General features: G+C 36.2%; 48 protein-coding genes and 2 pseudogenes (2 of these 50 cut by a window edge). 35 read left to right on the top strand and 15 right to left on the bottom strand.

The window, feature by feature from the left end:
* The 15 genes from R2Q70_RS06945 to R2Q70_RS06875 form a co-directional block, all read right to left on the bottom strand.
* Nucleotides 1-1966 carry the 5' portion of a penicillin-binding protein gene (locus R2Q70_RS06945; protein WP_316806914.1) on the bottom strand. 131 nt of this gene lie to the left of the window's left edge, so only the first 1966 of its 2097 coding nucleotides appear in the window; its start codon is at nt 1964-1966; its stop codon lies off the left edge, out of view.
* Complete coding sequence (locus tag R2Q70_RS06940) at nt 1956-2381, bottom strand: FtsL-like putative cell division protein (protein WP_124913258.1); 426 nt, start codon at nt 2379-2381, stop codon at nt 1956-1958. The genes R2Q70_RS06945 and R2Q70_RS06940 overlap by 11 nt, the downstream gene beginning before the upstream one ends.
* Nucleotides 2378-3283 (bottom strand): 16S rRNA (cytosine(1402)-N(4))-methyltransferase RsmH, encoded by a 906-nt coding sequence (gene rsmH, locus R2Q70_RS06935; RefSeq protein ID WP_316806913.1) that lies wholly within the window; start codon nt 3281-3283, stop codon nt 2378-2380. Before rsmH ends, R2Q70_RS06940 begins: the two co-directional genes overlap by 4 nt.
* A complete protein-coding gene (mraZ, locus tag R2Q70_RS06930; RefSeq protein ID WP_316806912.1) occupies nt 3273-3740 on the bottom strand; it encodes a division/cell wall cluster transcriptional repressor MraZ in 468 nt (155 codons plus the stop codon). The genes rsmH and mraZ overlap by 11 nt, the downstream gene beginning before the upstream one ends.
* A 429-nt stretch (nt 3741-4169) precedes the next feature.
* Nucleotides 4170-6203 carry a gliding motility-associated C-terminal domain-containing protein gene (locus tag R2Q70_RS06925; protein WP_316806911.1) on the bottom strand — a complete coding sequence of 678 codons (2034 nt, stop codon included), beginning with the start codon at nt 6201-6203 and terminating at the stop codon, nt 4170-4172.
* Nucleotides 6204-6368: 165 nt separating this feature from the next.
* Nucleotides 6369-7562 (bottom strand): phosphoglycerate kinase, encoded by a 1194-nt coding sequence (locus R2Q70_RS06920; protein WP_316806910.1) that lies wholly within the window; start codon nt 7560-7562, stop codon nt 6369-6371.
* Between the two features lie 9 nt (nt 7563-7571).
* Nucleotides 7572-8003, bottom strand: coding sequence for a GNAT family N-acetyltransferase (locus R2Q70_RS06915; RefSeq protein ID WP_316806909.1), 432 nt, complete (start codon nt 8001-8003; stop codon nt 7572-7574).
* Nucleotides 8004-8421: 418 nt separating this feature from the next.
* On the bottom strand, nt 8422-11160 hold the full coding sequence (locus tag R2Q70_RS06910; protein WP_316806908.1) for a hypothetical protein: 2739 nt from the start codon (nt 11158-11160) through the stop codon (nt 8422-8424).
* Between the two features lie 48 nt (nt 11161-11208).
* The gene (locus R2Q70_RS06905; protein WP_316806907.1) at nt 11209-12216 is read right to left on the bottom strand and encodes a hypothetical protein; all 1008 of its coding nucleotides are present in this window, start codon (nt 12214-12216) and stop codon (nt 11209-11211) included.
* The gene (locus tag R2Q70_RS06900) at nt 12209-13003 is read right to left on the bottom strand and encodes a hypothetical protein (RefSeq protein WP_316806906.1); all 795 of its coding nucleotides are present in this window, start codon (nt 13001-13003) and stop codon (nt 12209-12211) included. The genes R2Q70_RS06905 and R2Q70_RS06900 overlap by 8 nt, the downstream gene beginning before the upstream one ends.
* Nucleotides 13004-13089: 86 nt before the next feature.
* Nucleotides 13090-13626: a hypothetical protein gene (locus R2Q70_RS06895; RefSeq protein ID WP_316806905.1), complete on the bottom strand. Its 537-nt coding sequence runs from the start codon at nt 13624-13626 to the stop codon at nt 13090-13092.
* 412 nt (nt 13627-14038) lie between these two features.
* Nucleotides 14039-14923, bottom strand: a complete 885-nt coding sequence (locus R2Q70_RS06890; RefSeq protein ID WP_316806904.1) for an AraC family transcriptional regulator — start codon at nt 14921-14923, stop codon at nt 14039-14041.
* A gap of 261 nt (nt 14924-15184) precedes the next feature.
* Nucleotides 15185-16180, bottom strand: a complete 996-nt coding sequence (gene gap / locus R2Q70_RS06885) for a type I glyceraldehyde-3-phosphate dehydrogenase (RefSeq protein WP_316806903.1) — start codon at nt 16178-16180, stop codon at nt 15185-15187.
* A gap of 91 nt (nt 16181-16271) precedes the next feature.
* Complete coding sequence (locus R2Q70_RS06880) at nt 16272-17342, bottom strand: MraY family glycosyltransferase (protein WP_316806902.1); 1071 nt, start codon at nt 17340-17342, stop codon at nt 16272-16274.
* Nucleotides 17343-17647: 305 nt separating this feature from the next.
* Entirely contained in the window at nt 17648-18391 is a 744-nt protein-coding gene (locus R2Q70_RS06875; protein WP_316806901.1) for a glycosyltransferase family 2 protein, read from the bottom strand.
* Between the two features lie 1462 nt (nt 18392-19853).
* Between R2Q70_RS06875 and R2Q70_RS06870 the strand changes: the two genes are divergently transcribed.
* The 35 genes and pseudogenes from R2Q70_RS06870 to R2Q70_RS06695 all read left to right on the top strand — a co-directional run.
* A complete protein-coding gene (locus tag R2Q70_RS06870; protein ID WP_316806900.1) occupies nt 19854-20657 on the top strand; it encodes a polysaccharide biosynthesis/export family protein in 804 nt (267 codons plus the stop codon).
* Nucleotides 20657-23059, top strand: coding sequence for a polysaccharide biosynthesis tyrosine autokinase (locus R2Q70_RS06865; protein ID WP_316806899.1), 2403 nt, complete (start codon nt 20657-20659; stop codon nt 23057-23059). Before R2Q70_RS06870 ends, R2Q70_RS06865 begins: the two co-directional genes overlap by 1 nt.
* 519 nt (nt 23060-23578) lie before the next feature.
* Nucleotides 23579-24082 (top strand): UpxY family transcription antiterminator, encoded by a 504-nt coding sequence (locus tag R2Q70_RS06860; protein ID WP_316806898.1) that lies wholly within the window; start codon nt 23579-23581, stop codon nt 24080-24082.
* Nucleotides 24083-24507: 425 nt separating this feature from the next.
* Nucleotides 24508-26313, top strand: coding sequence for an asparagine synthase (glutamine-hydrolyzing) (gene asnB, locus R2Q70_RS06855; protein ID WP_316806897.1), 1806 nt, complete (start codon nt 24508-24510; stop codon nt 26311-26313).
* A gap of 34 nt (nt 26314-26347) precedes the next feature.
* The gene (locus tag R2Q70_RS06850) at nt 26348-27481 is read left to right on the top strand and encodes a glycosyltransferase family 4 protein (protein ID WP_316806896.1); all 1134 of its coding nucleotides are present in this window, start codon (nt 26348-26350) and stop codon (nt 27479-27481) included.
* 125 nt (nt 27482-27606) lie between these two features.
* Nucleotides 27607-28464: an ABC transporter permease gene (locus tag R2Q70_RS06845; RefSeq protein ID WP_316806895.1), complete on the top strand. Its 858-nt coding sequence runs from the start codon at nt 27607-27609 to the stop codon at nt 28462-28464.
* A 36-nt stretch (nt 28465-28500) separates the two neighbouring features.
* Nucleotides 28501-29037 (top strand): acyltransferase, encoded by a 537-nt coding sequence (locus R2Q70_RS06840; protein ID WP_316806894.1) that lies wholly within the window; start codon nt 28501-28503, stop codon nt 29035-29037.
* 598 nt (nt 29038-29635) lie between these two features.
* Entirely contained in the window at nt 29636-30721 is a 1086-nt protein-coding gene (locus tag R2Q70_RS06835) for an acyltransferase (RefSeq protein WP_316806893.1), read from the top strand.
* A complete protein-coding gene (locus R2Q70_RS06830; protein WP_316806892.1) occupies nt 30721-31989 on the top strand; it encodes a polysaccharide ABC transporter ATP-binding protein in 1269 nt (422 codons plus the stop codon). Before R2Q70_RS06835 ends, R2Q70_RS06830 begins: the two co-directional genes overlap by 1 nt.
* Nucleotides 31986-32759, top strand: coding sequence for a glycosyltransferase family 32 protein (locus tag R2Q70_RS06825; RefSeq protein WP_316806891.1), 774 nt, complete (start codon nt 31986-31988; stop codon nt 32757-32759). Before R2Q70_RS06830 ends, R2Q70_RS06825 begins: the two co-directional genes overlap by 4 nt.
* Nucleotides 32756-33847 carry a non-hydrolyzing UDP-N-acetylglucosamine 2-epimerase gene (gene wecB / locus R2Q70_RS06820; RefSeq protein WP_316806890.1) on the top strand — a complete coding sequence of 364 codons (1092 nt, stop codon included), beginning with the start codon at nt 32756-32758 and terminating at the stop codon, nt 33845-33847. The genes R2Q70_RS06825 and wecB overlap by 4 nt, the downstream gene beginning before the upstream one ends.
* Nucleotides 33848-33853: 6 nt before the next feature.
* Nucleotides 33854-34723, top strand: coding sequence for a glycosyltransferase family A protein (locus tag R2Q70_RS06815; protein WP_316806889.1), 870 nt, complete (start codon nt 33854-33856; stop codon nt 34721-34723).
* Nucleotides 34713-35519 (top strand): DUF5672 family protein, encoded by an 807-nt coding sequence (locus R2Q70_RS06810; RefSeq protein ID WP_316806888.1) that lies wholly within the window; start codon nt 34713-34715, stop codon nt 35517-35519. The genes R2Q70_RS06815 and R2Q70_RS06810 overlap by 11 nt, the downstream gene beginning before the upstream one ends.
* An 89-nt stretch (nt 35520-35608) precedes the next feature.
* Nucleotides 35609-36283, top strand: a pseudogene (locus R2Q70_RS06805) (FkbM family methyltransferase); the annotation flags it as partial.
* A 195-nt stretch (nt 36284-36478) separates the two neighbouring features.
* The gene (locus R2Q70_RS06800) at nt 36479-37450 is read left to right on the top strand and encodes a glycosyltransferase (protein WP_316807325.1); all 972 of its coding nucleotides are present in this window, start codon (nt 36479-36481) and stop codon (nt 37448-37450) included.
* Between the two features lie 7 nt (nt 37451-37457).
* Nucleotides 37458-38282: a glycosyltransferase family 2 protein gene (locus tag R2Q70_RS06795; RefSeq protein WP_316806887.1), complete on the top strand. Its 825-nt coding sequence runs from the start codon at nt 37458-37460 to the stop codon at nt 38280-38282.
* Between the two features lie 7 nt (nt 38283-38289).
* The gene (locus R2Q70_RS06790; RefSeq protein WP_316806886.1) at nt 38290-39219 is read left to right on the top strand and encodes a nucleotide-diphospho-sugar transferase; all 930 of its coding nucleotides are present in this window, start codon (nt 38290-38292) and stop codon (nt 39217-39219) included.
* Nucleotides 39216-39995, top strand: coding sequence for a DUF5672 family protein (locus R2Q70_RS06785; RefSeq protein WP_316806885.1), 780 nt, complete (start codon nt 39216-39218; stop codon nt 39993-39995). Before R2Q70_RS06790 ends, R2Q70_RS06785 begins: the two co-directional genes overlap by 4 nt.
* A complete protein-coding gene (locus tag R2Q70_RS06780; RefSeq protein ID WP_316806884.1) occupies nt 39992-40930 on the top strand; it encodes a glycosyltransferase family 2 protein in 939 nt (312 codons plus the stop codon). The genes R2Q70_RS06785 and R2Q70_RS06780 overlap by 4 nt, the downstream gene beginning before the upstream one ends.
* Before the next feature lie 13 nt (nt 40931-40943).
* Complete coding sequence (locus R2Q70_RS06775; RefSeq protein ID WP_316806883.1) at nt 40944-41771, top strand: alpha-1,2-fucosyltransferase; 828 nt, start codon at nt 40944-40946, stop codon at nt 41769-41771.
* A complete protein-coding gene (locus R2Q70_RS06770; protein WP_316806882.1) occupies nt 41771-42688 on the top strand; it encodes a glycosyltransferase family A protein in 918 nt (305 codons plus the stop codon). The genes R2Q70_RS06775 and R2Q70_RS06770 overlap by 1 nt, the downstream gene beginning before the upstream one ends.
* Before the next feature lie 4 nt (nt 42689-42692).
* Nucleotides 42693-43850: a glycosyltransferase family 61 protein gene (locus R2Q70_RS06765; RefSeq protein WP_316806881.1), complete on the top strand. Its 1158-nt coding sequence runs from the start codon at nt 42693-42695 to the stop codon at nt 43848-43850.
* 38 nt (nt 43851-43888) lie between these two features.
* Nucleotides 43889-45664 (top strand): carbamoyltransferase, encoded by a 1776-nt coding sequence (locus tag R2Q70_RS06760; protein ID WP_316806880.1) that lies wholly within the window; start codon nt 43889-43891, stop codon nt 45662-45664.
* An 85-nt stretch (nt 45665-45749) separates the two neighbouring features.
* Entirely contained in the window at nt 45750-46676 is a 927-nt protein-coding gene (locus R2Q70_RS06755; RefSeq protein WP_316806879.1) for a glycosyltransferase, read from the top strand.
* On the top strand, nt 46663-47655 hold the full coding sequence (locus tag R2Q70_RS06750) for an acyltransferase (protein WP_316806878.1): 993 nt from the start codon (nt 46663-46665) through the stop codon (nt 47653-47655). The genes R2Q70_RS06755 and R2Q70_RS06750 overlap by 14 nt, the downstream gene beginning before the upstream one ends.
* Before the next feature lie 114 nt (nt 47656-47769).
* Complete coding sequence (locus R2Q70_RS06745; protein ID WP_316806877.1) at nt 47770-48594, top strand: hypothetical protein; 825 nt, start codon at nt 47770-47772, stop codon at nt 48592-48594.
* A complete protein-coding gene (locus R2Q70_RS06740; protein WP_316806876.1) occupies nt 48576-49550 on the top strand; it encodes a glycosyltransferase family 2 protein in 975 nt (324 codons plus the stop codon). The genes R2Q70_RS06745 and R2Q70_RS06740 overlap by 19 nt, the downstream gene beginning before the upstream one ends.
* Nucleotides 49537-50541 (top strand): glycosyltransferase family 2 protein, encoded by a 1005-nt coding sequence (locus tag R2Q70_RS06735; RefSeq protein ID WP_316806875.1) that lies wholly within the window; start codon nt 49537-49539, stop codon nt 50539-50541. The genes R2Q70_RS06740 and R2Q70_RS06735 overlap by 14 nt, the downstream gene beginning before the upstream one ends.
* Nucleotides 50532-51563, top strand: a complete 1032-nt coding sequence (locus R2Q70_RS06730) for a glycosyltransferase family 4 protein (RefSeq protein ID WP_316806874.1) — start codon at nt 50532-50534, stop codon at nt 51561-51563. Before R2Q70_RS06735 ends, R2Q70_RS06730 begins: the two co-directional genes overlap by 10 nt.
* Before the next feature lie 3 nt (nt 51564-51566).
* On the top strand, nt 51567-52787 hold the full coding sequence (locus tag R2Q70_RS06725; protein WP_316806873.1) for a hypothetical protein: 1221 nt from the start codon (nt 51567-51569) through the stop codon (nt 52785-52787).
* A complete protein-coding gene (locus R2Q70_RS06720) occupies nt 52784-54076 on the top strand; it encodes a glycosyltransferase (RefSeq protein ID WP_316806872.1) in 1293 nt (430 codons plus the stop codon). Before R2Q70_RS06725 ends, R2Q70_RS06720 begins: the two co-directional genes overlap by 4 nt.
* Nucleotides 54063-54814 (top strand): annotated as a pseudogene (locus R2Q70_RS21900) (FkbM family methyltransferase). The gene R2Q70_RS06720 and the pseudogene R2Q70_RS21900 overlap by 14 nt, the downstream one beginning before the upstream one ends.
* A gap of 121 nt (nt 54815-54935) precedes the next feature.
* Nucleotides 54936-55781, top strand: a complete 846-nt coding sequence (locus tag R2Q70_RS06705; RefSeq protein ID WP_316806870.1) for an acyltransferase — start codon at nt 54936-54938, stop codon at nt 55779-55781.
* Nucleotides 55782-55971: 190 nt separating this feature from the next.
* Nucleotides 55972-57174, top strand: coding sequence for a glycosyltransferase family 4 protein (locus tag R2Q70_RS06700; RefSeq protein WP_316806869.1), 1203 nt, complete (start codon nt 55972-55974; stop codon nt 57172-57174).
* On the top strand, nt 57171-57671 hold the 5' end (the start) of the coding sequence (locus R2Q70_RS06695; protein WP_316806868.1) for an exosortase Y-associated Wzy-like protein. 939 nt of this gene lie beyond the right edge of the window; the window shows 501 of its 1440 coding nt (coding positions 1-501); the start codon lies at nt 57171-57173; its stop codon lies beyond the right edge, outside the window. The genes R2Q70_RS06700 and R2Q70_RS06695 overlap by 4 nt, the downstream gene beginning before the upstream one ends.

Raw genomic sequence — 57671 nt, 5'->3', positions numbered from 1 at the left:
CTTTTAATCCCATGCCGGAAACGTTAGGCATTACACCTTTACGCTCGGTATTCTCCTGGAAAACTTCTCCTGCACTGGTATCTACGATGTTGTAATATTCCGACTTGGAAGCAAAAAGGGGCTTAAACCCAAATGCTTTGTAAACTTTTTGAGTGGCTTTGCTTTGTCCCGCTTTGGTTGGAGGATTACCTGTGTTTCCCACCAAACGTGTTGGCACGTCATTGTACATCTGCATGTCGCTGGCGTAAATTCTGTCTGCAACCTCTCTAAACACCGGACCAGAAACCAGCGCACCGTAATAACCACCTTTCGGATCGTTAATCACCACAATCATGGAATATTTTGGCTTTTCTGCTGGAAAATAACCCACAAATGAAGCCTGGTATTGTTTTTTCGCCCGATAACCTTTGTTCGCATCAGCAACCTGTGCAGTACCCGTTTTACCGGCTATTTTATATAATGGGTTATGCACATATTGTTTTCCACTTCCTTCGGTTACTACCCCCTCCAACATGCTTCTTATTTTACTAAGTGTCACATCAGAACAAATCTTATCATTGATTACTCTTGCTTTAAACTGCTCAATGGGATTACCCAACCTTCTAATCTCTTTGACAAAGATCGGCGCTACGTACCTGCCATTATTGGCTACCGCATTATAAAATGAAAGCATTTTTAACGGCGTCAACTGCATTTCGTAACCATAAGCCATTTGAGGCAATGTCATTTTTCCCCAGCTTTTGTTTGAAGGGTTTTTAATTACCGGTTTCGCTTCTCCGGGAATTTGCAATTCCAGCTTTTCGTTCAAATGCCAGTCATACAAATGATCTGTAAACTTTCTGGGATTAGCACCGTATTTACTATTGATCAAATAGGCGATCGCCGCGTTTGAAGATTGCTCAAAAGCCTTTTTCACCGTTACTACACCAATACTTCCATGAGAATCCTTAATCATGTGGCCTGGAATTTTATAATTCCCTGTTCCCACCATCAAATTGGTATCAATCAACTCATCTTCCAGCAAAGCCATGTAAGAGGCCAGTTTGAAAGTTGAGCCTGGATCCTGATTTCCAGCGATGGCATAATTGAATTTCTCTTTATAAACGCCCTCTTCTACCTTTGAGAAATTAGCAACTGCTCTGATCTCTCCTGTAGCTACTTCCATCACAATTACAGCCCCGTGGTCTGCATCATACTTGATTAATTGTTTCTCAAGGGCACTTTGAGCCAAATCCTGCATGTTCACATCAATAGTTGAAATGATATCTGCTCCGTCTTTTGGCGCAACTTCTGCCTCTTCATTTACCGGTATGTAAACGCCGCCGGCAATACGTTGCATTAATCTTTTTCCGGTTTCTCCGTTGATGTATTCTTTATAAGCTCCTTCTAAACCCACGCCATTTGCTACATTTTCATTTTTGTAACCGATGGTACGGGCGGCCAGCGCCTGAAAAGGAAGAATTCTTTTATTCTGCTGAACAGCGATTAATCCGCCACTGAATTTACCAATATTATACAGCGGAAAAGTTCTGATCGTTTTTAAATCAGAATAACCAACTTTGCGGTGTATCAATAAATAACGGGCACTATCCTGACGGCCTTTCCTTAGATAACGGGCATAATCTTTTGCTGACTTATCCTGAAAAATCTGTGCTAATTTGATTCCAAGTGAATCGACTTTTTCATTAAAAACCTTATCATCAGCAATACCACCGGCAAACATATCCATACGGAGTTCGTATTCCGGAACAGAAGTTGCCAGCAAGCTGCCATCATTAGAGTAAATGTTTCCACGGGTAGCCTCTACATTAACATAACGGGTAGATAAACTATCTGCCATGGCTTTCCATTTTTTACCCTGTACAAACTGCACCTGACCAAGGCGTAAAAACACCGCCAAAGCAAAAAGCACAATTAAGCCAAATGCCAGATATACACGAAGCAAGATGTTTGCTCTAATATTCATCGCTTTTAACAATTATTTTTTTCGGTGGTTCAATTAATTCTTTAATCCCGAGGGTATCTACCTTTTTAGCCACTTCTGTTAATTTACTTTTAAACATCAGCTCCGCTTTTAAGGATTTATACTCCCATCTCAACTCTTTAACTTCTTTATTCAGCTTATCAATGCTGCGCACGTTGTTTACAGCAAAATGGCTGTTAGCGATATAAATCATTCCCAAAAAAGCCAGGAAACACAAATAAGGCAAAGCATCAGTTGCCGCCTCTTTTGATACCAGTTTATCGTTAAACAACCTAGAGATGAACGAATTGCTATCCATTTTCTCTTCAGCTGTACGTGGCTTTTTGGGCGCAGCTTTCAACTCCGGTTCAGGCCCGATCTCTTCCTCTTCTTCTACCTCTTCTCTGAACTTATTCATATCTTTTCCGCTATTCTAAGTTTCGCACTACGAGCCCTATTATTTTGCGCAATTTCTTCGTCAGTAGCAATAATGGCCTTACGCGTAATCACGTTAAATGGCTTTTGCTGGTTTCCGAAAAAATCTTTTTCTACCTCACCCTGAAACTTACCTTTTGCCATAAAATTTTTCACCGGACGATCTTCTAACGAGTGATAAGACATCACTACTAAATGACCACCTGGCTTTAACACCTCAGCTGCCTGCTGAAGAAAATCTTCCAACACCTGTATCTCGGCATTTACCTCAATGCGCAAAGCCTGAAACACTTGCGCCAAATATTTATTTTCTTTTCCTTTTGGGATATGTGCTGAAATTGCTGATTTTAAGCTATCAATATCCGTGAAAGGTTTATCAAGGCGAGCAGTAACAACGGCACGAGCCAATGATTTCGCATTTTTTACCTCTCCGTAAATCCCGAAAAGCTTATGTAATTTATCTTCCGAATAAGTATTGAGCACATGTGCTGCTGTAAGATCACGGTGCTGATCCATACGCATATCTAAATCCGCATTGGAACGGATAGAAAAACCACGTGCCGGCACATCGAATTGGTGAGAAGACACACCTAGATCAGCCAGAATACCATCCACCTGCCTGAAACCCTTTAAGCGAAGATTATTTTTTAAGAAGCCAAAATTCTGATCGATAAAAACAAAACGCTCATCAGCGGGAATATTGGCTTGTGCATCCGGATCCTGATCAAAAGCAATTAAAATGCCTTTTGGTCCGAGATGCTTTAAAATTTCTTTTGAATGGCCACCACCACCAAAGGTAACATCTACATAAACACCATCCGGCTTAATATTTAAACCATCAATACATGGCTGGAGCATGACTGGAACATGGTAATTATTCGACATCAGCACCTCCTTTCTTACTACCCATTACTTTTTGCGCCAGGTTGGCAAAGTTTTCAGGCACATCGTCAAAAATATCTTCGTATGATTTTTTATCCCATACCTCGATACGATCTAACTGACAAGCCAAAACCAAATCACTTCCGATACCTGCATATTCGGTTAGGGATTTTGGCAACAGCACTCGCCCGGCAGCATCCAGTGAGATTTCAGTAGCTCCACGGGTAAATGCCCTTACAAACCTTCTGTTCTCTTCATCATAGATATTCAGTTTGGCCAGATCTGCCACTACAGCATCCCAAACATTTTTTGGATAGATAACGAGATTTTTTTCAAAACCCCTATTAATAATAAGTCCCTCACTCTCCGCATTAGGCAATTGTTTCTTAAGCGCAGCTGGCACCATAAGGCGTCCCTTTGCGTCAAGTTTACAATCGAATTCTCCTAAAAGTTGGGTCATAGTGGTCTTTACACTTTTTATCTAGTGTAAAAGTAAAGAGTTCTACCACTTTTTACCACATTTTACCACAAAAAAGTTTTCCACACCCTTTTTGTTACATTTTACCCATAAAATAAGGCTAAATGATAAATTAGCCTACTGCATATCAATGCTTAAACACTGATAACTAAGCGATTCCAACCTTATTATTTAAAAGTAGGAGAAGATCCCAAATTATTGGTATAGTGGGAGAAACACATTCATATAATAGCCATATGCGGGCTTAAAGCTACTAAAAAGCACATCAAGATCTGAAAGATTGGAGTTTAAATCTCACATACCCCAAAATTCCAAGTTATTGCGTTATGAAAATCTGAAGTCGACATGCGTGTTAGGGCGAATACTACACCCTTAAAAAGAAGATTGGTTATTTTCCAAAATGGTCTTTAACTACATCAATACAGTTATGCTTCCTGAAAGTATTGCTCTTCCATCTGCAAAAGCAATTTTATAAAAGTAAGTACCAACAGGAACAGGTTTCCCATTGTAAGTGCCATTCCAGGTAGCAAGATAACCTACCGAAGAGAATATTTTATTACCATTTCTATTGAATACCTGAACTGTGCAATTACTATGTGTTTCTAGATTTTTAATTTGCCAATAGTCGTTTATTCCATCCCCATTGGGACTAAATGAACTTGGAACAAGCGCAACGTGTTCAACCGCCAGAACGCTGAGCAAACCCGGAATATATAAAAATTCATAATTTGTAGAGGCTGCGTTGGAGACGCTGATCACATAATCTCCCGCTGGCGAATCCAAAACCGCAAGCGTACTGAGCCAGGGAAGAGTAATCAAATTTGCCGGAGTTTCTCCATTTACAAACCCAAAATATTGGGCTGTAAGAACTGGATTTTCACTGTATTGATACCTCGACAGGGAATTTACCATGATCGTTAGTGTTGCCGGAGAAACGGAACTTTCAGGTATTTGCAGGCCAATTGAGGCAGCACCATCAGAGCTAATGAGAAGAGCACCATTATATTTGCCTACTGTAGCCTTGGCCGAGAGACGAACAAAAATCTTTTTACCAATGAGTGTCCCGGAATGAGACACATTAAGCTCGTCGAAATAATTGACTTCATCAGTGCTAATTTGAAAGCCATCCGGAGCCTTAAGCTTTACATCGGAACTTAGGTTTGACCCAGACAAAGAGAACGAAGCAGGTTCTGATGGCATACCATATCTCGTACTTAAGGTAGTCACTGGACCTTCGACTAAAAGAGATGGAACCGGTATAGTTGGATTAACGGTAATTTTAAAGGTTATCGAAGCACCGTTACAACCAGAAACGAAATCGCCCATAGAGTAAGGATTGGAACCCACCCTAATTCGGTTTATAATTGTATTGTTCACGGTATTTATTACTGACACAGTGCTTCCAACCTGACCGATCACATAAAGACGGCTCCCATCCTTTGTTAAAGATAGACCTTCAGCATATTGATTTACCGCTATGTTGGCAATGATACTATTGTTACTTAAATTCACTATCACTACCTTATCTCCTTGCGAGGTTACATATAATTGTTTACCATCAGCACCCACTGTCATAACATTCGGGTAGTTAATACTGATAGTTGAAATTAGTGTTCCAACTGCGGCGTCCAAGACCAAAACAGTTTGATTTCGTGTACTTACATAAAGTCTCGAACCATCAGAACTTAACACAGCGGCATTGGAGCCTGAACCTATAGAAAATGTTGCCTCAATGGTATTTGTTAAAGTATTGATCACATGGAGCTCATTGCCATAAGCATTTGGAAGATAAATTTTGCTACCATCTTTATTAATCGACATAAAATAAGTAGATGCCGGAACAGAAAGACTGGCCATCCGGGTGTTGGTGAGCGCATCGATGGTAATCAATTTACCACTAAGATCAACGACGTAAACTCTTTTGCCATCGGGACTGACGCGTATTGAACCAAGGGCATTGTCCAACTGAATGGTTGCAATGACTTTATTTTCCAAGGCATCAATTACCGATACAGTATGCGAATCGTAATTGGCCACATAAACCTTGCTTCCATCGGGACTCACAGCGACACCCGTCGGACCTTTGCCCACAGGGATCCTTGCAACAATATTATTGGTGTTAATATCAATAACCGATACAATATCTAGGTAAACATCGGCAATGTAAGCATAACCAGAAGATGCAGGTACTGCTGTAATAGTGGCGACGATAGGGACCTTCGTATTATTTACTGCGGCAAAACTGGGAATATTACCAGTGCCACTTGCTGGAAGCCCAATCCCGGGTTGATCATTTGTCCACCGATACCCACAGATACCCTGCGAAAAGGTTAACGGAGTAGTGACTGATCCATTATCAACAATTTGACTGTTTTGCGCAGATACCTGAAAAAAGAAAAAGGATATAAAAAAAATATTAACAAAATACTGTAGTGTTAATTTCATTGGGAGCATTAAGATACGATGCTAAGATAAGGCTAATGATTAGCAAATATAGCAATGCTGTAAAAATTCTACACTGCTTAGCAATAACTAGCTTTCAAAAAAAATGGGCAAGGAATTAATCCACGCCCATTCGCATTGTTTTTTCAGCAGAAACTGAAGATAAATTTATTCGTTAATGGCTTTTACCCCTGGCAACTCCTTACCTTCCATGTACTCCAGCAGAGCACCGCCTCCGGTAGAAACATAACTTACTTCATCTTCCAAGCCAAATTTAGCTATTGCCGCAGCAGAATCACCACCACCGATCAATGAAAAAGCACCATTGTCTTTTGTTGCTGCTACTACCGCATCAGCCACTGCTTTTGTTCCCACCTGAAAATTCTCCATTTCGAAAACGCCCATCGGACCATTCCACAATAAAGTTTTAGAATTTTTAATCACATCCTGAAATAAAGTTACTGACTTTGGACCGATGTCCAGCCCCATCCAATCTGCTGGAATCTGACCAGAATCTACCGATTTTCTATCAGCATCATTGGCAAATTTGTCTGCTATAACGGTATCAACAGGAAGGATTAGCTTTACCCCTTTTGCTTTAGCTTTTTCAATTAATTCCAAAGAAAGCTCTTGCTTATCAGCCTCCAAAAGCGAAGTGCCTATCTCACCACCTTGCGCTTTGGCGAAGGTATAAGCCATGCCGCCACCAATGATGATATTATCAACTTTTTCTAGTAATTTTTCGATTAATAAAATCTTGTCAGAAACCTTTGCACCACCCATAATAGCTGTAAAAGGGCGTTCTGCATGGTTAAGGATTTTCTCTGCATTTTCAACTTCTGATGCCATCAGGTATCCAAAATATTTTGCATCAAGGAAGAATTGTGCAATGATCGATGTTGAAGCATGCGCCCGGTGAGCGGTACCAAAAGCATCATTCACATATACATTGCCTAACTTGGATAGCTTTTCAGCAAAAGCAACATCGCCTTTTTCTTCTTCTTTATAAAAACGAAGGTTTTCTAATAAAAGCACTTCTCCTGGAAATAGATTTTTTGCCTTTTCAACAGCATTTTCTCCAATACAGTCATCTGCAAATTTCACTTCTAGATCCAGCATACGGGAAAGATCACCTAAAATGTGCTTTAAAGAATATTTATCTGTAGGCCCATCTTTTGGTCTACCCAGGTGAGACATTAAGACTACTGAGCCACCATCGTTTAGTATTTTTGTGATCGTTGGCAATGCAGCACGCATTCTTTTATCGTCTGTGATTTTGAAATCATCATCTAAAGGAACATTAAAATCTACTCTAATAAGCGCTTTTTTATCTTTAAAGTCTAACTGATCTATTGTTTTCATGTTTATATATTATTTTAGTTTAAGTCTCATTTCATAATGGAAGCCAATACCCGGAATGTCAAACTCGGGCGACTCATTAATAAAACCCAATTTCTTGTAAAATGTTGCGGCAGTTGAACGTGCATTACACCATAAATAATCTGTATTGTATTCCTTAAGGTATTCTACGGCAAAATTAATTAATGCAGCGCCATAACCTCTTCCACCAAAATCCCTATGGGTAGCCATTCCTCTCAATTGATAACCTTCTCCATCATCGGGAAAAAAATCGTTTCTCATCAAACTGGCTATCGATCTGATTTGCCCATCTTCAACATAGCCAAGGTGAAAGGTATCATAAGCTGTGTCTCCTTCAAAAATACACTCCTGTAATGGCTTTCCATTTCTTAAAACCAAACTTCTTAAAGGGAGAACTTCTTCTGGTAGAATAAATTTAACCATTGCTTTATCTATTTTACAAGGATAACCAACCTTTATACACGAATTTAAGGTCATGCACACGATTGCAAAGTTAGTAAAGCATTTGAAACCACCTCAAGCAATAGAAGAATTTTAGCACAAAATTTTATTTACGATTACCTACTAATTGGGTTTAGCTGAAACATGTAATATATAGTATTGTGTACCATAACTAATTAGGCTCACTAAATCCTTTTAGAAGTTTGGTATCAAAATAACGAAAACCTGACTTGGTGTAAAAAAATATATGGGTTCATGTAAAAAAAACAATATTGCGCTTGTATTGTTAGAAATTTGTACCCATTCACCAGGTGATAAGATTAGTACCTAAAAATATCAAGAATCATATGTCAAACGGCGGATTCCCTAAAAAACAATCCCTCAACTGACATATGATTTTTTAATTCTTAAACCTTTTGATTTCGATCTTTTTCTCTTTAACCTTTAAAACTATTTCGCCAACCTGCGTATTTTGCTCACTGATGACAGCGATTGACTGAGGAGCGGAATCGAATGAAGTATTTAGAGGAAGCGTTCTATTTTCGGGATAAACCTTATAATTCCCTAAAGGAAGGCTTATCGAATAATTCCCCTGATCTCCTGTCTTTACAGCTCTAATCATTCCTTTATCATTTACAAATACAATATTGATTCCGGCAAGTGTTAATGCACCATCTACACTTTTATTTTCCTGATAGTCAACTTTCACATTTCCTGAGACATTTCCATTACGCTGAAGCGGAATAGTTAACGCTAATTTTTTCCCATTTATAGCGATTTCCTGCGGATCGACCTGAAACCCGTTCTGTATCGGCATACTCACCACATAATTTCCATAAGGCATCTTATTATACCTGATTTTTCCATCTGCTGGAACTACAAATATGGTACGATTGATCAGAATATTAAAATTTTGAGCAGGTAACTCACCCGCATCAAAAGTGCCGTTTTGGTTTCGATCGATAAAAAACAACACCTCCAAATCACCCTTTTTTCCTGGAGTGTGAGCTTTGGGCTGTGGAAGTTTCTGAGTAACCCCAGCCTGCAAACTGCGGAAGGTAGACTGGGCAAATTGATTACGGTATTGGTATTGGTAGCTCCCCAGGTAAAATGAACTTTTAGGGGTGATCTGCATTTCTGAACGAATGGTATAAGTGATATTATTGCCAAAAATAGCATCTCGATAATAGACCAGTCCTGCTTCGAGTCTTAGTTTTTGTTTAAAGAATCTATGATGTAAAGCGGGAGAAACACTTAGCCTTGATATATCATCGATTGGGTTATTCTGAATTGACTCCGCAATTAAAAAGCTACCACGTTGATAATATACATTTAAATTAAAAAAGGGATGAGACCAGTTGGCATTTAACCTGAGCTGCAATTCGTTTTTCGACAAGTATTTTGCGAAACCGTTTTCCAGTGTAATAAAAATGTTTTGTTTAAAATTCGTACTATGCCAGTTGATAGATTCATTTAACCGAAAAGAATTTAACTTACTGATACCGCTATTTATAAAATTATAAGAAGCCTGCTCCCGCTCGTTAGACATGGTAAGCGTAAGGTTTGCAGTAGTACCAAGGGGGCGAGCCCATCCTAATTCCAGCCTTTGCAGTCTGTAATCACGCTGGAAAAAGTTAAATCCACGCTGATATTGAGGATCGAAACTGTAATGATTATAGCCCATCCAAATATATTGCTTGCCCAGATATCGGCTGATGCGCTCATTGAACTGCATCACTCCTCGTCTGATGCCAGGATAGTAAGCACTTGAGTAGTAGTTATTACTTGTCAACGTATACTTTCCAAGTGAAGCATTTATATTTGATCCTAAAGCCAGGGAGGGTTTAATATCATGCGGGTCTGAAAGATTTTGCGAAAGACCTCCGCCTCCCATAAAGTTAAGTGAGAAAGTTTTTCGGTTAAATACAGAAACAGTGTTGGATGATAATATCGATCGGGTCTGGTCTATCGGGGAATAATCAAAAATAATGCTCGAATTCATTGCCCCGGGATTTAATAAGGATGAATTCAGTTTTGCATAAGCCGCATATCCATAGTTAAAATTATCGCCTAAAAGATTAAATGAACGTTCGACTGCTCCAAACTCGATTCCATGAATATCGTCTTCCTTTTTGCTATAAACTTTGATGCCTCTACCGTTAATGAAACTCTCTAAGTTTTCTGTAATGTTCCCAATTGTAGCGCCATATCTCTTTTCTTCATAATTCACCCATGTATTACTGATCAAAGGTTTGTTGGATATGTTTTTCCATTGATAGGCATCTACATTGAAAGCCAGCAACCCTGAACCAACCTGAGCTGCGCCGCCACCACTTAACTGCCATGACTGAGAGTCAGAAAATAAGTTTTGTCCATTGAGCGAAATCTGATCTGTCGCAAAGCGTGATGTCAGCAGGCGATCTTGGGCGGGGGCAGAAAATTGCCTTTCCTGCGCTGCGTTTTGAACAAATGCAACCCCGTTAGCAAATAAATCTCCGTTTTTATATAGGCCAGCGACATTAATGTAAAAACTACTGAGCTCGTGTATTTGCTTGGTGATGATTCGTGAAAAATAAATTTCTTTTTCACTGCCAGGAAGCAGCGTCAAGGACTGTTCAACGATCTGTTTCCCCTCTCCTTCTGTTGCAGGAAAAGCAGCCACAACCTTTAGGTCTTCCTTTTGATTGCCAGCATTGCGAACAATGATTTTTACGTTTAAAGAATCCCCAATATTTTTTAATAGCAGATTCGGCGTGGCGATCAGTAATCCGCTGGCCCGGACCGCCGGGAGATTTAATAGAGCCGTAGATCGCGAAACAATCTTTCCTGTTTGATCTGCGAGATTGAACTTAATCTCTCCTTTTCCAGACATGGCAGAATTCAGTATCAAAAACTTAAAAGGAAAATAAGCATGAGCACCTGCGTCCAAATGAATCTTTAAAGACGGTTCACCGACCTTTTTGTATCCTTTGGGTGTTTCAGGAGAAACAACCCCGTCGAAAGACAAAGGTGAAGCATTGGTCACCTTTACGCTTAAGGAAATAAGCTTCTCACTACCGAGCTCTACAACGGTATCGGCAGAAATCTCCACCAATCCTTGTTGCTGTGCATGCGTGGAGGATGCCTGAGCAAATACCATCAGCCAGCAGAATAAAAAAACCCGTATAATGAATCCAAACATGCCTTACTACTGCGGAATGACTTCATAAATCACAATGCCAGTATAAGATTCCGGCACTGCATTGATCAGCCTGGCATCATTGGCTGTCGTAAAATATCGTAAATTATAGCGGTAAACCTGAGAAGATCCGGTAATACTGCCACCATTTAGTATTGTCTGAGATGTTTCCGACAATTGAATGCTACCTCCTGTCCCCCCGGTTGATGGGGATAGATTAACATTAGCAACTGACACTGGAAGCGCATTTCTTCCTGAGCTGAAATTTGCGCTACCCATTCTCACCTGTACAGCAAAAGGGGTAGCTGCGGTGACGCTTAGTCCATTGGCATAACTTACTGATGCACCATTGGCATAATCACTCATTGTTTTGAGTTCCAACAATGCCGAGCGGGCATTGTCCTGCACCTGAATACCATAACTAACCGGAGACTGATAACTTCCATCTGGCCTGACCTGCATTCCATTAACAGCGCTAGATCTGCCCAGTTCATTTCCATTTCTGTCCAACAGTACAAATGCCATATTCAGCGCGTAGGCTTGCCACGATTTCAGCGCATCCATATATGTACCCCCTTCGATAATCAGATCCACTTTAAAAACGATGATGTCATAAAAGCCAAAAAAACCTGTGCTCAAAGGATAATTAGAGGAGGTAATCATCATTGATCTCACTCCAGGAGCAGATATCGGTACGGGAACTGTCCCGCTTCCAATCTGGGCAAACGTAGTTCCGTTTACCGCACTTAACTTTAATTTGAGTTTGTTAAAGGGAAAAGTTTTACCTTCTGAATTGGTAATAGGTTGCAGCAGAATCATACCTAAACTCCAATCAGGGTAATTCCGGTTAAACCCCAGTACATCCAATTGTATTTGAAAGGTATTGGCAATGGTCTGATCTTTGGAAGTGGACACGGAGATATAATTCTGATTGCTCGCTGAAATTCTTGCCTGTGCAAAAATCCTCCCGCTAAACGAAAACACACAGAAGAGGGTAAGTAAAAGGTATCTATTCATGTTTGAATTCCAATTCTGCTAATTTCACTGTCGTGTCTTCGCCATAATTGAGAATAGCTGAGGCAACATAATCCCCTTTTTGCAAATCCTTTGGCAAGTCAAAATACAGTTCCCTTATATTACCAGGAAGTGAGTAAAAGACAATATCTTTTAGAACTGTTTTTTTGCCTGATTTTTGTTCCAGCAGTTCACAGGTTGCAGTTCCATCGGCCCAGACATTGCCGGTATTGATAAATTTCAAAGTAAGCAGATTTTGTTTTTGGGAAAACCCAGTAATATCGAGGTCTGCACGCCGGGTGGTGGGATACCGTTGATAAAGCTTGATCCCGGTTCTAATGGCTACTTTTATATTAGCTCCTTTCTCATTTACGTCGTCAAAAGGATTAAGCTGGGTGATGTATAACATCGCGGTATGAACCGGTAGGGTATCAGTCAAATTTGCAGGGGGAGAAACCTGAACTTCTATATCTTTCTGCTCTCCAGGCGCAAGCGAAAAAAATGATGAAGGTAATACCGACACCCATGCCGCGCATGATGAAGTAATTTTCCCAGCTTCATATATATTATTATTTCCTTTCAAATCATAATCCCAATCATTCAAAGAAACACTTAAGTCTAAAGCAGCAGTCTTACTAACGTTACTCACTGTTACCACCTGTTTCTGAGATTGCCCCCTGTCTACAGTAAAATACACTCTCGGCGGAGTAACAGAAAGACCTGTTTGCGCAATAACTTTAAATGACAACAGCGAAAGGATAAGGAGAAACAGAATAATTTGTCTTTTCATGGAGGCAGATATAGAAATACAAATATACAAAAAAGGCAACAATGGATACATTTCCAGTGTTGCCCTATTTTAGCTGATCAAGACTATTAGTTAGCCTCTATTGTGTAAGTTACCACTGTGGTGTAAACTGTCGGGTTCTCAGTTTTGAAATATTTGTCAACATATTTATCCGCACCTGAAGCCTTGTAAGTAATATTGAAATTTTTATTTACGCTTCCTGTAGTACTGGTGATGATAGGCTGATCGCTGTTGCTTAGGTTACGTGCATTATAAGTAACGTTAGCCAGTTGATTAGTGGTACCAGCGATTGGTGTAATCACAACATCACTAGCATCAATTGTAGATCTTTGACCTTGAAGTGTCGTACCTGCTGATTTTACTTTTACTACGAAAGCACCCGTTGAATAAACCGTTAAGTGATCTGCCTGAGTTGAGCTTACGCCAGTTGCGTAATCCGCAGTTGTTTTATAATCTAAGTTAACAGATTTCTGGGTAGCATTTACTGTGATAGTCTGTATTGGATACAGGCGAATGTTCAGTGTTGCGTTATCAGTTTGTGCTGAAGCTGTTTGTTGAAAGGCTAAAAAAATGATAGTTGCGAAAATGGTAATAAGTGATCTCATGTCTTTTATAGTTTGCTTTTTTTGTTTTTTATGTTATTTTTGTTTTCCCTTCATCAAAAAATCACCACTTAATTTTCTGTAATTTTTCAGTTACTTTCTGTTTTGAACGGAGTGCAAAGGTATTTCGAATAGCGCATCGAAAAAATATTAAAAAAGACATAAAAAGTATTAAAAAAACTACAGCATCTACATCTTAGTATAAGATACGCTAAAACACTCATTTACAATTTATTAAAAATAAAAAGATACTATTGACAATTATCAACAACAAGACTTTTGTATGACTAAACAGACGAATAACACGTTAAAATGTAACTAAATAAGTCAGCACCGGAAAGCACGGAAAGCACATTTGACTTCAGAAGAAGACAAAGTTTATAAAATATTTGATTAGGAATTATTGGGAAATGTGCTAGAGGCCTAGATTCATTTGAAGATTTCTGTATTTTTTTGGGCTATAGCCAGAATGCTTAGTGAAAAAAGCGCTGAAATTATTTTCTTCAGAAAACCCGATGCGGTAGCTGATTTCTTTTATCGTAAGGGCGCTATGCGCCAGTAACGCTTTCGCCTCTTCAAAGATTTTTTCGGTAACCAGCTGTTTTGCTGATCGACCATGAATATTGATAATTGCCTGATTTAGTCTCCGGGGGCTGATACGAAGTTCCTCTGCATAAAAATCAAGTTTCTTAGCATGATGAAAATTAAGATGTAATATCTCCCTAAAGCGGGTAGCAATCTTTTTATCTTCCTGGGTGTTGGCATGAATCTCTGGACTCGTTAAGCCCTGATGATAATAAGTTGACCTTAGCAAAATAGCCTGAACAGCATTGTGCATAATATCCACCACCATGGGATTAGACAGCTGAGAGAGCATATGTTGCATATATTTTACCTGCAGTTCTACATATTCCAGTATATCTACAGATGGGCTGCTTAAATAGACTTTATTCTGATCGAAGAATAGCGGCGTGTTTTGAATAAAACTTGCGTCAGCTGGTGTCCTTGCATAAAAACCATAATCAAAAGTAATCATCCAGAGCTTTTCGCTCTCACTATCAAAAAAGGAATGGTGACGGTCTGGACCGATGAAAAGAAACTGATTCACAGGAATGTGAACTTTTTCATTCTCAATACAATGATATACTTCTTCTCCTGTTGAGAACAAAATCGTAAAAAATGGCCAGCGCTGTGCTTTGAAAGGATTCTGGATCTTTATCAGAGCTTCTGAAGTACGACTTATATAAATATGATCCTTAACTAAAGCATCAATATTTGTTGGAGCAATCGTTGTATTCAATTCGTTAATCTCACCATAGGGACAATATAGACAAGCGTCCCGAAGATAACTTATTCCTGTCTCATTATGAAGATCGTCTTCACAACCAATGGTTGTAAAAAAATACAATATGCGATACCCCTAAAAATGGATTTTATTAATTCAGCGATTGCTCGCACAACGCTGGAATCAATGTTGCCGATTACTATAGAATGAATTGGAAAAAATCGCATCAAGCTAAACAAAAGGTATGACTTTATATTATCAAGTGTGCAGAAAAGATTATCCTTGAGATACAATGTCTATTTTTTTTACAACATCAATAAGTCTGCTACTGTATCCGAACTCATTATCATACCAGCCTACTACCTTCACCATATCTCCAACGATTGAGGTTAGTAGTGAGTCGAACGTACAAGAATACGGGCTATCTATGATATCAACCGAAACAATGGGATCCTCTGTATAAGCTAAAATCCCACTCATCTCATTTTCCGCGGACTTTTTAAATGCCGCGTTGATTTCTTCTATCGTAGTTTTGCTTTTTAACAAACAGGTGAAATCAGTCAGTGAACCATTTAAAACAGGCACCCTAATTCCAGCCCCCCCCAAACGTCCATCCAATTCGGGGAATATATGGGTAATAGCTTTAGCTGCCCCCGTAGTTGTTGGAATAATGGAAGATGATGCAGCTCTTGCGCGTCTTAAATCTTTGTGATTGGCATCATGCAGGTTTTGATCACCAGTCATGGAATGAATCGTGGTAATATAACCCTCTTCCACACCCCAATTGTCATTTAATATTTTGATCATAGGCGCAATATTATTGGTTGTACAACTTGCGTTGGATAACACCAGGCTTGATAGATCAATTTTATCATCATTGACACCCAAAACCAGCATTGGAATATCATCGGCCGCAGGGGCAGAAATCAACACCTGCTTTGCGCCAGCCTGAACGTGTGCTTTTGCAGCCTCTGTTGTCAGGTTTCTGCCAGTACATTCTATGACTATATCTACTCTTAGCGCGGACCAGGGGAGATTACCTGCATCCTTCATTGAAAAGACAGGAATGGACAAGCTTCCAATCACTATAGCGTCAGGCTTTGCACAAACTTGTTTTGGGTAAACACCATGAACGCTATCATATTTGAAAAGGTGCGCCATTGTTTTGGCGTCAGCCAGATCATTTATTGCAACAACGTCAAAACCCTCTGCCAAAGCCAAACGTAAAAACGTTCTTCCTATTCTACCGAAACCATTAATTGCGAGCCTCATTCTTTCTATGATTAAAACGCAAAATTAGTCTTTATTTTAACATTAAAGTTACAGAGATCACATGCCGTTATTTATTTACAGTAAATAAACTTTATATTTTCCTTAAGCGCCAGGTAATAAAAGAGTTGTAGATGACACAAGTGAGAATTAAGAGCACAATTAATAAAAAATTACCGAAGTGTTGAAGTAACACCGTCGAGGTTATAATGAAGATATTGAGTGCAACGGTTATCCAAACAATTTGGTTAGGCTTCAAACCTAAGCGTTCTAATCGATGATGGATATGATCCCGATCGCCAGAAAACGGAGATTTACCTCTCAATATGCGAATTGTGAACACCCTGAGTGAGTCGAATATCGGCACGATTAGAATGGAAACAGCTATAGCAGGCGCTGAATAGAAAGTCGGTTTATTCTCGCCGGTGAATTTATTGATCTCGATAAATTTTATAGCCAAGGTAGCAGTTGTTAGGCCGATAATCAATGCCCCGGTATCACCCATAAAGATTTTTGCAGGATACCAGTTATACTTTAAAAACCCTGCAATTGCACCAGCTAAAGCGAAAGCGATAAAAGCATAAGGGATATATTGTGAAATTGCTAATGCGACTCCGAAACATATGCTTGCTAAAATCCCTATGCCTGCAGCCAGTCCATCAATGCCATCAATCAGATTAAATGCGTTATTCAAAAAAATGATAAGTATAATTGAAAAAAGACCACCCCAAAGCAAATCCATATCACCGATATGAAAAACACCATACAAACTGCTCAGCCTAAAGCCACCAAAGAAAACCAATATTGCTGCCACAAGAAGTTGAAGAGTAAACTTCGTTCGAGTATTAGTGCCATAAACATCATCTTTTAATCCTAATGCTGCAAGTATAAGGCATGAAACGGTTAGATAGTTTGCCTCCTTAAAGTTGATCATTGCTGAAAACAATAAAATGCAAACGATAAAACTAGCCACAATAGATACCCCCCCCAGTCGGGATATATTTAACTTATGATTTTTACGGTGTAAATCATTTTTATCGAATAAATTATATTTCAGCGAGGTAAAGATGATCGATGGAATACTAACCAGTACAATCAAAAATGACAAAAAAGCTATCGCACCATAAAAAATGAGTGGATAACTGCTGATTAAATCTACAAACAAAACGGGAACGGTTTAAAACAAATATAGGAATTGATATTGGTTTTTGCGTCAGTAAATTATGAATTAAATCAACATCGTCAAAAAAATCGATTCATTTGTGGGTCTCCTTCTTGGGCGAGATTGAAGGTTTGTTTGTTAGGGATGTTGGTGTAGACTATAAGATAAATGAATAACCATTAGTAAATTAAGGCAATAAATTTAGAATTAGTCGCAAGACCTAGACTCTATTTATTGTGTTCTATTTACTAATTGACTTCGATGCCAGCATTTAAGACTGATAAATAGTTGAAAGTAAAATGCAACCATCAGCAAAATTGACTAAACTTATTAAGCTTTTTCTTGACCAAAACCAATAAGGCGTTTGGTATTTTATTCCGTTTTAATGCCTTATAGTCCATTTCCATTGCCCGCCAAATGCTTGCAAAATTTTTATTACTAACCCCCCCTATTCGCATACTCACCATTAGCATCGAGAGATAAGTTGCCTTGATATTATGGGTATGAAAGTATCGCAGAATAAGATCATAGTCAGCAGCTGTGCCCATGTCCAATGCATAATGACCGTATTTCCTAAACAAGTCAGTCTTGATATAGAGCGTAGGGTGGGCGGGCATCCAACCTTTTTCTATATCCTTTGCCCCGGCCCTGTAAGACCTCCATTTCCGCACAATTGTATTTTTTATTGGATTAATATAGTTGAGGTCACCATAAATGGCCTGTATTTCCTCATCATTATTGAAAGCATTTGCAATTTCTTGAATAACATCTTTGCTTACCAAAGTATCATCCGCATTAAGTATTCCAACCACTTCGCCCGTGGCTATTTTAATTCCTTTATTAATGGCATCGTATAAGCCATTGTCTCTTTCAGACACAAAATGAGTAATGTATCGCTTATATTTTGTTATTGTCTGCAGAGTAGAATCGGTAGAACAACCGTCAATTATAATGTATTCGATATCTTGATAAGATTGGTGAATAACAGAATCAATACAGTCCTTTATGTATCTTTCTCCATTATAAACTACTGTAATAATTGAAATCTTCATCTATAACTCTGACTTGCCTTTTTCTTATTTTCAAAAATCCAATACCTGAGGTAAAGATATGAATTAGTGAGAGATAATTATCGATGGGACTATGAATACAATAGGCCTCCTTTTTCCGCCCACAGTAAAAACTCAACCAAGGCTAGCCAATATGAGATTTAGGAACTATTTATGGTTAATATTAAGCACATAAAACGATTATTGAAAACACCCTAGACGGGTATTGATACGATAATAATTATTGATAACCTGATTAGGTATCTAAACTCGGAAAATTTTCTTTGGGATAGAGCGATAACTAAAATGTAATGATAAACCTAATTTTACTAAAAGTAACAGTGATATCCCTATTCATCATAAGAAATATTTGAGATACATAGATATATCTTTTAAACCTATATATGTTAGTATAAGTTGAATTGGCAAAATTTACCATTAATCAATAATTTGATTGCAAGCCATAAGATGGAATGAGCCAAATTCTTATTTCAGCTGAGTAATATTTGAGCGCTTTCGTTTGTTGGGATTCTACACACTTCAAAATTTAGCACCACAACGAGTGCACATTTTACTTCTATTGATGGACTTTTCATAGTTTTATCGGATTTTTAATATTAATTGGACCATAATGATAGCTGCTCAAGTACTTCATCAGAGCTGAAACATTCCACTTTTAATGTTAATTAATTAAACACTCATGGTAATGTTTAAAAGGAGAATCTATTGGTCAGTTATTAATTTTTTAGTTAAAATGATTTTGGGATAAGATGGTTCAAGTAATTTTTCTCTTTCTAATGAATATTAAGCCTAGAGCAGCAGCAAAAGCACTTAAAGCCCAAGAATAGTCGTCAATGCTGCATTCGACCATTGTATAAAAGCCCTGATGACCTTGTAGGACTGGTCCACCGATACATAATAAACCTGCGGCGTTAATTGCGCCAAAACATACATTGCAATTAACACTTTTCGGACCAGACCAAGAGCAATAATTGGGAGATAAAGAAATGGACGGTCCTGAAGCATATAATCTAGCTCCCAATAATGATGTATAGCTTGTATAAACTCTGTTATCACTTAATAAGCAGCCGGATGCACTACCCTGTGCAAACGCATTGGTAGAAAATACTGAGATTAAGATTAATACCCTAATACATTTCATATTTTAAGTAGCTTGTATCACAAATTTAACTTCGTAAATGAATTTAACCTGCGTTCACTTTGTTCATTCATATTTGAAATTTCGAAGGAGTAAAAACTTTACAAATGTTTTATGCTAAACTTTGGTAGCAGAATTATTATAAAGGACGTTATCATACTATCATTTTATTACATTTGAGTTTATTTCATATGATGTTTCATTTAAATCAATAATGATGTAATTTTGCCTTTGTCTAAGCTAGCAAGACAATTGATGCTGCTTAGTGAATACAAGACACAGAAAAAATCAGTCCAGCCTTGAGATATGCTTAGAAACCTGCTATTTATACTGTTTATTCCTTTAACTATTATTTTGCTACTTTCCTCATGTGCTGTACGCAAGGAAAAAACTTTATTTAATGCTCCTACAGATATCATAACGGATACTCTAAAGCAAGTTTATGTGGTTAATAACCAAGGGATAGGCGATCTATATTATCGCATCAAAGCAAATGACCAATTGGCTGTGAGGAATTTGCAAAACAAGGAATTTGGTGCTATTGGCGCCACTATAGCACAAACATCAGGGGGATCGGGAAATGGTTCGGGTGTTCAATCCTATTCAGTTGACCTTGATGGAAAGGTTGATCTTCCTGCCATAGGAAAGGTGGAAATAGCTGGTTTAACCAGAAGAGAAGCCGCAATAAAACTGCAATCGCTTTATAAAGAGAAGTTGTTAAAAGATCCTATTATAGAGGTTAATGTGGTGAACCTCAAAGTGACATTACTTGGTGAATTTGCTCGACAAGGGAATTTTCTTCTTGAAAAAGACAATACCACCTTAATTGACATTATAGGAGAAGCAGGTGGTATTAACAAAGCAGCTGATCCAAAAACATTAAAAATTATAAGAGGAGATCGGGCAAATCCAGAGCTTATTTATGTCAATTTAAACGATATTAATAGTTTGGCCAGCAAAAAGTTAATCCTTCAAAACAACGATATTATTTATCTTCAAACTACCAAATCTGCGGCTTTAGCTGAAAAAATGACTTCAATAAATAACCTTGTACAGCCTCTGTTGGTGGTTATAAATTTGGCGCTTTTGATTCTAACAATTACTAAATAATGGAAACTCAGCCAGTAAAAAGTGTACTTGTAGATCAACAGATCAATTATTGGAAGGTTGTCCGTATATTTTTAAGCAGATGGTATTGGATAGCCGGCTGTGTGATAATTAGTTTTATCATTGCCTGGTTATACATCAGAACAATTCCACCCACTTACACCACTAGTGCATCCTTAAAACTCGATGATGATCAATCAGAAGTTGCTGGAAATGCCAATGGCATGAGGAATTATAGTCGCTATTACCAAAGTAATAATATCCAGACGGAAGCTACCGTAATGCGTTCCCAAGATGTGATTAATAAAGCAATAACCCGTTTAGATTATAAGATATCATATTATTTAACCGGACGGATTCTGACCTCTGAATTGTACCCCAATATTCCTTTTAAGGTTGAAATTATTGCGCAAGATAGTGTTAACTTTTCCCGTTCCATTTATGTGGTAAAACCAATAGATCGCAGTCATTTCGAGATCAGTACCAAAGATCAGCCTGATAACAGAATGAAATTTAAATACGGTGCAGATATATCCCTTGGAAATATGCTTTTCCGAATCAACAGCTCAATTCCATCCGTTGGAGATTATAGTTTTAAGTTTAATGCGAAAAGTGATTTTTACGGACGGGCTGCCGGAGGACTGAATATTTTTGAAGCTGAAAAGTATAGCAACATCATGAACGTTACCCATACCGATGTCAATCCAACTTTTTCGGCAGATATACTCAATGCCATTATTCAGGAATATATTATTAATGATGCAGAACAGAAAAAAAGATCAGCCAAACAAACCATTGCTTATCTGGATAGTCAGATTGATTTTCTAAATAAACAAGTTGATCAATCGGGCAAAAACCTGTCAAACTACAGATCAGGAAGCAACATAGTTGACCCGATAACCGATAAGCAATTTAATATTGGAAAACTGTCTACCCTGCAAACTCAAAAAACCGAGCTCGATTTTCAGAAGTTCTCCATTCAGCAACTGGAAGAGCAGGTAAAGGCTAATCAAGAAAAAATCAGGCTGAACCTAGATATAGACGGGGTTGCCAGTTTGGGATTACCTGCATTGATTTCTCAATTGGGTAGTCTTATTGCTAACCGTGAGCTAAAGCTTAATCAGTTTAATGCAGATGCAGCACCTGTTAAACAGATTGATGAGCAGATAAATGATGTAAAACAATTGATTTACGGCAACATCAAATCTTTGAAGAACAGGAATCAAAAAACCATCGATCTGATTAACAATGAAATTGCCAAAGTTAATGGTTCATTGAATCAACTACCTGAAAAAGAGAACGATTTTGCTAAACTACAAAGCAACTTTGATATTAACCAGAGAATGTTCTCCCTTTTATTTGAGAAAAAACTGACTGCACAAATTAGCTCGGCAGCGGTTACTCCTGGTGCCAGCGTGATTAATGAGGCTCAACCATCCTTTTACCCGATTGCCCCTGTTGCCAGTCAGATTTATTCTACCTATATGATGGGTGGTTTAATCCTCGGAATCGGCCTGATCATTTTAGTTAGGGTCATTAATCCATATATTTATGATGTCGAAACTGTTGAAGGTTTGACCAGTATTCCGATTATTGGCGTGATCTTGAAATTTAAGAGAAAGCTAACCAGCGAAACGCAGCAAATGTTATCGCTGGAAAAACCAAAGTCGATTTTTGCTGAATCAGTTCGATCGGTGAGAACAAACCTAAGTTTCTTAGCCTCTGATAAAGAAAACAAAGTCATTTGTATTACTTCTGAAATTTCTGGTGAGGGAAAGTCTTTCGTTAGTTTAAATTTGGCGGGCACATTAAGCATCATTGATAAGAATATTATTTTGGTTGCTGCCGATTTACGCCGCTCTAAGCTTCACAAAGCTTTTGACTCTCCAAACCTAACAGGATTGAGCACCTATCTTTCTGCACAAAGTGATCTCGATAGTGTCATTCAAAAAGACGAAGCCCATCATTTTGACTATATCACTTCTGGCCCGGTGCCTCCCAACCCATCAGAGTTATTGCACAGTAACAGAATGAAGGCTTTAATTGATGAACTTAGAAAAAGATATGAGTATGTAATTATCGATACTGCTCCTGTAGGTTTGGTTTCAGACTCTATCCCAATTATTAAACAGGCAGACATCAATTTATTCATCATTAGATCAGGCGTTTCTAAATTTAGCGCTGCATCTGTACCTGAAAGATTATCAAAAGAATATGCTTTAAATAACATATCAATCATCTTAAACTCATTTGATAATGAGCTTTTGCATTCTAATATGCATACAAGCAATTATACGCAGAGTGGCTCGGGGACGTATTACTATTCCAGCTACACTGGCAATGGTGATAGCGGCTATTACGATCAGGAGGATAGAAAATGGTGGATGTTTTGGCAGAAAAAGTAAGTTGATTTTTGGTTGGTTGGGTGGCTAGGTAGAGTTCACGAAACCCCTTTTAGTTAATTTAAGTAACCAGATTAGAAGCATAGAGGATATAGATTTTCAGCGAACCTTTATTTTTCCCCACATCCCGAGTAAATCATTGCACTTACACCATAAATGCTTGTAAATATTTCAATTAATATATAGCGAATTAAGCCATGTAAGCTATACCTTTTATACGGGAAATAATGAGTAATTTAGATCCTAAACTGCTGTCGATTTAGCATGTTCTTAATCTTGAGAGGGTGCAAGTCATAAATTGACATTTCGCAACAATAAACTTGAATAAAAACCGATATTGCTATAAGATTTAAGTAGTTTTGATTTTGCATTATCCCGAACAGATTTACCGTATAAAAACAACAATCTCATTGATGATTGCTCGTCCCAATTATATACAATTTTTGCATCATCTCTCATTTAAGCCTTCAGGTTTATACCAAATTGCTATTCGTTATTCATCACAAACCCGTATTTTGCATTATGATTGATCAAAACTACAGGTGGTATCCTGTTTACACGCGATCGAGGGCAGAAAAAAAAGCGCATGATGAATTAGTCCGAAAGAGAATTGTGAGCTATTTACCTTTGCGTAAAACACTTAAACAATGGAGTGATCGTAAAAAGATTGTTGAAGAACCGCTGATCAAATCTTATCTCTTTGTGTATATTTCGTCCAAAGAATATGCCGAGGTTTTAATGACAAATGGCGTCGCCAGATTTCTTTACTTTTCAGGAAAAATAGCATCCATGCCTGAGCAGCAAATTGAGCATCTCAAATTATTATTGGCTACTGATGAGGATTTGATCGTGTTTGATCACGAGATCAAACCTGGACATAAAGTGATTGTGAAAGCTGGTCCGTTTAAGGATATGATTGCAGAAATGGTTTCTTTTCATAATAAACAACGTATTATTTTACGTTTAGATAATATCGGGTATTCGATTGAGATTAATACGTCGATGGCATTTGTGGAGCCATTGTAAGGGATGGGGAATTGACAAGGCTTCGGTCACGTCATCTCGAACGAGGTACGAGGAGAGATCTTTTTAAAGAGGTACTCGGAATGAGATCTCTCCAACATGAAAAATGTTGTTCGAGATTACGATTATACAAAATGTCGTTGGGATAACCGTTGAACAAAAAATCACAGATTGAATAGTTGATAGAAACTATTTAATTTTGTAAAATATAAATCGTGTGTTTTGCTGGAAAGCATACAACGCGGTAGCGTAATTAGTCATTTTTTAAAAGAAGATGTGACTGAGGGGGCGAAGCTGTGCCCGGCCTCTAACGTAAAAAGATAGAATAGGCAAGGAAAAAGGAAATTAACCTGTGCGAAGGGGGAAACAGGGATTGGAAATAGTGAATGGAGTATAGATACGGGGAAATAGAGCAATTGTAAAATAAAATGTGTCGCATTGCAGGTATAATTGATAAAAGCAAAAAGCCAGCAAAACTTGCAAAAGAAGTTCGGGGCATGTGCGACCGTATGCAACATGGCGGACCTGACGATGAAGGCTTCTATACCGATGAAACTAATTGTGTCGTTTTTGGACATCGACGCCTCGCCCTGATTGACTTATCTCCTACCGGACATCAGCCTATGTTCTATGATCACAATCATTTGGTCATCACCTTTAACGGCGAAATTTACAACTTCATTGAACTCAAAGACATGCTTAAAGCGTTGGGGATGCATTTTAATAGCGAGAGCGATACTGAAGTGATCTTAGCCTGTTATAAAGCTTGGGGCGTAGAAAGTTTCGATAAGCTGCATGGCATGTTTGCTTTCGCACTTCATGATCTTTTGATTCATAAAACCTATCTAGTGCGGGATAAATCTGGAATTAAACCATTGTATTACAGTACGATTAACAATTCACTATCCTTTGCTTCGGAGGTAAAAGCATTTGAAAAATTATCGTATCCATACACTGAAAATCCCGACTGGAAAATTTATTTCCTGGCGTTCGGGCATATTCCAGAACCTTTTACCACCTATACTGAAATTAATAGTTTGCCAAAAGCACACTACCTTTGCTGGAATCATGATGAACAAAACTTTGAAATTCAAAACTATAAGAACAATAAGAAAGAAGATAAAATAATTAACCGGCAGGAATCGGCTGATCAAATTTATGTTGTATTAAAAAATGCTGTTCAGAAGCATTTGATCTCAGATGCACCCATCGGCGTTTTTTTAAGTGGTGGTATCGATAGCAGCATTATTACACTTTTGGCTGATCAACTTCAGTCTGCCAAAAATGCTCAGAAGATCAATTCCCTGTCACTCAATTTCGATGAAGATCAATTTTCTGAGCGCTATTATCAATCCTTAATCGTTAACCAGGCAGATACCAAACACAGTGATTTCACCATAGATGAATTACTGTTTTCGAAACTTTTCCCCGAAGCACTAGCCGCAATGGATCAGCCAAGTACGGATGGCGTAAATGCCTGGTTTGTAAACTATTTCGCAAAGGAACGTGGTCTTAAGGCCGTTTTATCCGGAATCGGTGCTGACGAGTTATTTGGCGGTTATCCATCATTCAAGCGAATGAAATTTGTTAACCTTTTAAAACAAATCCCTAATGTGATCCTTAAAAAGGGCAAATGGTTTCAAAAACCTATTTTTAAAAGGGCGCATTATTTAAGTTATAATAACACGATTGGAAAATATCTTTTTCTTCGGGGCATATTCACCCCTGCAGAAATTTCACAATTTTTAAATCTCCCTATTACAAAGGTTGATCAAGTGCTCATGAATATTAATGTGTCCTCACCTGATCATTTAAAACCAGAAGAGGAAGCCAGCTGGTTGGAAGTTAACCTTTACATGCAAAATCAGCTGCTCAAAGACACTGATGCTATGAGCATGCAACACGGTGTGGAGGTTCGGGTTCCTTTTCTGGATGAAGACTTAATTAACCTTGCCGGAAGAATCAAAAGTGACCTAAAATTCAATGGAAAACAGCCAAAACAGTTACTGATTGATTCGTTCAAGGCACTGTTACCAAAGCCCATCTGGGCAAGGCCCAAGATGGGTTTTACTTTTCCCTTCCAAAAATGGCTGCAAAAAGAATCCTGTTTGGATAAAATTCAAACAAACAATAAAATGGCGGACAAGCTCATTACTGATTTTAGAAACGGAGAAGTGCATTGGTCGAAAGTATTGGCCGTTTACTTATTATTTAATCAAAATTCCCTATCATAATCTCATCTCTCACTTATTAATTATGATATAGAAAATGCTTCTACTCACGCTCAAAGTATTTAGTTTTACCGGTGGAATCGAAAAAGTAAGCCGTATTTTATCAAAGGCGCTCCAGGAATACTCCATTCAAGACGATCAGCCTAAATTAGCACTAAAAGTGATTTCTCTTTGCGACAAAAGTTCCGATGTTGACCAACGCTATTGTCCGAAAGCTCATTTTAAAGGTTTCAACGGAAATAAGATTATTTTCAGTATCACTGCATTTTTACAAGGTCTTCAAAAAACTATCATCATTCTAAGCCACATCAATCTCATTATGATTGTGGCGCTGATTAAAATGATCAGTAAAAATAAACGTTTTATTTTGCTGGCTCATGGCATCGAAGTTTGGCGGGATTTGAAGCCCTGGAAAATTTCCTTCATCAAAAAAAATGTGGAAATATGGGCAGTAAGTCAGTATACGGCAAATGTGCTCATCGAAAAACACGGTTTTCATCCATCGCAAATTAAAGTTTTAAACAACTGCATCGACCCCTATTTTAATATACCGGAATCATTCGAAAAACCGGACTATTTAAAAAAGCGCCATCAGCTTACAGATGAACACCCCATCATTTTAACGGTGAGCAGGTTATCATCATTTGAGATGTATAAGGGTTATGATACAGTTATTGAATGCATCAGGCCGTTACTTAAAGATTTCCCAAACCTGAAATACCTCCTGGCTGGAAAGGCTGATTTTGCAGAACAACAACGTTTGTTGCAACTCATCAAAAATCAGCAACTTTACCATCAAATTATCCTGCTGGATTACATTTCAGACCAAGAGCTGGCAGATTATTTCCAACTGGCAGATCTTTTTGTGATGCCAAGCAAGAAAGAGGGATTTGGAATCGTGTTTATCGAAGCAGCTGCTTGCGGATGCCCGGTTATGGCCGGAAACCAGGACGGGAGCAGTGACGCTTTGCTTAATGGCGAACTGGGTATACTTGTAAATCCTGATCATCAGAAAGAAATTGCAGATTCCATTGCAGGCTTTTTTAAGGTTAAACATACTGAAGATAAAGCCAGACAACTGCAAGAGAAATGCCTTGATCATTTTAATTACGAGGTTTATCGTGAAAAGGTGTTTGGTTTACTTAATCAAACCAAATTACAATTCCAATAATGATCAGCATCCTGAAGTAGGTAACTAAAACTGAAGACCAATTAGCGGAATTGGAACCCTAAGCAGACTTTTTAGTGATAGTGGCAAATCCTTCATCTCAATCGCAGCGGGATCTTTTAAAAATAATGGAGCATAAAGAAGAATATCACTGGACAATTGAGGCAAAAGCTTCTATTTTTGACCTTAAGTTAAATGAAGTTTGGGCATACCGGGATTTGCTTTGGTTACTGGTGAGACGTGATTTTGTGTCGTTTTATAAACAGACCATTTTAGGTCCGCTCTGGTTTTTTATTCAACCCCTTTTTACCACGATTATTTTCACATTTATTTTTGGGAATTTAGCAGGCATCTCTACGGATGGACTGCCTAAACCACTATTTTACATGGCGGGCATTACGGCCTGGAATTATTTTTCTGATTGTTTGAATAAAACCTCATCCGTTTTTAGAGATAATGCCGGGATATTTGGAAAAGTATATTTCCCAAGGTTAATTGTTCCACTTAGTATTGTGGTGAGCAACCTGGTTCGTTTTGGGGTACAAATGATCTTGTTTCTCTGTTTATTTGCCTATTATTATTTTAGTGGCGCAAATTTCAACCCTACCCCCATCATTCTAATGTTTCCAGTGATTGTAGTTCTAATGGCACTTTTAGGCTTAGGCCTGGGCATGATCATTTCCGCCATGACCACAAAATATCGTGATCTCGCCTTTCTGGTTGGCTTTGGTGTTCAGCTTTTAATGTATGCCACAACGGTGATCTATCCCCTATCTACCGCATTGGAAAAATACCCAAAATATGCCTGGATTATTGAATACAACCCGATGACCCCCATTATAGAAACTTTTCGATATGGCTTTTTAGGCGAGGGCAGTTTTAGCTGGATGAGTTTAGGCTATGTTAGCACGGTTACTTTCCTAATCCTGATTTTTGGCATTGTGATTTTCAATAAGGTGGAACGGAATTTTGTGGATACTGTATAATTAATTGTGAATACTCAACAAGTTAAAAAATTTGGTATGAAGACCAATTTCTCATCAATCGTTGATAAAATACAAAGTGATTACTGTACACCAGAATTTCTTAGTCAGCATTATTTTCCTTCACTTAATGGCTGGCGTGCCTTTGCCATTCTAATTGTAATATTTGGGCATTTAAAAAACAGTGTAGATAAAAGCTTCTTATATTATCATTTTGCTGAATTTTTTATATACCCAGAATTAGGTGTAAGAATTTTTTTTGTACTTAGCGGTTTTTTAATCACAACACTTTTAATAAAAGAATATATTTCAAACGGGAAAATAAGTATCAAAACCTTTTTTATTAAAAGATCATTGAGAATATTCCCTGTTTTATACCTCTATTTATTGGTTATACTAATCCTCAACTTTTATCTCAAACTTGACCTAACTTATGGCGATTTTTTAGGGCCGGCTTTTTACATCACCAACATTTTATTTTATTTTGCCCAGGGTACATGGATTACTGGCCATACCTGGACGTTATCTATCGAAGAACAATTTTACTTGATTTGGCCATTTGTATTAGCTATTTAACAAAAAAAACATGGATGATTTCAATTTTATTTTTGTTCATTCCATTTTTACATGTATTATGGTATTATTACCCAGCAACATCTTTATTAACATTTAGGCCATTTTTACAAGGAGCCGATGGCATATTTATCGGTAGTATGTTATCTGTAGCATGTTTTAAAGGTTTGATGTATGAGAATAGTAAACTTTGGAAGTCCTTTTTACTTCCATTTGTTTCGGCTTTAATTATTTTTTGGGTGTACTATTGTATACACAGAGGATTAATGGGCGTAATTTTACTTCCATTTGGAAGTTTAATCTCTGATCTCAGTATTTGCATTTTAATCTTGGTATCTATATTGCACCTTGATGGAATCAGTTATAAAATACTGAATACCAAAATCCTAATCAGTATTGGCATTATTTCATATAGTTTATATATATGGCACAACTTACTTATTCTCCCAAGAGATTATAAGGTGGAAGTGCTACCTAGGTTACCAGTGCCATTTAACTTCTTATTAACATTTATTGTAAGCTATTTTTCTTATTACTATTTTGAAAAACACTTTCTCAAATTGAAAAAAAACCTTAATAAAGCACGAGTAAATAAATAGAAATGGGCTTTATCAGATTTTTGTTAGCAGTAGGTGTCGTACTTTGTCATACCTCTTCTATATATGGTTTTTCGCCAGTTAGTGGAAATACAGCCGTTCAATGTTTTTACATTATATCAGGCTTTTATATGACCATGATTTTAAATGAAAAATATACCGGACAAAATGGTAATAAAATATTTTATCTCAACAGGGCACTAAAAATTTACCCGATATATTGGATTATACTATTCGCATCAATAATTTGGAGCCTAACCGTTTATAAATTTGGTTATCCGGGAGTGGCTAAACAATATGCAGACAATTCACCGCTATCATTAGCTACATGGTCATATCTCATCTTATCTAATATCTTCATTATTGGATTAGATTGGATATTTCTATTCAAACTTGAAAACGGCAATATGCTTTTTACTACTGACTTTAATGCGCAAAAACCTGCTTTTTATACTTTCGCTTTCAACAGCATTGCATGGACTGTTGGTTTAGAATTGTTATTCTATCTGATCGCACCATTTATTATGCGTAAAAATATTCTATGGATAGTAATGATGTTGCTGTTAAGCTTGGGCTTAAGATTACTGCTCAACGAGAATGGGCTAAACCATGTACCCTGGGATTACATGTTTTTCCCTACCCAAATACTATTTTTCATGCTGGGGGGACTTTCTTACTATCTCTATAAAAAAGTTAAATTATCAGGAAAAATAAATTTTATTATTTCAGCTGCATACGCTATTGTAATTATCTTTTATTACCAGTTTTTCCCAAATAATTTCATAAAGGAGGTGTTTCTTTTTGTATTTACTGCATTGGCCATACCTAGTCTTTTTAATTTAACTGCAAAAAGCAAAATCGATAAGTACCTGGGTGATTTATCTTATCCAATATATATATCTCAATCGTTAATTATTATGGTTACTGGGGCTAAAATATTCCCAAAACCATTTGGGTGGGGCTTAACCGCAGTAATTTTATGCATTGCAGCAGGCATATTTTTAACTTATTTTGTTACAAGGCCGATTGAAAAAATCAGACAGAAAAAAATTAATATGATTAATGACTACGCAATAACAAGCTCAAAATAATGAGTAATATCGCAATTAAAGCAGAAAATCTTAGTAAAGCCTATCAACTTGGCCAGATTGGAACGGGTACGATTAGTCGGGATTTTGAACGTTGGTTAGCCCGTTTGAGAGGAAAAGAAGATCCGTTTCTTAAGATTGGTGAACGTAATGATCAGAACACAAAAAGTGAGAGCAATATTGTTTGGAGTTTACAAGATATCAATTTTGAAATTGAGCAAGGAGAAGCTGTTGGAATTATAGGTAAAAATGGTGCAGGAAAAAGTACGCTGTTAAAAATATTGAGTAAGGTTACAGCACCTACAACAGGAAGCGTAAGTGGTAAGGGCCGTATTGCAAGCTTATTAGAAGTTGGTACAGGATTTCATCCCGAACTTTCTGGCCGTGAAAATATATTTTTGAATGGTGCTATTCTAGGCATGCGTAAGAAAGAAATAAAACGCAAACTTGAGGAAATAGTTGATTTTGCGGGAGTTGAAAAATATCTGGATACACCCGTTAAACGCTATTCCTCCGGTATGTATGTTCGCTTGGCATTTGCTGTCGCTGCTCACTTAGAATCAGAAATTTTAATTGTTGATGAAGTTTTAGCGGTAGGCGATGCAGAATTTCAGAAAAAGTGTTTGGGTAAAATGGGTGAAGTAAATAAAGCTGAAGGAAGGTCTATATTATTTGTAAGCCATAATTTAAATAGTATAAAAGAGTTTTGCGAAAATACCATTCTTTTGGAGTCCGGCACAATAACAAAATATACTGATACAAATACTAGTATTAAGAAGTATTTAAAAAATAATGAAAAAATAGATTCTGTATATTTCGAAACTGAAGAATTGATTCTAAAAGGATTAGAATTATATGATAAGGATGGTAAAAAAGCAGTTTCTTTTGTAAATGGTGAGCAAATTATTATAAAAATTGAGATAAAAATTAAAAGTTATAATTCCAATTTTGGATTTTGCATTGCGCTATATAATGACTACGGAGATATAATTACTGGAATTAATACTTATCATATTAATCAAAAGATTAAAGAAACAACTCCAGGTGATTATTTTATGGAGGTAACGATTCCAAAGTATATATTAAATGTTAGTGAGTATTTTATCAACCTACATATTAATGATAAATTTGGTAATTTATTCAAAGTAATTGAAAATTGTAGGTCATTTATAATTACTGATGATGGATTTAGAAATGGCGACTACTTCCGTGGCAGTTTTCCGGGACCAATAGCATTAGTTCCAGAAATTAATTTTCTTAAAAAAAATTGATACCAAAAATTATTCATTTCTGTTGGTTTGGTGGAAAGCCAAAAACAGAGTTAACAAACTTCTGTATTAATAGCTGGAAAAAATATCTGCCAGAATATAAAACAATTGAATGGAACGAAACTAATTTTGATGTTGAAAGTTGCAATTTTGTCTCACAGGCATACTCGCATAAAAAGTGGGCTTTTGTTTCGGATTATGTGAGGGCTCATGCTTTAAAGAAATTTGGAGGCATTTATTTAGATACTGATGTTGAAATAAGAAACACTTTAAACTCTTTTCTACATCATGGAGCCTTCTCGGGATTTGAAGCAGATAAACTTCCATTTACTGCGTTATGGGGTAGTGAAAAAAATCATCCATGGCCAACTAAAGTATTAGAGTATTATCACAATCAAACTAAATTTTCAGAAAAAACTAACACAGTAATAGTATCAGAAATCTTAATACGTGATTACAAAGTTGATTTAGATATATCAGAAGTGCAATTTTTAGATGAAAACATCGCAATATACCCTGCGACTCACTTTTGTTTAGATATACCACCCAACTTTGCAGTGCACCATTTCAATGGCAGTTGGATTACAGGATATCAAAATCAATATAAGAAAACGATTAATGAAAACTATATTCTAGCCAATTTTAGCTCTACTTTTAATAATGAAATTCAAATGCTAAGAAAATTAGAAGAGAGAAATTTGATTTCTACAAAAATTGCTTTTCATTATCTATTACATAAGATATTAAAGAAACTAAAATCAAAGTTATTTTGAAAACACAAATTGCATTGATATACGGCACAAGGCCAGAATTATTAAAATTAATTCCAATAATTAACCAATTTGGCAAAAAAAACAAACGTATATTAATAATTAATACAGGACAGCACTCAGAAGTTGTATCAGAATTAGAAGTTTTATTTAATATAAAACCAGACATTGAACTAACGGTTCAGCAACTTGGCTATACAAATAATAAACTCATATCATTCCTAATTGAAAAAGTTTCTGATATTATTATTCAAAGAAATATTAAGCATGTAATTGCACAAGGTGACACGTTCTCTGTCTTATCGGCTAGTATTTGTGCATTTTTATCAAAAGTTAAATTTTATCATATTGAAGCAGGATTAAGAACATCAAAAATTGGCACACCTTTTCCAGAGGAATATAATCGTCGAGTTATATCCATTGGTACAACAACCCATTTTGCACCCACTAAACACGCAGCTAATAACCTTTTAAAAGAAGGTATAGATAAAGAGAGTATTTTAATGTCCGGAAACTCAATTATTGATCTTGCCCAAGAAATAATAAGAGAAAAAAAAATATCTATTACTTATGATGAATTAGTTTTTATAACTGCACATAGAAGAGAAAATCTTGGAGTACCCATTGAAAAAATATCCTTGGCTGTAAAAACCCTGGCTACAACATATCCTCATATTAAATTTCATTGGTCCCTTCATCCAAATATGGCAATAAAAAAGATGATTTTTAAAAACAAACCCTTTCCCGAAAATTTAATTTTTACTGACCCGCTATTGTATCCAGATATGATAGAGAAAATTGCAAAAGCTAAGTTAATAATTTCAGACTCTGGTGGACTACAAGAAGAAGCAAGTGCCTTCTTTAAAAAGATCTTAATATTAAGAGATGAAACAGAAAGGCCAGAAATATTAAATTGTGGTTTGGGCATACTTGTTGGTGCAGAAACTAATAATATAGTTAACTCTTTCAAAAAACTTCAAGAAAATGATAATTTCAGAGTTAATAAATTTATCAATCCATTTGGCAATGGCAAATCATCTGTAAAAATTGTGGATAGAATTTTGGAAGAATTAAAATTTGATTCAAATTAACAAAAATTGACTCCCTTTTTTTCAATCATTGTCCCATGCTACAATCAAGGCCAATTTCTTCAGGAAACATTGGAAAGTATTTTAGCTCAAAAGTTAAAAAACTGGGAATGTATTATTATTAATGATGGTTCAATTGATAAGACAGAGGAAATCTCTTTTGATTGGGTGGAGAAAGATAATAGATTTCATTATTATCGACAAATGAATTTAGGGCTTTCAAGTGCTAGAAATGCCGGTATCTCAAAAGCTAAAGGTAAATATATCTTACCGCTAGATGCAGATGATATCATTTCACCTGATTATTTATTAGAAGCGGCTTTAGCTTTTAGTAGTAACGAAAATATTTCATTGATTTATTGCAAAGCAAAAAAATTTGGAGTAGAAAATCGTGATTGGGAATTACCTGCATATTCATTCAAAAAATTGCTGCTCGAAAACTGTATTTTTTGTTCGGCCATTTACAGAAAGTCTGATTGGGAAACTTCCACTAAATATGATGAGAGTTTAAAAAATGGATGGGAAGATTGGGATTTTTGGCTTAAAATTTTAACCCCTAAATCAATTGTCTATCAAATACCAAAAGTTTTGTTTTTTTACAGAACCAGTGAATCTTCAATGATTAAAAACATGCGTATTGAAGATATGGAAAATGTTAGGTGGAAAATATTTATGAAGCATATAAAAATTTACATTGAATATTTTCCTTCTCCAATTACAACTTTACTCAAAAACCATGAACTAAAAAACGAAAGCCATATTCTGAAAAGTTCCACTTCCTTCAAAATGATAACAATTATATTTAGACCATTTTCAAAGTTAAAAAGAAAAATATGTAACCAGTTTTTATGTAAAACAGGTATTTCTAATGATGAATAGTCAAGTTGTGATAGGCATTCCGATTTATAAATCAAATTTATCTTTACGAGAGACGGCCTCGTTAAAGCAGGTATTTCGTGTTTTAGGCCATCATCCGATTTGCTTAATTACATTTAGAGAAATTGATATGACAAATTATATTCATCTCCTGAAAAACGACCGTTATACGCTTACATATTTTGACAAATCTTATTTTGAAAGCCTAAACGGTTATAATAAATTACTAATTAATTTAACATTCTATAAAAGATTCTGGAAATACGATTTTTTATTAATCTACCAATTAGATGCATGGGTATTTCGTGATGAACTGAATAAATGGTGTAATTCTAATTATGATTATTTAGGAGCGCCTTGGTTTTCATCAGACAATCCAAATAAAGGTTTACCCCATTTCTTAGGCATCGGAAATGGTGGCTTTTCGTTAAGAAACATCCAAAGCCACTTAAAGGCTCTTAACCAGTTCTCTTATGTCATATCGCCTTATACAATTATTAAGGCATTTACATCCAAACCTTCTTTCAGTACATTCTGGAATATGATAAGAAACCTTACCATTGGAAATAATTCTCATTATTTATTAGGTAAACCCGAAATAAACGAGGATGTTTTCTGGGGGAGGATCATAAAAAGAAACTACCCATGGTTTAAAGCCCCTGATATGATTACAGCTGCAAAATTTGCTACTGAAACAAATGCAGAAAAAATCTATAACCTAATGAACAAAAAATTACCATTTGGATGCCATGGTTGGGATAAATATGATACTGCCTTTTGGAGTACACATATTTTATAGTTTGAGGAGCTGTATTCCGATTAAACCACAAATCAAAGCCTATCCAAAATATAACAGATATGAGATATCTCTAAAAATTACTAGATCAGATGCAAAAATTAATCTTAAATATTTTCATATTCATTATTAAAGCTAAAGCAAATAAAGCTGCCTATCAACATTTCTTTACTATGTTACATACCGAATGCTTAAAAGCCATGAATTATGGTACAAGCGGTAACGTTTTAGACAGTGGCGAAATTGAGACATTAATGTTTGTTAACAAAAATCTTAATAGTGAGTGTATAGTCTTTGATGTCGGAGCAAACGAAGGCTCATTTGCTAAAATGGCATTAAATATATTCTCTGAAAACTTGAAATTATTTTGCTTCGAGCCACAAAAACATATTTTTGATAAATTGGAAAAGCGATTCGATTCCAGATCAAATGTACAATGTTTTAATTTTGGATTGAGCGACAGCGAATCACTAAGTATGATGTACGGGAATGATGCAATTTCTGGTATTTCATCGGTATATCATAGATGGCTGGATCATTTCAAAATCGATTTTAAATTATAAGGGCAAATTCAACTAAAAACGCTTGATTCATTCTGTGCTCAACACAATATAGAAAAAATTGATTTACTTAAAATTGATGTCGAAGGGCATGAATATGCTGTTTTGGCCGGTGCAACAAAATTATTAAAAAATAGAAAAATCAGATTCATACAATTTGAATTTAAAGGAGCAGCAATTGATTCAAATACATTTTTTCAGGATTTCTGGTATTTATTACATGAGGACTATCTAATATACCGAATTGTAAAAGACGGTAGATTTTTAATTAATGAATATAATGAAAATTTAGAAATATTTCGAACTGTAAATTTCCTAGCGGAATTAAAAGTTAGTTTATTATCAATTGAAATCCATGATTATCAAATCACACGAATAATTCATTTATTAATCATATATAATTTGAAATCGACTAAAGGTGCTTGCGTAATCATCTGCACATTTAACGGTGAAATGCGTTTGGAGAAAACGCTAAACCATCTGGCTCAACAAGAATTTACTAATCTTTTGGAATGTGAACTCATTGTGGTTGATAATAATTCTTCGGATAACACTCGTCAAATAACTCTAGAAAACTGGAATAATTATAGTTTAACCTGGACAAGTTTTAGGGTTATCGAGGAACATCAACCAGGGCTAAGTTTTGCCCGCCAAAAAGGAATTGACGAGGCGAATTACGAATATATTATTTTCTGCGACGATGATAATTGGTTAGATAAAAATTATGTTGAAACCGCTTTCAATATTATTTCTGGTGATCCTAAAATTGCTGCACTTGGAGGTCAAAGTACAGCAACAGCATCAATAGCAATACCAGACTGGTTTGAAGGTTCAAAATCAAATTATGCAGTTGGTCAACAGGCAGATGAAACTGGTGATGTAACTTCCCGTGAATTTTTATGGGGAAGTGGTATTGTGATCAGGAAAAGTATTTATCAGTTAGCCTATCAACAGTTCCCTTCCCTGCTTACCGGGCGAAAAGGGCAAACTTTAAGTGCAGGTGAAGATTCAGAAATGTGCCTGAGGTTTATGATTATGGGTTACAGGTTATATTATTCTGATCAGTTAAAGTTTCAACACTTTATTTCCGAAGAACGACTGACTCCTCAATACAATGATAACCTAAGAGTAGGATTTGTTCAGGCATATGAAATTTTAAAATTATACTCTGCGTTTTATCATGTACACTTTAGTCCGTTAAAACGAAAGCTAGCATTATTGATAAAGGCAATCTTAAAGAAAATATTATCTAAGCCCCTACTTGGTGAAGAAAAACTAAATCTTTACAACCTGTTTGGTTGGGAATACGAACACATGGATAAAAATTTTAGGCTGATCAAAGCTTTTGCTAAAAGCACTCCTGAAAATCAATAATATAAAAATGCTTTTCTCAATTATTATCCCAACGTATAATTCATCAAAAACAATTGTGCGTTGCTTAGATAGCATTATTAAGCAAAACTTTACCAGTTACGAAGTGTGGTTTATCGACGGAAATTCCAGCGATGACACTCTGACAATACTGACTGATTATAAGCAGGAATATCCCTTTATTAACTTAATCTGTGAAAAAGATGAGGGTATTTACGATGCCATGAATAAAGGGATTAACCTATCAAAAGGTGAGTGGCTTTATTTCTTAGGTAGTGACGACACTTTATTCAATGAAAGCGTATTGAACAATATTGCCAAAACCATTAATGCATCGAAAGACAAAGAAGTGGTATATGGCAATGTGATGATGCGGGGCGAAAATCAGTGGAATTTAAACAATGTAGTTTTTGATGGTGAATACAGTATTGAAAAGTTCATTGATAGAAACATCTGTCATCAGGCCATGTTTTTCAAAAGATCTGTATTTAAAAAGAATGGGAATTTCAGTCTAAAATACGTTACAAATGCCGATTTTGATTTCAATATGAGGTGTTATTCTAATAGTCTTTTTCTTTACACGGATGTTATTGTTGCAAACTTTTATGTGGGCGGGCAAAGTACCCTTGTTGAAGATAAAGTTTTTCATCAACACCGTGGAGCATTGTTATACCGCTATTTTGGAAGAAGAATATTTGGCAGCTCATTTATAAATGCAAGACTTTATGTACAACAAGCAGCCTTAAGTAAAACTTCGTCACTTAGTGGCTTTCCCAGGTTAATTTGTTTACTGGCATACTCTAAATTGAAAATACATTCCATGTTAATCTCTTAATTTAAACATGAATTTCAATACCCCTATTCTTTTACTAATTTTTAACCGTCCGGAAGAAACAGAACGGGTTTTTAATGAGATTAGGAAGCATCGTCCGAGTCAACTATTTATCGCTGCTGATGGACCAAGAAAAGGAGTTTCGGAAGATATTGAGCTTTGTAGTAAATGCAGGGATATTGTAAAGAGTATAGATTGGGATTGCCAATTAATTACATTATTCAGGGATGAAAATCTTGGTTGTGGAGAAGGGCCTGCTAATGCGATCACCTGGTTTTTTGATCAGGTAGAAGCCGGAATTATTCTGGAAGATGATTGTCTACCCAATAAAAGCTTTTTTTTGTTTTGCGAAACACTACTACATCGTTATGCTTTGGCAGAAGAAATCATGATGATTTGTGGAACCAGCTATCAACCCAAACCACTAGATGGGAATACGTATTATTTTTCGAATTATGCACATGCCTGGGGTTGGGCCACATGGAGAAGTGCCTGGAATACGTATGCTTATTCACTCGAAAATGAAGCGACCCCTACGATATCGGCAGTAATTAATCAAACCTTTTCAAACAAACGAGAGCGTAAGTTGTGGGCGTACAACATGGGCATTATTAAGCGAGGCTTAGATGCCTGGGATTATCAGTGGATGTATTGGATTTGGAAAAATAATGGTCTAACTATTATTCCCTGGAAAAACACCATTTCTAACATCGGCTTTGGCAATAGGGCGACACATACGCTTGATGCCTTATCAGAACAGTCGCAGATGACTCAATACGAACTTGAAACCATTACCCATCCCAGGCATATAGTACTCAATCAACAAGCAGATCGCTATGAACGATTTCATATGTTAATACCAACAGCATCTGCTTATTACCAGGGTAGATTAAAGGCCGCAGTTAAGAAGATATTAAGGCTCTTGCATATCATCAAATGAAAAATCTGGTAGCGGTAATCATTCCGATTTATAAGGAGAAGTTGAATCATAATGAGCAGATATCTCTTAAACAATGCTTAAAAGTGTTGTCAAGCTATCCAATTATTTTTATCAGTCCGGAAAATCTAGATACAAGCATTTATCAGCATCATGCTAAAGATAAAGTCAAATTCGAAGTGGTAAATTTTAGTAATGATTATTTTAAGAATATTGATGGTTACAACCGTCTCATGCTTTCAACATTGTTTTACAAAAAATTTCTAGCCTATAAGTTTATACTGATCCACCAACTGGATGCGTATGTTTTTGAAGATGAACTAGTTTACTGGTGCAAACAGGGATACGATTTTATCGGAGCACCTCACCCACCTCACGAAAACAATAAAAACGAAATACAGTTTTTAAACGGCTATGGTAAAATAGTTAGTTTTATAAATAGACTTTTTAATATTAATCACAAAATCAGCAATGTTGGAAATGGTGGGCTCTCGCTAAGGAAAACTGCTACCTGCTACAAGCTGGTTAAATATTTCAAGCGCAGCGTAAAGAACTGGGGTACTAATAATGAAGATGGTTTTTTTAAATATTGGGCGAATATTTTGTATCCCGTTGTAAAACTTCCTAGCGATGCTGTTGCACTTCGCTTTTCAATTGAGAGCGAGCCATCAAACTCATTGAATAAACTGGACAATCAATTACCTTTTGGTTGCCATGCCTTTGAAAAGTATGAACCAATAACCTGGCAGCCATTTATTAATGAAAAAATATCGCATTGAGTTTTAATATTAAATTACCAGATCTTGAAAACTACCGTGAGGTATTTAAAACCAATGGAGTAATTTATCCATTGGAAAAAGTTCCGTTTAAGAAATTGGGATTACTAGCCGATTTACCAAAGATTAAAGAACCGAAAGGCTGGCCCTGGAGCCAGGAATATGATCCATGCTTATATTCAGATCGAATTAACTGGCCGAAATTAAGTATTGTGGTTCCTTCTTACAATCAGGCGGCATTTTTAGCGCAAACATTAAGGGCTATCCTGCTCCAGAATTATCCAAATTTAGAATTGATTGTGATAGATGGTGGCAGTAATGACGGATCTAAAGAAATTATAGAGGAATATAGTCAATGGATTAGTTACTGGCAGAGTGAAAAAGACCGGGGACAAGGCCATGCCATAAATTTAGGATTTAGTTTGGCTTCGGGCACTTACTATGCCTGGATTAATAGTGATGATTACTATTTAAAAGGCACTTTCTGCAAGGTGATGGAAAGATTTTTACAAAAAAACGAAGATTTTGTTTACGGCTATGTAACAGATTTCATCGTAGAGAAAAATAAATTCAATCCAGTTAACAAGATATTACCTGTTAAAGACTACTTTCTTCGTTTGCCCACTCTCGCCCAGCCTGCCTGTTTCTGGAAGGCAGCCATACATCAGCCCATATGGGAAGAATTACATTGCTCCATAGATTACGAGCTTTGGTTAAGACTGGTTAAAGACAGTAAAAAAGGAATTATAAAAGATGCCCTTGCAGTAGCTAATATACATGGCGATGCTAAAACATCTGATCCGAAAATGAAGGCAAAATGGGATGAAGATCATCAGTTAATCTGTTCAATGGAAGCTCACGGAAATGTGGAGAACTGGCATGCCGTGGTTTTTCTTCATCGTATCCGTTTAAAAATCAATAAATGGTTCAATCTTTAGAAAATTTTTCTTCGTGATAGGTGTTTCAATACAGTGCCGACTTGGCAATCAGCTCTTTCAATATGCTTTCGCAAAGGCTTCTGCTGAAAAGCTAAATACCAGTTTTTTTCTAATAGAAGGTGAGGAACAATTCGTTTTACCAAAATATTTCGAATTGGAAGGCTATAGTAAGCCACTTAATATTTTTCGAAAAATCATCTATAAAATAAAAAACAAATCATTTTTTAAAAGCCTTCAGGCAACAGAAATTCAGTTGTCTACTACTCCTGTTTCTGATAATAATGTCTATTCCGGTTACTTTCAATCGGGTTTGTTTTTTGAAAATATAGCTACTAAACTAGCAACTTATATTAAAGTTAAACCGCAGTACCTTTCTATATTTAATAAACTTTATGGCGAACTATTTGATAAAGATAAAGTCATCGCCATTCACATTAGGAGAGGTGATTACCTGAATCTTGATTATTGGTGGCTTGAAAACCTTGGCAGCGATAACTTATCGCTACCCATAACCTATTTCGAAAAATGTTTGGCTCAAATAGAAAATGTAGATTCATACAAAATAATCTTTACAAGCGACGACATAGGATATGTAAAAAATGTCTTTGGTAACTTCAAAAACGCAATATTTGCAGAACATGATATGATCACAGATTTTCAGATCTTGATGAATGCCAATATTTGCATTCTATCAAATAGTTCATTTTCATGGTGGGCAGCCTATTTAAATAGAAACCAGGATAAAAAAGTGTTTTGTCCAAAGCATTGGCTTGGTTTCAAAATACAAAAGGAGTACCCAAATGACATCATTCCAAAAGAGTGGTTACAAACGAAAGTATAATGAAAGGTATTAAATTCTCTTTATTAATTCCCTGTTATAATGCAGAACGCTATATTGACAAATTTATACACGAAATTAAGACACTAAACCAATCATTTGATGAAATTATTTTTTACAATGATGCCAGTACCGATAAAACAGAAAAAATATTAATTGAGAAAGGATATGATGTAATTTCTGGTCTTGTAAATAAAGGTCCGGGATATGCAAGAAATCAATTAGCAAAAGCGGCCAGAGGAGAATACCTTCATTTTCATGACATTGATGATGAATTTAACCCTGATTTTTTAGTTCTGGTAGAGAATTCTCTCCAAAATAAAACGCCTGACTTGATATTAGGCAATGCGGACTGGGTAGATGAATCATCCAGAAAGCCAATTATTAAATGGTCTTACAATAATCTGGAAATAACTAAAAATCCTCTTGCCTATTTCATTAAAAACCCATTAGGTGTAATCAACACAATATACCGAAGAGATTTTTTTTTGCAAATTAACGGTTTTAATGAGCAAATTAACTGTTGGGAAGATTCTGACTTAAACATCAGGATGGCGGCTGAAGCTTCCTCAATTGCAGTAATCGATGCAACCTTAGCCTACTCCATCAGGCATAATAATGGAATAAGTAGTAATCAGAATTGGTGCTGGGATTGCAGGCTTAAATTTATCGAGATCTATTTACAGCATTATCTTCCCAGATTAGGTCCAGAAATTTTTATACGTGAGATTAAAAGAGTGCAAAATTCATATATTCAAGATAACAATCTTCAAAAAGTAAAGGCAATTTTAGTAATGAACCAGCGGCATAATCTGGGAATGAATACACTCAAGATTGGATTTCTTTATTATCTTGATAAAATTTTACCGAAATATATAATGAATTCTATTCTTAAAATATATTTCAGCATAAATCAGTAGAGCTTTGAAAATACCTTCCATAAAAAATGTTGTAAAAAAACTTTGGATACTTCTCTTTACTCAAAATCCATATAAGGTTAAAACTTTTTGTGAGGTTACCGGGAGCCGTATTGGAGAACAAATTGATTTGGCAGAACATCGTAACTTTAAATATAAGGCTGGATCAGGTGAGCTGATCTATTATTCTCCAAACAATAAACGAAAGAACAATCATATTCCGGACAGGAGCATTGGAGGGGAAAAAAGATATTTGAATACGGGTTTATTTAGAAGTCCCGATCGCTATGTTTACAGTCTTTCGGGTGGAAGTATTTTTAGCCAGATAGGATTAATATACCATAAAGAGAAAAGAACATTTATTGATGAATCTGCAAAAGAATGGCTCTTAAATTTAAAAGAATCGCCATATACTCACATTATTAATTTCCCGGCTAAGAAAAAACTCAGTGGCATTACGGTTTCATGTTTAACAAATGGTTCAGATGGTGGTTTTTATCATTTTATATTTGAATCGATCATTAAAATAAAATTATACGAACCGATACTAAAATATACAAACTGGATCTTACTGAATGGCCCTGCGACTGAGTGGAAACTTAAATGGATAAGAAGAGCAAGAATAGCTGAATCCAAAATTATATGGATGACAAATACAGATCATTTTGATTGTGAGCAATTGATTTTCACAAACAGATTAATTTCAGATCAACAAATAAATCATTGGTGTGTAAACACGTTAAACGAAATTTTTTCAATATCTCAAACATTACCTTCCGGTGCTGATCCGAAGATAATTTGGATATCAAGAAGAGGATTAGAAAGGGATATCAAATGGGAAAAAGAAATTCTCCATCATTTTCCTGAATTTGAAATAGTAGATCTTTCTTCAATGGACGTTGAAACAACAATTCAGAAACTACAGCAAGCTACGCACATTATAGGGCCGCATGGAGCAGGGTTAAGCAATGTTTATTTATGCAAGCCTAAAACGAAAATTCTGGAAATTTATCCTTTAGGCAAAACCTATCAGCCCTGTTATTCCAGAATTTCAGAAGTTTGTTCATTGCAATATTATTGTGATGTGTTGAATTTTGAAGACAAAAATCATCAGGATTATGGCTTGGGCTACGCCAAACGGCTGTTAAATGAATTCATTAGTTAATCGCATTTCTTAATTAATATCACCACGAGAACAAAAATATGTATATCATTGGAATAGGTGGTTTACTTGGTCATGATGCTAACGTTGCACTGTTTAAGAACGATCAACTGGTTGCTTCTTCGCAAGAAGAGCGTTTCACATTTGAAAAGCATGACTACAGGTTTCCGATAAATGCAATAAATGATTGTTTATCGCTGGCAGGTATTACAAATGATGACATCGCCATTTGTATATTTGCTGAGAAGCCTTTTTTCCAGTCGGTATTTAATTACACAAAAAAACAGCCCTCTTTTTTCACAAAGTTGATCCAAAAAGTTAGTCATTTATTTGAAAAAACACTTTTTGAAAAAGAAGCCCAAAAGCTTTTCAAAAATGCGGCCTTTAAATATTCGTGGCATCATGCCTCACACGTAGCGGCCGCGTTTCATTCAGCAAACCTTAAAGAAAGCGTTTTCCTTTGTGTTGATGGAAAATCGGAAAATACCAATGCATCCATTGGATATATCAGCAACAGAGAACTTATTTTTGAAAGAGAGCTAGAATATGAAAACGGCCTGGGGATGTTTTATACTTTTGTTACGCATTATCTTGGTTTTACATCATTTGGTTCTGAATATAAGGTAATGGGACTTGCCCCATACGGGCAACCGAATTATGTCGAACAATTATACAAGCTCGGCGACACCAATGAAAAGGGTTCATTCAAGATGAAATTTGATCCTGGTTTCAATCCTACTGCTACTCATGAATATTTTTATCTCATTGAAAAAGCAACAGGTGTACCAAGGGCGACTAAAAATGCTGAACTCTCTAATGAACAGGTAGATGTAGCTGCTAGTTTGCAAAGAATATTTGAGATAGAGTTGTTAAAAATGGCTAGCTATGCCAAAAGCATATACCCATCGGTTAAAAACCTTATTTTTTGCGGTGGTTGTGCACAAAACTGTGTTACAGCTGGGATAATTAGAGATTCAGAGATTTTTGAATATGTATTTAACTCTCCAATTGGCGGAGATATGGGTAGTGCTATAGGGGCTTGTATGGTGTTTATGAGAGAGCATGGATTATCAACACCTAACTTTTACAAAAAAAACTTTTATTTTGGATCTCCTCCGGGACAGCTCACCGTTGAAGAAGCTCTACAACATGAGGTTGCTATAGAAGGAGATATATTTACCGAAACGGCGAAATTACTTGCCCAAGGTTATATATGTGGGTGGGTACAAAACGGGATGGAGCTTGGTGCAAGAGCTTTAGGCGCCAGATCGATCCTTGCTAATCCGGTAGATCCAGAAATGCAAACTAAGCTTAACCTTAAAATCAAATTCAGGGAATCATTCAGGCCTTTTGCACCGATTATACTTGAAGCAGAACAGGCCAATTGGTTTGATACCCAACAGCCTTCTTACTATATGCAGTATACCGCTTACCTGAAACAACATTTAAGGTATAAGGTACCTAGTGAATTCAAAAGCTTTAAAGCGCAGTTAAATTATCCCCGTTGTGTTGTACCAAGTATTGTGCATGTTGATTTTTCAGCGAGGTTACAAACGATATCAAGCGAAGTACATACTGAAATGCATAGACTTCTCGAACATTTTTTCAAACTGACAGGTGTTCCGATTTTAATCAATACGAGTTTCAATGTTAATGGGCAACCTATTGTACGCACCGCAAATGATGCCTGGAATTGTTTTGTACATACTGATATTGATTATCTTATTATAGAAAACAAATTATATAAACACCCTAAAAATCTGAGCCAAGAACAGAAAGTAATATGGTTAAACAGTTTCGAAAAGCATTCAAAATAATTTATAGCATCTTGCTGAATTTTATTTCAAGGAAAAGCAACCCAGGATGGGCAAAAAGCGACAAAAATAGCAGCAACCTATCAAGATGATATCGGTTATCATACCCACTTACAATCCGGATTTAAAAAGATTACACCAGGTTCTCACAGCGCTTGCCGAACAAACATTGGAGCTTAATTTTTGGGAAATCATCGTTATTGATAATAATTCAACTTCTGGTTTCGAGTCACTTATAGATCTTTCCTGGCACCCAAGAGCAAGAGTTGTTACTGAAGTGGAACCAGGTTTATCCTATGCCAGATTAAAGGGAATAGCAATGGCATCATCAGCTATTATCGTAATGGTTGATGATGATAATATTTTAAAACGTGATTATTTGCAACGAGTTCTTCAGATTTTCAATTCGAATCCAAGCTTAGGTGCTATTGGAGGAAAAATTACACCTATGTTCGAGGGGAGCAATAATCAACTCGCATTGATGTTTGAGAATCTTCTTGCCGTGAGGGATTTAGGAGAAGACATACAGATTTGCACAAATAATGAAAGCTACCCTTCCATAGCACCTGTCGGTGCCGGAATGGCATTTAGAAAGTCATCAATTTGTACTTATGTATCGAAGATTGTTGCTGGTAAAAACATTATCTCCGATCGAAAAGGTAATTCATTAAGTTCTTCTGGCGATAATGAAATGGTTTGGGAAATCATCAATTCTGGCTGGGCCATTGGCTATTTTCCCGAGCTGCAGCTGCAACATATTATACCAGAAGTTAGGACAAAAAAAGAATATCTTGCTAAATTAAACTTTCAGATCCAGGAGTCATGGGTATTATTTTTATTGAAACATAATATTTGTCCATGGAAAACCATTCTGCCATTAAGCTTACCATTTAGAAAACTAAAATCATGGATAAAGTGTAGGGCATGGAAAAATGAGGTCAACTACATCAAATGGCAGGGTACATGCGGAACATTTAATGGATTAGCCAATTTTAAAAAAATTGAGACCACATAATTACGGTATCGACCTGTTACGATTTATTGCTGCATTAATGGTCACGCTATTTCATCTAAATCAAGCCATTATTCCAATTCATAATTGGTATAGAAATACCATTAACTACGGTTGGCTTGGTGTACCAATATTTTTTGTGATCAGTGGTTATTGTATTATCGCATCTGCAGAGCACACAAAAGGTGCTGTGGTTTTTTTTACAAAACGCTTTTGCAGAATTTTCCCACCTTATTGGTTTAGTTTAATCATCGTTTTACTTAGTGCCGTTTTTCAGAAGGTATACCTTGGAACAAACTCGGTACACAACTTGCCAAAGAGCTTAACTGCGATTATTGCCAATATTACATTAGGTACTGCTCCTTTTTCAAGAATTGAAACAATTAACTGGGTATACTGGTCATTAACCTGCGAAGTGGCATTTTATCTACTAATTGGCTTGGGTATGTTTTTAAACAAAAAGTATCTTTTGTACTTTATATTAGCAATCTCAATCGCTTCTGCATTTGCTGTAAAGCAAGACTATAGCTTGTTCTTTTTTCTTGATCATTGGCCTGCCTTCGGTTTGGGTATATCAGTTTATTATTTTTTCAAAGCAACTAACTTAGAAAAAGGTGTAAATTTTGGTTTATTATTTATTGTAAATGGCTATTCGTTATTCGTCAAGCATACTGATAAACCTGAGCATCTGATTGCAACAGCAATAACGATAACCCTACTTTATCTAAGCATTAAATATCCCCTTAAAAGAAGTTTTTTTTCTAAATTAGGTAATCATTCTTACTCCATTTACTTAATCCATATACCGATTGGTGTTTTTATTCTCGGCTTGTTTGAAAGTGATCGGGCCCAAACTGTTCCATTTTATAATATGATACACGACTTTTGTGTATTTGTTGTAATCAGCCTATTTGCATGGGGACTTTATACTTTTATAGAGCAGCCAGCTATAAACTATGGAAAAAAGAAATTAATAAAATAACATTGATCAATAGCCAATAATTTGATACAATACATCATTAACATCTTATACAGATACCCAAAATCATTTTTTAACAGAGTAAGTTCTTTTGGTGGTTACTTTGCTTATTTGAAAATGCAAAAAAATCAAAGACTCATGATAAAAGCATCATTAGAATTAAAGCCTGTAATATCATATCCCGAAGGTTTGCCTGTTTATTTTCTTACTGGGGAGAAATATTTGTATCAAACTCTTTTCTGTATTACTTCGTTAACTAGAAATACAGATGAGAAGTTTAATTTTATCCTAATAGATGATGGTAGCTTTAATAATGCTTTAATAGAAAAGGTACACAAATTGCTGCCTAATGCACATATTCGTTTTAATGCTGATACTGAAGCTTACCTAAAAAAAATAATGCCGGAAAGCGTTTTCAAAAGAATATGGGAAAAAAGATATACCTACCCACATATCCGTAAACTAACGGATGTACATGTTGATAATGGCAAAGAATGGAAATTGGTTCTTGATTCGGATATGTTGTTTTGGAGTAACCCGATAGAGCTTATCAAATGGCTTAAAAAACCGACAGCACCGATTCACATGATCGATTGTGAAGAATCTTACGGGTATTCTAATGCATTAATGGAAGATTTATCTGGGTCATCCATTCCAAAGTTATTAAATGTAGGGGTTTTGGGAATAAAATCAGCAACAATAAACTGGAACGAAATTGAAAGCTGGATTGAGCAACTGGAGGAAAAAGAAGGAAAAACCTACTATTTAGAACAGGCCCTGTCTGCAATGATTGTGGCTAAACAAAAATGCATTGCCCTACCACCCGCCGCTTATATCGTAAATCCAAGTCAAAAGGAATTAAATGAGCCTAGCGGTTTACACCATTACGTATCTACCTCAAAAAAAGAATATTTTAACCTTGCATGGAGAAAATTCTTTTAACACAAGCGTTAGTTTCTATTTGCATGCCTGCATATAATGCAGCACAGTATATTCTACATGCAATAGATTCAGTACTTAGCCAATCCTATCAGCATTTTGAATTGGTTATTGTAAATGACGGATCGACTGATGAAACTAAATCTTTATTGGATAATTTGAACGACTCAAGAATTAAAATTATTCATACCGAAAACAGGGGGCAGTGTGCAGCAGCTAATCTCGCATTTCGGCACTCAACCGGATCGCTAATAAAATTTATGGATGCAGATGATCTACTTTCTAAAGATTTTATTGAATTACAAGTAAAAAAATTAGCTGGCAAAACAAACCAAATTATAGGTGCTTCGTGGAAAAGGTTTTATAAGAATATAAACGATTCACAACCGATTATAAGAAATTCAGTTGACGAGTCAAAGCCTATCGACTGGCTGGTCTTATCAATGAGTGGCAAACAAGTGATGCTTCAATGTGCGCTTTGGTTAATTCCTCGCCAAATTTTGGAAGATTCGGGTTTATGGGATGAGACCTTGAGCTTAATCAATGACTTTGAATTTTTTATACGGGTAATTTTGCATGCAGATTCCATTTCTTTTGTTGATGACGCAATAGTATATTATCGAAGTGGTGTAGAGAAATCTTTGTCATCAATTAAAAGTTATGAAGCGGCTAAATCAGCTTTTTCATCTATAGAAAAGGGAACTAATAACCTTTTAAAATTTGAAAGTAGCAATCGGGTTCGACAAGTTGCAGCTGATAGTTTTCAAAACTTTGTATTTGATTTTTATCCACATTTCCCGGCTTTGATAAGCACAGCAGAGGATAAGGTTAGTGCACTTGGTGGCACAAAAATTACTTTTCCATCAGGGGGAGCCACTAAATTTGTAGTTGGTATTTTAGGCTGGAAACTAACAAAAAGAATAAAAAAAATCTTAATGAAAAATAATGGCGCTTTGTAAAATCTATTTGTTTACCTACAAACGACCATCCCTTTTACCTAGAGCAATTCAAAGTTTATGCAATCAAACTTTTTGCGACTGGACCTGTGATGTACACAACGACGACCCAAACGACTTATTTCCAGAGCAATACATCAAATCACTAAATGATAACCGATTTGTTGTCAAAAACCATAACTCAAATTTAGGAGCCACCAAAAGTTTTAATCTTGCTTTTGAACCTTGCCAGGAAACATTCATCTCTATACTTGAAGATGATAATTGGTGGGAGGAAACCTTTTTGCAAAGAATGATCGATACTTTAGAAAAGAATCATCATGTCAATATGGCCTGGACTAATATGTTTGTTTGGAAAGAAACCATTGAAGGCTTTTGGGAAAACACAAATACAACTGTATGGCCAATAGATAAACAGGACACATTATTTTTAGAACCAAATGACCTACAAGCCATGGGCGCATTACATTCAAATGGTGCCATGATGTTTAGATCGAAAGATTCATCTAAATATATAATTCCAAACGTGTGTGATTTTAATATTATGGAAGCAGTGAGGGAGCGAACTTATGCCTTCCCTATCTTATTGGTTAATGATCCATTGGCAAACTACGCCATAACAAGAGAAACAACCCGAGAAAAAAATTCAATAAAATGGACGAGTAACCAAGTATTGCTTCTTACTAGTTTTATAAACGCATCCGAAAAAAGGGAAGAGAAATTTAATCACCTACTAAAAATATACAGGGATCAAATACCGACACCCATAGCAAATTTCTTCCTTTGCAATATTTTTTACCTCAAAAATTATAAACTGTATTTCTTCTTTAATTTCAAAGACTGGTTCAATATTATCAAATGGCTAATTAAAAATGTGGCTAACCTTAAAAACATGAAGGCTTATTTAGCATCTCAAAAAGATCTCTACATTTATTTATTAGAAAAAACTTCGAAACGCTTTTTTTCTGATCCAAAGCCTGAAAAATGTCACTAAAAATTGCCATAATCGTTAATCCGCTAATTCCTGTACCCCCTGAGAAATATGGAGGCATCGAAAGGATTGTTTACATGTTGATTCAGGAATTAAAATCTTTCGGGCACGATATCACCTTATTTGCACATCCTGATTCTGCTGCAGGTTGTAAACTCGTTAGTTACACCGGAAGTGAATACTTTAATTTTAAAGACTTTGTTAAAATTAATGCGATTACCGCCAAGATTATTTTTAATCAATTCGATATTGTACACACTTTTGGGAGAATGAGTAATATTGCATTGCTTATGCCAAGCAAACTAACAAAAATTATTTCTTATCAACTGCCGCCAACTTTAAGTCAAATTAAAAAAGCTATAAAGCTTAGCAGAAAAAATTCGCTACATTTTACGGGTTGCTCTGATTTTATTGCTAATCAAATTAGAACGCTCACTCCTACTTCGACAATCTATAACGGTGTTAACATTAACGATTACACTTTTTCTCAAATTGTAACAGAAGATGCACCTTTGTTCTTCTTAGGCAGAATACAAGTAGACAAAGGCACACATATTGCCATTGATGTTGCAAAGCGGACAAATAAAAAGTTAATTATTGCTGGCAATATTCCTAACGAGCAAATTCATCAGGATTATTTTAAAGCGTATGTTGAACCATTTATTGATGGAGAACAAATTAAATATGTTGGGCCTGTTAATGATCAACAAAAAAATAATTTACTTGGCAAAACCCTGGCATTTCTCATGCCTGTAACCTGGGATGAGCCTTTTGGCATTGTAATGGTTGAAGCCCTGGCTTGTGGAACACCCGTGATTGGCTTTAGAAGAGGTGCACTTCCTGAAGTTATTGAAGAAGGTATTAACGGTTTTGTTTGTGATGGGGTTACAGACATGGTAAATGCTGTACACAAAGTTGATAAAATAAGCCGCAAAGCCTGTAGAGATGTTGCTTCTGAAAAATTTAGCTCAACAAAACTAGCTAAACAGTACGAGCATTTATACCTTACTGCTATAACCCAATAAGAATTGAAAAAAGTCACTTTTATTACAACGGGGCAGCCCAGTACCAACCCCAGATTGGTAAGGGAAGTAGATACCTTAATAAATTTAGGCTACCAGGTGAATGTTGTTTATTGTTATTATCAAAACTGGGCTACAGCATTTGACCAACATTATACCCAATCCAGTGCTACGGTTTATCACCTTTGCGGAGGAAGCCCTAAATCAAATCGCATCACTTACCTACTATCCAGAGCAAGGTTTAAACTTTCAAATTTTCTGGCAAAGTATGTTAAAAAATATAATTTCGCCGAAAACGCCATTAGCCGTACGCATTATAACGCAGTGAGAGCAGCAAAAAAAACAAAGGCAGATTTATACATTGCCCACAATCTGGGTGCGCTACCGGCAGCTGTCCAAGCTGCCAAACATGGAGGTAAAAAAGTTGGATATGATGCGGAAGACATGCATTCAGCTCAATTTGAGCACTTAGATAATCCAAATTATGTATTAAATAAATATATTGAAGCAAAATATTTTCCCAGCGTTCATTATTTTACCGCAGCTAGTCCGTTAATTGCTGAGAAATATAAAAACACCTATCTCTATCTCCATCCATATTTGCTCAACAATGTGTTTCCAAAACAAATACTGGAAAAGGTTGAGACGCAAAAAAATACCCTAAAACTATTTTGGTTTTCACAAACCATAGGAAAAGATCGGGGTATTGAAGCTATAATTACAGCAATGGGACTTTGCCCTGTGCATTTAGAACTCCACTTACTCGGGAATTCTGATGATTTGAACCACAATTATTTCAACGTGTTAGCAAAAAAATCAGGATTATCGACTGATCAGGTTATTTTTCATCCACCAATTGCTCCATGGGAAATTATAACATTTGCATCAAAATTTGATATTGGCATCGCTTCAGAGATTGGCAGGCCTTTGAATAGGGATATTTGTCTCACAAATAAAATTTTCACCTACATACAAAGTGGGTTGGCCGTTATTTTTAGTGACACCAGAGCCCAATCGTTATTCTGCGAGGAAAATCCAAATGTTGGAATTCTTTTTAAGAAAAATGATCCATTAGCACTTGCCGATGCTATAAACCACTATGTTAACCACCTTGACATCCTCAATCAGACAAAATTACACAACTATGAATTGGGGCAAACCACTATGAACTGGGAAACTGAACGTGAAAAATTCATCTCCATTGTCAGTAAAACTTTGGGTATTTGAAAAGAGTTCTGATTATTTCGCCCTACTTTGCTCCCAGTAATGCTGCAGATATGCAACGCGTTCGCACGAGTTTACCTTATTTGAAGCAGTTTGGCTGGAATGCCGATGTTGTAAGTGTTGAGGATCGTTTTAGCGACATGGTTAAAGACAACCTTTTATCGTCCAGTATACCAAAAAACACCAAATTGCATCGTGTGGCAGCCTTTCCGAAAAAGTGGACCACTAAAATTGGATTGGGCAGTATTGCCCTAAGATCACTGCTTTTCTACAGGAAATATGTTAATCATCTCTTAAAAACGGAGCAGTTTGATCTGATTTACTTTTCCACGACGCAATTCCCAGTCCTTATTCTGGGCAGTTATTGGAAAAAGAAATTCAACATTCCTTATGTCATCGACATGCAAGACCCATGGCATTCCGAATATTATCAGGATAAACCTAAACATCAAAGGCCTAAAAAACATTGGTTTTCTTATCGGTTGAATAAATACCTTGAACCATTGGCCATGAAGCATGTTGACGGTTTGATTTCTGTTTCCACAGGCTACATCAATACCTTAAAAAACCGGTATCCCAATGTGAGGATCATACCAAAGGCAGTTATTCCATTTTCGGTGAGCGATATCGATTTTCAAATTGCTGCTCAACATCAGGATCAGCTTCAGCTGTTTTTTAAAAAAGGGGCCGGTTTTGTTAATCTGGTATATGTTGGAAGGGCTGGCCATGATATGAAAGAAGCCATCATACTTCTTTTTAAAGCTTTTACAAACGGTCTGAAAACCCAACCTGAAGTATTTAATAAATTGAGGTTTTATTTTATCGGGACGAGTTATGCCAAAGCTGGTTCGGGAATTAAAACGATCGAACCGATAGCCATACAGCACCAAGTTGAACATTATGTTACCGAACTAACGGATCGGATCTCCTATTATGAAAGCCTCCATAATTTGCTGAATGCAGATGCACTAATTGTTCCAGGATCCAATGATCCTGATTATACAGCATCGAAGATATTTCCATACATTCTGGCTCAAAAACCGCTTCTGGCCATTTTCAATGCTTCCAGTAGCGTAAAGATTATTATGGATCAATGCAACACTGGCCTATTTGCGGATCTGAACAGGCAGATGGAATCAGTTGGCAGGATTTATCAATTTCTTGAGGACACCGCTAAAAAAGTAAATACCATATCAGCGCTGAATCATAATGCAATTGCAGCATATTCTGCAAAAACCATGACAGAAAAACAGTGCAAACTTTTCAATGAAGTATTAAATGCAATCCATTAAACGAGCTTTCGGATTTATCAATCAGCATCCTCTGGCTCAAAAACCCTTGTTTAGGGCATACTGTAAATTTATAACTTGGCAAATAAGGTTATTGCTTAAAAAGGATTTACAGCCGGTTAAATTTATCGGCAACACCCGTTTTCTGGCAAAAAAAGGTTTGACAGGCGTAAACGGAAACATTTATACGGGCTTGCATGAGTTTCACGATATGGGTTTCCTACTTCATTTTTTGAAACCCGAATATGTATTTTTTGATATTGGCGCTAATGTAGGATCATATATGATATTGGCGTCAGGTGTTGGCGGCGCAAAAAGCCTCAGTTTTGAGCCTTTACCAGAAACCTTCAGTATTTTACAAAAAAATATGGAATTAAATCGTCTTGATGATCTAGTCAAATTAGAGAACAAGGTATTGGAAGCCAACCTGGAATACTTAAATTTTCGGCAAACGAAGACACGACCAATCATGTGATTGCTGCTGATGAAAAGGAAACCAGTTATATTGAAGTGCCTGTAACAGATTCGAGCAGTTATTATCCGAACGATCAGCCCACACTAATGAAAATAGATGTGGAAGGATTCGAAACAGAGATTTTAAATGGTGGCGAAAAAATATTAGATGATGAGAAATTAAAGACGATTATCATAGAATTAAATGGAAGTGGTGGCAAATATGGTTATAGCGACCATGAGATCCATTCGAAATTATTAGCCAAGAATTTCAAACCCTATAGCTAACAACCATTTGAACGTTCTTTAAAAGAACTGGATCGCTATGGGAATTTCAATACCATTTATATCCGCGATTTAGAAACCGTTACTGCCAAAGTAAAAGCGGCTAAATCTTTTCATGTTTTTAATGAAGCTATCTAAGGATATATTTTTTGAAAAGCCTTCGAGGTTGGAAAGGCTATATTCAGTAGATTTTTTACGAGGAATTGCAGCACTCCTGGTTTGTCTGTTTCATTTCACTAACGGCAATTCACATTTTCTTGATCATGGCAACTGGCTAAAGCAGATTGGCAGTATCGGGTGGACGAGCGTTGAAATATTTTTTATTCTTTCTGGATTTATAATTCCTTATTCACTTGACCGAAGTCACTACCATTATAAAACATTTAAGCATTTCATGCTTAAAAGATTATTGAGAATTGAGCCACCGTACTTGGCGGCAATCTTTTTTGTTCTTGCAGTCAATTATCTAGGAACGCTTTCCCCTTATTATAGAGGAGAAGATTTTAACATTAATTATTTCAACCTTTTACTCCATTTAGGATACTTAAATGGCTTTTTCGGACATGGATGGCTTAATCCGGTTTTTTGGACATTAGCTATCGAATTTCAATTTTATTTATTAATGGAATTATTATTTCCCATGCTTCATAGAACTAAAAAATATGTTCAAATTTCTATTTTAGTACTGCTACTGGTTTCAGCTTATTTCATAAAGTCGGCTGGATTTATTTTTCATTTTTTACCTTATTTTATTTTAGGCATTATTTTATATTTCAGAAAAATCAAGCAATGGTCAACGAAGCTAAGCACCTTTGCAGAACTTTCGTTAATCGTTATAATATGGTTTACATTTTCAAGAGTTGAATTTTATGCATCGACATTTACCTGGCTGATTTTATTGTTGGTTCAAAATCGCAAAAAAAGACCTAATTTACATGGATGGGTAAAATATCATACTCTTTCTATTTAATTCATGTGCCAATTGGTGGTAAAATAATCAACTTCAGTATTAATTTTTTTGAAAGCATTGAAGCCAGAATAGCCGTTATCATCGTAGCATTATTTACCTCTATCTTAGTAAGCTATGTTTTTTATAGACTTATAGAGTTACCTGCTTCACTTATCACATTCATTTTTGAATAAACGAAAATCTTCTGTTGATGGCTAAAAAACTCTCCATCATTTGTTCGCATCCTATTCAATATTATGCGCCGGTATTTAAACTGATCGCTGCAAATCACGATATTGATTTGATGGTTTTTTACACGCTTGGTTCCGAAAATCAAACTGACCAGGGTTTTAAACAAAACATCATCTGGGACATTCCTTTATTGGAAGGATATCCACATGAATTTATCGAAAATGTTTCTAAAAATCCTGGCAGTCATCATTACAAAGGCATCATAAATCCTGATCTCATCAGCAAAATAAATGCATTTAAACCAGATGCCCTATTAATTTATGGCTGGGCATATTCCAGCCATCTAAAAGTGATGCGGTACTTTCACCGTAAAATTCCGGTATGGTTTAGAGGCGATAGCACCTTACTGGACCGGCAACCTTACTGGAAGAAACTTCTCAGAAAATTTTCACTGGCAATGGTTTATAAAAATGTAGATTTAGCATTTTATGTTGGCCGGCAGAATTTTGATTACTTCCGGGCAGCCGGGCTTTCAAAGGAACAATTGATTTTTGCCCCACATGCTGTTGATAACCACCGATTTGGGACGTATCGGTTTGATGAGGCTCAAACTTTACGGAATAGATTAGGCATTGTAGACGGTGAAATATTAGTATTATTTGCAGGAAAGTTGGAAAGAAAAAAAAGTCCAGACCTACTATTGCAAGCTTTTTTGGAATTGAATGCGGATGATGTTCACTTATTATTTGTGGGTAATGGGGAGTTGGAGGAAAATTTAAAGAGTGTGGTAAAATCCTTCACAAATCCTCCCCCTGCCCCCTCCAAAGGGGGACAAGATTCATCAACGAAAGAAAGGATTCATTTTTTGGATTTTAAAAACCAAAGCGAAATGCCCGTGATTTATCAGGCTTGTGATTTATTCTGCTTGCCTTCAAAAGGGCCGGGAGAAACCTGGGGACTTGCTGTTAATGAAGCAATGGCTGCGGTTAAAGCTGTGTTGATATCTGACCGTGTTGGATGTGGAATAGACCTGGTGGAAATTGGCAAAAATGGATATATCTTTAAGGCTCAGGATGAAAATGATTTATTGGTTAACTTGAAAATTTTGGTAGAGGATCAGGCTGCATTAGCAGAAATGGGTAAAAGATCTGCTGAAAAAATAAAGCAATGGAGTTTTAAATTGCAAGTGGAAGCAATTATGGAAGCGATAAATAAACTATGAGGCAAGAAAAATCAAAAACGATAGTCCCACTTTACCTACCGGTAGTGCTGGCTTATCTTTTTAGCGGGCTACCCACAATTTCTTACCTGATTGCCTGGCTGGGTTCTTTTTTTATTTTCTACTGGACCTGGTTTTCGCCATCCGTTTATTTTAAAACCGATTTACCCATTTACCGGCAGATTATGCGTCCCATATTTTTAACGCAATTCATCTTTGCAGGTTTTATGTGCTGCACCTCCATTTTTTACTTTATGGACCACCTGGGCTATCGATATCTGACCGAAGTGCAGCAGGGTTTGAAATTTCAGGGATCGGAACAAACCTATTTAATTGCACAATGTCAGCGCATGTGCCTTTTAGCCCATGCGGCGATTGTAACCGGAATCATTTATAAAATCAAGAATGAACCCACGGTAGTGAAAAACTATGCTACATTCACCAATCATAACTATTTAATTGGTTTAAGCTTAATCAGTTATGTTATCGGTTTTATTTGC

This window comes from Pedobacter agri (assembly GCF_032678665.1).
In the GTDB taxonomy this organism is placed as follows: Bacteria; Bacteroidota; Bacteroidia; order Sphingobacteriales; family Sphingobacteriaceae; genus Pedobacter; species Pedobacter agri_A.
Note: the sequence above shows the minus strand (reverse complement) of the source record. Positions and strands in the feature narration are given on the sequence as shown.

Excerpts from the sequence above, each read along its gene's own strand:
- R2Q70_RS06940 (WP_124913258.1), bottom strand. The coding sequence starts at position 2,381 with ATGAATAAGTTCAGAGAAGAGGTAGAAGAAGAGGAAGAGATCGGGCCT.
- rsmH (WP_316806913.1), bottom strand. The coding sequence starts at position 3,283 with ATGTCGAATAATTACCATGTTCCAGTCATGCTCCAGCCATGTATTGAT.
- mraZ (WP_316806912.1), bottom strand. The coding sequence starts at position 3,740 with ATGACCCAACTTTTAGGAGAATTCGATTGTAAACTTGACGCAAAGGGA.
- R2Q70_RS06925 (WP_316806911.1), bottom strand. The coding sequence starts at position 6,203 with ATGAAATTAACACTACAGTATTTTGTTAATATTTTTTTTATATCCTTT.
- R2Q70_RS06920 (WP_316806910.1), bottom strand. The coding sequence starts at position 7,562 with ATGAAAACAATAGATCAGTTAGACTTTAAAGATAAAAAAGCGCTTATT.
- R2Q70_RS06915 (WP_316806909.1), bottom strand. The coding sequence starts at position 8,003 with ATGGTTAAATTTATTCTACCAGAAGAAGTTCTCCCTTTAAGAAGTTTG.
- R2Q70_RS06910 (WP_316806908.1), bottom strand. The coding sequence starts at position 11,160 with ATGGTATTTGCTCAGGCATCCTCCACGCATGCACAGCAACAAGGATTG.
- R2Q70_RS06905 (WP_316806907.1), bottom strand. The coding sequence starts at position 12,216 with ATGAATAGATACCTTTTACTTACCCTCTTCTGTGTGTTTTCGTTTAGC.
- R2Q70_RS06900 (WP_316806906.1), bottom strand. The coding sequence starts at position 13,003 with ATGAAAAGACAAATTATTCTGTTTCTCCTTATCCTTTCGCTGTTGTCA.
- R2Q70_RS06895 (WP_316806905.1), bottom strand. The coding sequence starts at position 13,626 with ATGAGATCACTTATTACCATTTTCGCAACTATCATTTTTTTAGCCTTT.
- gap (WP_316806903.1), bottom strand. The coding sequence starts at position 16,180 with ATGAGGCTCGCAATTAATGGTTTCGGTAGAATAGGAAGAACGTTTTTA.
- R2Q70_RS06875 (WP_316806901.1), bottom strand. The coding sequence starts at position 18,391 with ATGAAGATTTCAATTATTACAGTAGTTTATAATGGAGAAAGATACATA.
- R2Q70_RS06870 (WP_316806900.1), top strand. The coding sequence starts at position 19,854 with ATGCTTAGAAACCTGCTATTTATACTGTTTATTCCTTTAACTATTATT.
- R2Q70_RS06865 (WP_316806899.1), top strand. The coding sequence starts at position 20,657 with ATGGAAACTCAGCCAGTAAAAAGTGTACTTGTAGATCAACAGATCAAT.
- R2Q70_RS06860 (WP_316806898.1), top strand. The coding sequence starts at position 23,579 with ATGATTGATCAAAACTACAGGTGGTATCCTGTTTACACGCGATCGAGG.
- asnB (WP_316806897.1), top strand. The coding sequence starts at position 24,508 with ATGTGTCGCATTGCAGGTATAATTGATAAAAGCAAAAAGCCAGCAAAA.
- R2Q70_RS06850 (WP_316806896.1), top strand. The coding sequence starts at position 26,348 with ATGCTTCTACTCACGCTCAAAGTATTTAGTTTTACCGGTGGAATCGAA.
- R2Q70_RS06845 (WP_316806895.1), top strand. The coding sequence starts at position 27,607 with ATGGAGCATAAAGAAGAATATCACTGGACAATTGAGGCAAAAGCTTCT.
- R2Q70_RS06840 (WP_316806894.1), top strand. The coding sequence starts at position 28,501 with ATGAAGACCAATTTCTCATCAATCGTTGATAAAATACAAAGTGATTAC.
- R2Q70_RS06835 (WP_316806893.1), top strand. The coding sequence starts at position 29,636 with ATGGGCTTTATCAGATTTTTGTTAGCAGTAGGTGTCGTACTTTGTCAT.
- R2Q70_RS06830 (WP_316806892.1), top strand. The coding sequence starts at position 30,721 with ATGAGTAATATCGCAATTAAAGCAGAAAATCTTAGTAAAGCCTATCAA.
- R2Q70_RS06810 (WP_316806888.1), top strand. The coding sequence starts at position 34,713 with ATGATGAATAGTCAAGTTGTGATAGGCATTCCGATTTATAAATCAAAT.
- R2Q70_RS06795 (WP_316806887.1), top strand. The coding sequence starts at position 37,458 with ATGCTTTTCTCAATTATTATCCCAACGTATAATTCATCAAAAACAATT.
- R2Q70_RS06790 (WP_316806886.1), top strand. The coding sequence starts at position 38,290 with ATGAATTTCAATACCCCTATTCTTTTACTAATTTTTAACCGTCCGGAA.
- R2Q70_RS06785 (WP_316806885.1), top strand. The coding sequence starts at position 39,216 with ATGAAAAATCTGGTAGCGGTAATCATTCCGATTTATAAGGAGAAGTTG.
- R2Q70_RS06770 (WP_316806882.1), top strand. The coding sequence starts at position 41,771 with ATGAAAGGTATTAAATTCTCTTTATTAATTCCCTGTTATAATGCAGAA.
- R2Q70_RS06760 (WP_316806880.1), top strand. The coding sequence starts at position 43,889 with ATGTATATCATTGGAATAGGTGGTTTACTTGGTCATGATGCTAACGTT.
- R2Q70_RS06755 (WP_316806879.1), top strand. The coding sequence starts at position 45,750 with ATGATATCGGTTATCATACCCACTTACAATCCGGATTTAAAAAGATTA.
- R2Q70_RS06745 (WP_316806877.1), top strand. The coding sequence starts at position 47,770 with ATGCAAAAAAATCAAAGACTCATGATAAAAGCATCATTAGAATTAAAG.
- R2Q70_RS06740 (WP_316806876.1), top strand. The coding sequence starts at position 48,576 with ATGGAGAAAATTCTTTTAACACAAGCGTTAGTTTCTATTTGCATGCCT.
- R2Q70_RS06735 (WP_316806875.1), top strand. The coding sequence starts at position 49,537 with ATGGCGCTTTGTAAAATCTATTTGTTTACCTACAAACGACCATCCCTT.
- R2Q70_RS06730 (WP_316806874.1), top strand. The coding sequence starts at position 50,532 with ATGTCACTAAAAATTGCCATAATCGTTAATCCGCTAATTCCTGTACCC.
- R2Q70_RS06705 (WP_316806870.1), top strand. The coding sequence starts at position 54,936 with ATGAAGCTATCTAAGGATATATTTTTTGAAAAGCCTTCGAGGTTGGAA.
- R2Q70_RS06700 (WP_316806869.1), top strand. The coding sequence starts at position 55,972 with ATGGCTAAAAAACTCTCCATCATTTGTTCGCATCCTATTCAATATTAT.